This is a genomic window from Nonomuraea corallina, from assembly GCF_027620315.1.
Classification (GTDB): Bacteria; Actinomycetota; Actinomycetes; order Streptosporangiales; family Streptosporangiaceae; genus Nonomuraea; species Nonomuraea corallina.
In genome coordinates this window covers 1-42,899 of record NZ_JAPNNL010000043.1, presented here as the reverse complement: position 1 = coordinate 42,899, position 42,899 = coordinate 1, and the positions used below count along the sequence as shown (strand labels likewise).

Sequence of the window (42,899 nt, the reverse complement as noted above, 5' to 3'; positions counted from 1 at the left end):
CCCTGGCCCTGGCCGTCGCCACCGGTCTGCTGCCCGCCTCCACGGTCCTGTCGCTCCTCCACCACCGGGGGCACGGGATTTGACCGCCCATCCTCTTCCCCGTACGCGCACTCGTGCGGAGGCCCGCGGCCCGAGGGTGGTCGTGGGGGGCGTGGCCGTCGATCCCGTCGGGGAGGACGAGGTGGTGGCGTGGGTGGCCGCGGAGCTGGCGGCCGGGCGCGGGGGGCGCATCGTGACGCCGAACGTGGACATCTGCCGGGCCGTCGCCCGGCAGCCCCGGCTCGCGGAGCTGGTGGCCGGGGCCGAGGTGGTGGTCGCCGACGGGATGCCGCTGGTGTGGGCGGCGCGGCTCCAGGGGACCCCGCTGCCGGGGCGGGTGACCGGGGCCGACCTGATCTGGTCGTTGAGCGGGATGGCGGCGCGGCGCGGCTCGCCCGTCTACCTGCTGGGCGGGCCGCCCGGTGTCGCGGAGGCGGCGGCCCGCGAGCTGACCGGACGCCATCCCGGGCTGGAGGTGTGCGGGGTGGACGCGCCGCCGTACGGGTTCGACCTGACGGCGCGGGGGCGGGAACGGGTGCGGCGGAAGGTCGTGGCGGCGCGGCCGGCCCTGGTGTTCGCCGGGCTCGGGTTCCCCCGGCAGGATCTGCTCATCGCCGAGCTGCGGCGGGAGCTGCCTGAGGCGTGGTTCCTGGGGTGCGGGGCGGCCATCGGGTTCGCGGCCGGGACGGTGTCGCGGGCGCCCGGCTGGATGCGTCGCGGCGGGCTGGAGTGGCTGCACCGGCTGGTCACCGAACCCCGGCGGCTGGCCCGCCGCTACCTGGTGGACGACCTGCCCTTCGCGGTGCGGCTGCTCGCCGGGAGCGCGGTCCGCCGCCGGTCCGGAGGCGGCCGGGCACGCGTCAGGAGTCGGCGGCGGTCAGCTCCCTGACCCGGGCGATCTCCTGCTCGGTGAGGCCGCGGTGGCCGGAGCACACCGCGAGGCGGGAGTCCATGGGCCGGAACGCCGTACGGGACAGCCCCGACCAGGCGAAGCCGCCGGTGCCGGGAGGGCCGCCGGTGCACGCCCGGACGATACGCCGCTCGGCGGCCCGGCTCCAGCGCAGGCCTGCGTACCCGTACAGCTCGCGGAAGCCCGGCACCGGGTCGGCGGCCAGCTCGTCGTAGGAGACCAGCCGGACGCCGGGCAGGCGCGACAGGATCGTGCGCGTCACCCGCCACAGCGCGGCCGCCTTGGCCACCTGGTCCTGCGAGCCGACCAGGGCGCGCAGGCGCAGCACCTCGGGATGGTCGCGGACCAGCAACGGCTGTTCGAGCAGCTCGTGGAAGTAGATCGTCCAGCCGAGCCGCTGCCAGCTCGCCACGAACGCCACCGGGTCGCGCACCAGCGCGATCACCCGGCAGCCGAGCCGCTCGGCGAACCAGGCCGCCGACAGCACCGCGAACGGGTCGTCCAGCAGCGCCCGCCGCCCCGCCCACCGCCCCAGGGTGAACGCGGCGCCGTAGCGGACCATGCGCGCCAGATCGTAGGGGGCCCGGTTGACGCGCAGCTCGGCCGCCCAGCCGTAGCGCAGCGCGACCGTGTCGCGGAAGGCGGGCAGCCAGGCGGCGGAGTTGTCGTCGCAGATGTACTGGAAGCGGTGGGAGACCCGGGCGCGCAGGACGCCGGGGCAGCGGCCGGGCGGGTGCTGCGGGTTGAGCGGCTCGTTGACGTAGACCAGCTCGCCGCCGGCCGCCAGCATCTTGCCCGCCCAGCTCGTCCCGCTCCTGGGCAGCCCGGTGACCAGCACCGGAGGGCGGACCGTCACGCCGCCGCCCAGGTGCGCGGGCGCAGCGCGGCCAGGCTGTGGCGGCCGAACGGGCGCAGCCCGTAGCGGTGGTGGAGCTGCCAGAGCGGCAGCGCGTTCTTGACCAGCACGCCGCCCGACCAGCCGAGCGCGGCGCCCAGCGCGCCCTGGCCCGGGATGAGCGCCACGTCCAGCAGGAGCGTGCAGACGACGGCGGCGACGAGGTTGAGCAGGCTGGAGGTGGTGTGGCCGGCCGCGGTCAGCACCACGTCCACCATGCCGCACGCCGTCGCCGCCATCATGGTGGCCGAGAGCACCAGCGCCACCGGCACGGCGGAGACGTAGCCGGGGCCGAACACGTGCAGCAGCCACGGCGCGAGCGCCGCGTACCCGACCCAGATCGGCCAGGTCGCCAGCACCAGCCACATCGTCGTCACCTGGTAGATCTCCTTGACCCTGGCCAGGTCGCCGGCGGCCAGCGCGCGCACCAGGCGGGGCTGCGCGGCCTGGGCCAGGCCCTGGCCGGCGAGCTGGCCGACGACCTTGAACCGGGTGGCGGCGGTGTAGACGGCGGCCTGGGCCGGCCCGCCGAGCGCGGCCACGACCACGATGTCCAGCCGCTGGAACACCGCCTGGATCGCGCCGGCCGTCGACCGGGGCGCGGTGTGCCGCCACAGGTCGCGCCCGGTCCCGGTCAGGTACGGGGTGCGCGGCGCCCGGCCGCGCAGCGCGAGCGCCGCCAGCCCCGCGACGGGCAGGTACGGCAGCGCCCAGGCCAGAGGGAGGGACGCGGCGGAGAGCCCGGCCACGGCGACGGCCGCCACCAGGGCGAGCTGGGAGAGCGGCAGCAGCAGGCCGTCCAGCAGCACGGTGGGGCGCATGGCGCCGAAGCCCCGGCAGGCGGCGAGCAGCACGTCGGTCACCGCCATGGCCGGCAGCACGAGCGCGAGCACGCCCAGCGCCGGCCAGAGCAGGACGCCGGCGACGGTCGCGAGGACCGACACGGGCACCAGCGCCGCCCTGACATATCCCGAAATACCGCGATAACCGTAGGTCCTGGCTCGGGCGATGAAGAACACCAGCCCGTTCCCCGCGTCCAGTTTCGCCACCCCGGCCACCATCAGCGCCAGCGCGACCGAGGTGAAGAACGCCCCCGCCGCCTCCACCGGATACACCCGGGTCACCACCACGACCAGGAGGAACTGCGACAGCGCCCCGGCCGCCGCCCCGGCGACCCCCGCCAGCCCGCTCCGGGCGACCCGTCTCAGCGCCGCCACGACGGTTCACCGTCCAGCCAGCGGACCAGTCTCCGGTCGTGTTCCTCGAACCGGTCCATCAGCCGCAGCCGCAGCGAGTCGGGCAGTTGCTTGGGCCGTGGCCGCCAGTTGTGCCGGGAGAAGCCGGGGTAGCCGAACCGCGGCACCCTCAGGAAGCGCAGCAGCCGGTCGTAGACGGGCTCGGGTTCGTGGAAGAACCGGTGGCTGTCGATGACCATGATCCGATCCCGGCCGAACAGCGGCTCCAGCCGTTCGAGCTGGTCGGCGTAGCGTCCCCGGGCCAGGTAGGCGAGATGGCGGTGCCCGTGGTGGGCGGCGTGCGGGTCGGCCCGGAACAGCTCCTCGGCCCCGGCCACCCGCTCCTCCTCCAGCTCCAGCGCCCGCTCGAAGCACTCCTCGGTCTCGAACCCGCGGGCCAGCTCGTGGGCGTGCGCCGAGCAGGCCCGCTCCACCGGGTCGCGCACCAGCACGATCAGCTTCGCCCCGGGCAGGTCGGCGGCGATGCGCTCACCGGCCAGCGGGTGGAACAGGTAGTAGGGCGACGACTCGAACGCCTGCGGCAGCCCCCCGAACCGGCGGATCAGCAGCGCCGTGCCGACCCTCATCGGGAAGTGCGCCCGATACCACGACAGCCCGTGCCCGTAGCTCGCGGTGTCGAAGTAGTGCACGCCCTTGCGCAGCACCGGCTTGTACACCAGCGGATGCTGGGCCAGCGCCCGGTAGAGCGAGGTGGTGCCGCACCGCTGCCCGCCCATGATGAGGAACGACGGCAGGAGCCGCACGGCGGAGGTCATCCGCCCGGTGGTCCTGGACACCGACAGCGCCGCCTGCTTCGCGGTCTTCACAGCAAGGCCTCCTGATGGTCGACGAGGGGGTTGAGCCAGCGGTCCGGCGGGCCGAGCGGCTCGTGTCCGTCGGCGGCGTGCCGGTCGGCCAGCGCGATCAGGTAGTGCAGCGCCGTCCGCCTGGCCTGCGCCGCCGACAGGCCGAGGGGGGCCAGCGTCCGCACCGACCTGGCCAGGCAGCAGCGCGCCGCCGTGGCCGGGTCCATCCGCCGCAGCGCCCGCTGGAAGAGGTGATGCAGGGCGTCGAACCCGTACGGGACGCCGACCTCGTAGCGCTCCCAGTCCCACACGAGCAGCCGCCCGTCACCGGAGGGCGCGAGGTTCCACGGCGACAGGTCGCCGTGCCAGGCGTGCCCCCCGTGCCCCCCGTGCCCCCCGGGCTCGCCGGTGGCCGCGATCTCCTCGACCGCGCGCAGCAGCAGCTCCGCCGGCACCCGCCCGCCGCGGACCGGTAGCGGCGACAGCGCCAGCACGCCGAGGCCGCGCCAGCTCCCGTGGTGCAGCACCGACGGCACGACGACGGTCTTCAGCGCCCGCCCGGCCAGCCGGTCCAGCGTGGCGGCCTCGTGCGCGACCAGCGCGCGCGTCCGGTCGGTGTCGCCGATCTTCACGTACGCGAGCAGCTCGCCCCCGCCGCGCGCCTCCAGCACCGGCTTGCGGTTGGCCCGGCGCGCCGGCCGCACCCGGAGCGTGACCTCCACCGGGACGCCGAACACCTCGCCCAGATGCTCGGCGATCGACCCCCGCGTGGCCAGCGTGATCCGCCGGCCGGGATGCCACCAGCGGCGCGGCGCCAGGCGGCGCGGCAGCCGGGGGTGCGGCAGCAGCGTGTAGGCGCGCGGCGCCCCCGATCCGGGGTAGAGCAGGTCGAGCGTGCCGCCGAGGTAGCGCAGCCGGGCGCGGGCGTCGTTCATGGGGAGTTCCTCCACAGCAGCGCGAACGAGATCGCGTAGAGGCTCAGCGGCGTGACGAGGCCGTCGTAGATGAGCATGTAGAACAGCACCAGGCACATCACCAGCACCCCGGCCAGCCCGATCGGCGAGCGGTCGCCCCAGTGGCGGCGGATCGCCCCGGCGAAGAACGCCGCGTAGAGCACCGCCCCGGTGACCCCCTGTGAGATCAGCAGCAGCCAGAGTTGCCCGTCGCTGCCCAGCGGCGGATGGCCGCACCCGGGGCACCAGGCGGTCTTGCCGGTGGTGACCGAGCGGTGGCTGCCCAGGGCGCGACGGGTGTTGCCGTAACCGATGAGGGGGGAGTGACGCGTGGCCTCGACGGTGGCCGCGACGGTGAAGGCGCGGATGTCGTTGGAGTGAGGGCTGTCGAGCCGCTGGGCCACCAGGGGCGCGAGCGGGCTGAGCGCGAACGCCAGCGCCGCGGCGGCCGCCCCCGCGCAGAGCGCCGTCCTGGTCCGGCCGCCCACCCGGAGCACGAGGTAGACCCCCGCCAGCCCGAGCGCGATCCACAGGCCCCGGTTGAGCGAGTACACGATCGGCACGGCCGCCACCGCCACCGCCGCCACGGCCAGCACCCTGCGGCGGCGCGAGCCGTACACCCACCAGCCGACGACGAACCAGATGAGCAGCACCGACAGGTTGCCGCCCCAGGCGTTGGCCCACTCGAACGGGGCCTCCGGCCGGGGCAGGGCGTGGCCGAGGACCTTCTGCGTCTGCCCCGCGGTCGGATGGACGAGGTTCTGCACGAACGGGTGCGCCGCGATCCAGTCGGGCAGCACCAGCTCCAGCGGGGAGGTGAAGGAGAAACCGGGCGCCAGCACGCCGAGCAGCCCGCCCGCGACCGCCGTGAGGAACAGCACGCCGAGCATCCGCACCAGCCGCAGCTGGGGCAGCTCACGCTCGGTGAGGTTGCCCACGTAGAGCAGGAGGATCAGGGCCGACACGTACAGCGCGAGCCGCATCGCGTAGCCGATCAGCCGGCCCGCGGCCAGCTCGCCGTAGGTGCCGGGCGGCATCTCGCCCAGCATCAGCCCGCTCAGCAGGTAGCAGGCGATCAGCAGCACCCACAGCCCGAACCCGCGCGGCACCCGGACCGGCCGGCGCCGCCACAGGATCACCGCCATGGGCACGGCGAGCACGACCACCGACAGCCCGCCGAACCCCAGCGCCCACCAGAGCGGGTAGCCGAGCAGCAGCGCCGCGACGGGCCAGGCCGGGCCTCTCACGTCGACGGGTCCCGCGGGCGCCGCATCGGCCGCATGGGCGTGGTCCTGGCGGTGGTGATGCTCGTCTCGAACTCGCCGCTGGCCACGAGCTTGCCGAGCGAGGCGTGCTGCCCGCGCGGGGCCCGGACGGGCGCGGGCGCCAGGTCCGTCGTGGTGACCGCGCCGATGATCGGCACGCTGTGCCTGCTCAGCAGCCGTACGGCGGCCGCCACGTCGGGGGCCTCGGCCCCGCCCAGGCCGATCAGCAGCAGCGCCGCGTCCGCCCTGGCGAGGTCGCCCACGTCGGTGCCGTCGAGCACGGTCAGCGGCACGTTGGCGGCCAGCGGCACGGCCACCTGCCCGCCGCCGAGCCCGGCCGGGACGGACTTGACCAGCAGCCGCTTGCCGGGGCACGAGGCGAGCACGGCGGAGGACAGTTCGTGCAGCGTGCCGTGGTCGAGCGGCCGCGACACGTCGGCCAGCACGGGCAGCCGGTTCAGCCGCTCGACGTCGGCGGGGGTGCGCAGCCGGGTGTCGAGGCGGTCGCGCAGCCGGGCGAGCGCCGCGCCGGCCAGCAGCCCGGCCATGAGCCCCGATCCCAGGTGGAGCGGCAGGCTGGGGGCGCTCGGCTCCTGGGGCGGGGCGGCGGCGCTGATGATCTGGCCGGGCGTCACCGCGAGCGTCTTGAGCGTGTCGTACTTCTGCGTCAGGCCGGCGACCTGGCGGGCGAGCACGTTCTGCCGGTGCGTCGCCCGGATGTGCTCGGCGCTGCCCTTGGTCAGCGCCTGCTGCTCGTCGATCACCGCGGACAGCGCCCCGCCCGCCTGCCTGAGCTTGCCCAGCACCAGCCGCAGCTGCGCCGTGATCGTCGCGGTCGCGCTCTCGGCGCGCTGCGCCAGGTAGGCCTGCGCGTACGCGCGCGACTGCAGCGCGGCGTCACCGGGGTCGGCGGCGGTGACCGAGATGGCCAGCACGGCCGAGTTGGGCGGCACGGACACCACGGCGGGCTCCAGCTCGGCGCCGCCCACCTGCTCGGCGGCCTTGGCGGCGACGACGGCCGACTGGGCGATCTGCGCCTCGGTGTCGAGGTTGAGCTGCTCGCGCTGCCGGCTGGTCACCTGGTTGGCGGGCTCGCCGATGCCCACGGGGCTGACCAGGACGTGGGAGGTGGCGGTGTAGACGGGCGGCGTGAGGCGCATGAGCGCCAGGCCCGCGGCGCCGCCGGCGAGCAGGCAGCCCAGCAGGAGCAGCCAGCGGCGGCGGAGCAGGGCGAGGTGGTCTCCGAGCTCGGCGCCGGAGCGGCGGGCCGGGTGATCCGGCGGCTGGCTCATGAGGCGAGTCCCCCTGAAGTGTGTGCGGATAGTCGCTTACTGACGACTCTGCGTCACGCGCCATGGTGTGCGCCCACTATAAGCGCGGCGGTTATCGGCCAGGTGGGATCCGCAAGATTTTCTCGGATACGGGCCAGCTATCGTGCCTATAATTAACGATTTTTCGTATTTATCAGGGCGGTGGCTAGGGGTTTGACCTGCGAGGACTTCCGCTCTGGCTGAAGTTCGGGGAATGGCGTGGCAAGGTTCAGGTTGCAGAGGGCGGGGGTTCTGGAAACAAGGGGGTCGACGATTTTGGCTCGACGGGCATTTCCGTATAGAGCGGCTTTTTCCGGAATGGCGATGGCGCTGGCCGTCACGCTGGCCGCCTGTTCCCCAGGGGACGGGGGCGCCGCCGAGGACCCGGAGGAGCCCGCCCCCGCCGGCGCCCAGCCGCTGCCCGCCCCCTCGCCCGCGTGCGAGGTCACCGGCGGGCTCATCCCGTCATGCGGCGCCTGGTGGGGCATCGCCCCGGAGATCTTCACCGGGCTGGACGTGGAGAAGGCGGTGGCCAGCGCCGAGAAGCGGATGGGCGCGCCCGCCGACATCGTGCACGTCTACCACCGGGGCAAGGAGCTGTTCCCGACGGAGAAGGAGATCCGGCTCGCCCGCGACCCGGAGCGCCCCCGGCTGCTGCTGATCAACTGGAAGCCGTCGCTCACCAGCACCTGGGCCGAGATCGCCCGCGGCGCCGTCGACGGCCGGATCGACCGGCTGGCCGACCACCTCAGGCGGACGTTCCCCGAGCGGTTCTTCCTCACCATCCACCACGAGCCGGAGAACGACGTCGACCCCGCCGCCGGCTCGGGCATGCGGGCCAAGGACTACGCGGCGATGTTCCGCCACGTCGTGCTCAGGCTGCGGCACAAGGGCGTCAAGAACGCGGTCACCGTCATGACCTACATGGGCGCGCCCAACTGGGCGGTCCAGCCCTGGTTCGAGGAGCTCTACCCCGGTGACGACGTGGTCGACTGGGTGGCCATGGACCCGTACGCCGACCACCGGGTGCACGACTTCGGCACGCTGGTCAACAAGACGCGGGAGGAGTTCGGCGAGTGGCCCGGCTTCTACCGGTGGATGCAGTGGCGCTTCCCCGGCAAACCGGTCATGGTCGCCGAGTGGGGGGTGTTCGAACGGCCCGACGACCCGGCGTTCAAGCGGGCGTTCTTCGAGTCGGTGCGCCACCAGATCCGCCGCTACCCGCAGATCAAGGCACTGGTCTACTTCGACTCGCCGTACGCGCCCAGGGGCGACACCAGGTTCGACACCGACGAGACCGCCGACAAGGCGTTCACCGCGCTCGCGCGAGATCCGCACTTCCGCTCGACGCGCGTGCCGCGGCCCTGACGCGCCACCGCCAGCCGATCACGATCACGGCGGTGGCCAGGGCCAGCGCCACCAGCGTGAGGGTGTTGCCGACGTTCAGCAGCTTGAGCGCGGAGGCCAGCAGCACGATCGCGAGCATCGCCCTGATCAGGCCGCCCGGCGCGCGGGAGGAGATCCGCGCGCCCAGATAGACGCCCGGGATCGAGCCGATCAGCAGCGAGGTGGTCAGGTCGAGCTGGAAGTCGCCGAACAGGAGGTGGCCGATCGCGGCCGAGACGACCAGGGGCACGGCCTGGACGAGGTCGGTGCCGACGAGCTGGTTGGCCTTGAGCGCCGGGTAGAGCGCGATGAGCGCCACGATGATCAATGAGCCGGAGCCGACGGACGACACGCCCACGATCAACCCGCCGACCATACCGACCAGTACGGTCGGAATGGGGCGCACGCGGACCTCGTTCGCGTGCGCCGTGCCGCCCCTGTCGCCGATCAGCGTCTTGGCGGCCAGCCCCGCGACGGCCAGCAGCAGAGCCACGCCGAGCGCGTACTTCACCCCGTCGCCCACCGCCCACGCCCGCGCCACGAACACCCCGCAGAACGCCGTCGGCACCGACCCCAGGCAGAGCCACCCGACCAGCCGCAGGTTGACCGTCCCGTGACGGAGGTGGACGAAGCCGCCCACCGGCTTCATCACCGCCGAGGCGACCAGATCGCTGGAGACCGCGGCCAGCGGCGGCACGTTGAAGAACAGCATCATCATCGGCGTCATGAGCGCGCCGCCGCCCATGCCGGTGAGTCCCACCACGATCGCCACCAGGAACGACCCGAGGACCAGGGGAAAGTCGATCAACGCACCCACCCTCCGCCGCGCAGCGTGCCCAGCACCTGCTCGACCGCGGTCTCGACGGAGATGTGCGTGGTGTCGAGGACCAGGTCGGCGTCGTCCGGCTCCTCGTAGGGATCGGAGACGCCGGTGAACTCGGGGATCAGCCCGGCCCGCGCCTTGGCGTACAGGCCCTTGCGGTCGCGCCGCTCGCACTCCTCCAGCGGCGTGGCCACGTGCACCAGCAGGAAGTCGGCGCCGACCGACTCCACCATCTCCCGCACCTCGGCGCGGGTCGCCGCGTACGGGGCGATCGGCGCGCAGATGGCCAGGCCGCCGTGCCGGGCCGCCTCCGCGGCGACGAACCCGATGCGGCGGATGTTGAGGTCGCGGTCCTCCTTGGAGAACGACAGCCCCTTCGACAGCAGCCGCCGCACCACGTCGCCGTCGAGGTAGGTGACGGTCCTGCTGCCCAGCTCCAGCAGCGCGTCGCGGAGCCCGCGGGCGACCGTCGACTTGCCCGAGCCGGACAGGCCGGTGAAGAACACCACCAGCCCGCGCCGGTGCGGCGGCCCGGGGATGCGCACCGGCTCGGGCCCGGCCAGGTGCTCGGCCGCGCCGTAGGCGGCCGCGACGTGCTCACGCAGCTCCAGGTCGATCTCGGCCTCCTCGCGCGGCGCCAGCGGCACCGGGACGACGAGCGTGCCCGCCGGCAGCCGGTCCCTGGCCCGCAGCGCCGCCCTGACCACGCCGGGGCCGTCCTCCCCGTACGAGAGAGGCATCAGCAGGATCACCGCGTCGAGCTCCTTGGCGGTGGCCGCCACCTCGTCCAGGTCGTCGAGCGGGCCGCGCATCGTGACGGCCAGCGCGGGACGCCCGCCCAGCTCGTCGCGTACCTGGGCCGGAGTGCGGTGCAGACGGGCGAACGGGCCGTGCTCCGGCGCGCCCAGCCCCTTGACCGGGCCGGCGGCCAGCCCGCCGGGACCGTGCTCGGTCACCGTCAGCGTGGCGAGCGGGACGCCCTCGGGGTCGAGCAGCGTCACCTCACCCTCCGCGCTCTCGGCGCCTTCGGGCAGGTGGAGCGTCACCGGCGCGGGCCACGGGGTGCCGTCGGCGAGGGTGCCGCGCTCGGTGACGGCGTGCACGTCCTCATGGCCGAGGAAACCGGTCAGCGGCCGGAACGCCCCCGACAGCAACAGCTCAAGGTCGGCCAGCTCGCGCGGGTCCGGCGTCCACTCCACGGTTGATGATCCCAACTATCCCGACTGCAAGGGTAGGCAACCCTACCCGTCGACGGGCGGGGGATGCTAGATGAGCCGCGCGAAGTGATACTGGGGCTTCCTGATCACCATGGTGATCTCGTCGTGGGTGGCAGGGTAGCGCCCCCCCGTCAGCCGCGCCGCCACCGCCACCGCGGCCGCGCCCACCCGGCCCATCGCCGGCCCGCTCGTCGCCCGCTCCTCGTCGGTGACCATCAGGCCTCGCGCCAGGCAGAACGCGTGCATCCCGTCGACCGAGGCCAGCGGGCCGTAGACGGCCGGCAGCGGCCCCGGCGCGCCCTCGGTCACCAGGTGCCGCCACAGCGCCCGCCGCACCCACGACGGCGTCAACCGGTCGAGCAGCCCGTAGGCGGACTCGCGGTCGCGCATCCGCAGCAGCACCAGCCCGCCCGGCCGCAGCGCCTGCAGCAGCCGGTCGAACACCAGCTCCGCGTGCTGGATCCGCTCCAGCAGGAACAGCAGCTGGATGACGTCGTACGAGCGAGGCGGCAGCGGCGCCGACCGCAGATCGCCCAGCGACCACGTCACCAGGTCGGCGCGCTCCTCCACCACCCGGCGGATCGCGGGCAGGTCCTCGTCCACCCCGCACACCCGCGTCTCGATCCGCTCCAGCGACAGCGGCTCGCCGTGGGCGCACCCGGCGACCAGCACGTCCAGCCGCCGGCCGAGCTGCCCCGCCCACTGCTCGCGGATCCGCTGACTGAATAGATCGCCACCCCGGGCGACCGCCCGCACGTCTGACATGCGACCCACAGTAACCACACGGGCGCGGATAGTGGCGCACCTTCGGCGGAAGGGAGAAGCGGATCAGGGGGTCCAGGCCGGATCGCGGCCGGTGATGCCGAGCAGGCGCTCCAGCGGCGAGGCGTCGTCAGGGACCTCCACCGCCGGCCCGAACGCGCCGCGCTCCCTGCCCATCTCCGCCATCTCCTCGGTGAAGCGCAGCCCCCGCTCGACCGCCTCGGGGTCCGGCTCGTACGCCTGGCCGGTGGCCCTGGCCAGGTCCCAGCCGTGCGTCACCATGTCGACGAGGTACATCTGGGCCAGCGTGGTCATCGGCAGGCCCATGCCCTCGCTCACGCCCTCCCACGCCGCCGGCTGCGACCACGCCGCGAGCGTGCGCCGCGCCCGCTCCGGGAAGTCGCCCGCGTACGGCCCCTGCTCGGCCGGCGCCTCGTGGCGGGCCAGCGCCTCGAACATCGCCGCCACCCACTCCAGGTGGCTGATCAGGGCCCTGACGTCGAACTCCGCGCACGGGGTCGGCAGCCCGAGCCGCTCGTGCGGCACCGCGCGCACCAGGGCGGCGGTCTGTTCGGTGGCGCGCGTCATCAGCGGCATCATGTCGTCCATGGCAGCGATGATGCCGCAGCCCGCCCCCGGGAGGCTTGGAGAAACGCGACTGCGCGGGTGGGTCGACCCGTACGCCGGTCTGGCCGCCTTCGACTTCGCCCGGCACCCGCCGCCCTCGGCGTCCGCCTCTCACCGGGCGGCGGGCGGCAAGTAGGCTGGAGTCCATCACCCCCGCGCTCCGCATGGCCGGGGGTAGTCGTGTTGCCATCGTGGGGCTAACTGATGAGTCTTTCCGGACTGCTTGACCTTGTCGCCGCCGACCCCGAGCTGACCGCCGCCCTGGATCGGGGCGGTGACGTGTCACTGGTGGCGCCCGCCGCGCTGCGGCCGTTCGGCGTGGCCGCGCTGGCCGGGCACGACCAGCGGACGGTGCTGGCCGTCACCGCGACGGGACGGGAGGCGGAGGACCTGGCGGCGGCGCTGGGCAGCCTCGTCGACCCGGGGGCCGTGGCGGTGTTCCCCGCCTGGGAGACGCTGCCGCACGAGCGGCTGTCGCCGCGCTCCGACACGGTGGGGCAGCGGCTGGCGGTGCTGCGCCGGCTGGCGCACCCGGTGAAGGGCGACAGCGCGGCGGGGCCGCTCGGCGTGGTCGTGGCGCCCATCAGGGCGCTGCTGCAGCCGATCGTCAAGGGGCTGGGCGACCTGGAGCCGATCCGGCTGCGCGCGGGCAACGACGCCGACCTGGACGAGGTGGTGGCCCGCCTGGTGGAGAACGGCTACCACCGGGTCGACATGGTGGAGCGGCGCGGCGAGGTCGCGGTGCGCGGCGGGCTGCTCGACGTGTTCCCGCCGACGGAGGAGCACCCGCTGCGGCTGGAGTTCTGGGGCGACACGGTCGAGGAGATCCGCTGGTTCAAGGTGGCCGACCAGCGTTCGCTGGAGGCGGCCGAGGACGGGCTGTTCGCGCCGCCCTGCCGCGAGCTGCTGCTGACCGCCGAGGTGCGGGAGCGGGCCCGGGAGCTGGCGGAGCGGCATCCGGCGCTGGCCGAGGTGCTCGACCAGCTCGCGGAGGGCACTCCGGTGGAGGGCATGGAGGCGTTCGCGCCCGCCCTCGCCGGCGAGATGGACCTGCTGATCGACCATCTGCCGGTCAGGTCGGCCGTGTTCGTCTGCGACCCGGAGCGGATCAGGAGCCGGGCCGAGGAGCTCGTACGGACCTCGCAGGAGTTCCTGGAGGCGTCCTGGATCACCGCGGCGGCGGGCGGCGAGGCGCCGATCGACCTGGGCGCGGCGGCGTTCCGGACGCTGGAGGAGATCCGCGGGCACGCCGAGGTGCTCGGGCAGCCGTGGTGGACGATGGCGCCGTTCGGCTCCGGGGTGGAGCTGGCCGCGCACGACTCCGAGGCCTACCGCGGCGACACCCGCAGGGCGCTGGACGACATCAAGGGCTGGCTGGCCGACGACAAGGCGGTCGTGCTCATCAGCGAGGGGCTCGGGTCGGCCGAGCGGATGGTGGAGCTGCTCAAGGGCGTCGACGTGCCGGCCCGCCTGCGGCGGTACGTGGACGAGGCGCCGGAGCCGAAGGTCGTGCACGTCACGACCGGGCTGCTGGAGCACGGGTTCGTCACGCCGGGCCTGGCCGTGCTCACCCACCTCGACCTGGTGGGCCAGAAGGCGTCCACGAAGGACATGCGCCGCCTGCCGTCGCGCCGCCGCAACATGGTCGACCCGCTCCAGCTCAAGGTGGGCGACCACGTGGTGCACGAGCAGCACGGCGTGGGCCGCTACGTCGAGATGGTCCGCCGCACGATCCAGGGCGCCACGCGCGAGTACCTGGTGATCGAGTACGCCAAGGGCGACCGGCTGTACGTGCCGACCGACCAGCTCGACGAGGTCACCCGCTACGTCGGCGGGGAGTCGCCCACCCTCAACCGGATGGGCGGCGCCGACTGGGCCAAGGCGAAGTCGCGGGCGAAGAAGGCGGTCAAGGAGATCGCCGGCGAGCTGATCCGGCTCTACTCGGCCCGCATGGCCTCGCCGGGCCACCCGTTCGCGCCGGACTCGCCGTGGCAGCGCGAGATGGAGGACGCGTTCCCGTACGCGGAGACCGCCGACCAGCTGGAGGCGATCGACGAGGTCAAGCGCGACATGGAGCGCGGCATCCCGATGGACCGCCTGATCTGCGGCGACGTCGGCTACGGCAAGACCGAGATCGCGGTGCGGGCGGCGTTCAAGGCGGTGCAGGACGGCAAGCAGGTGGCGGTGCTGGTGCCGACGACACTGCTGGTGCAGCAGCACATGTCGACGTTCGCCGAGCGGTTCTCCAGCTTCCCCGTCACGGTCAAGCCGATCTCCCGGTTCCAGAGTGACGCCGAGGTCAAGGGCACGCTGGACGGGCTGCGCGCCGGCGCGGTCGACGTGGTGATCGGCACCCACCGGCTGCTCAGCCCTGAGGTCAGGTTCAAGGACCTCGGGCTGATCATCATCGACGAGGAGCAGCGGTTCGGCGTCGAGCACAAGGAGGCCATGAAGCACCTGCGCACGCAGGTGGACGTGCTGGCCATGTCGGCGACGCCGATCCCGCGCACGCTGGAGATGGGCCTGACCGGCATCCGCGAGATGTCGACGATCCTGACCCCGCCGGAGGAGCGCCACCCGATCCTCACGTTCGTCGGCCCGTACGAGGAGAAGCAGATCGGGGCGGCGGTCCGGCGCGAGCTGATGCGCGACGGCCAGGTGTTCTTCGTGCACAACCGGGTGGCGTCGATCAACCGGGTGGCCGCGCGGCTGCGCGAGCTGGTGCCCGAGGCGCGGATCGCGGTGGCGCACGGGCAGATGAACGAGCACCAGCTGGAGAAGATCATGGTCGGGTTCTGGGAGCGCGAGTACGACGTGCTCGTGTCCACCACGATCGTGGAGTCCGGGCTGGACGTGCCCAACGCCAACACGCTGATCGTGGACCGGGCCGACACCTACGGCCTGTCGCAGCTCCACCAGCTGCGCGGCCGGGTGGGCCGGGGCCGGGAGCGCGGCTACGCCTACTTCCTCTACCCGCCGGAGAAGCCGCTGACCGAGACCGCGCACGAGCGGCTGGCCACGATCGCCCAGCACACCGAGATGGGGGCGGGCATGTACGTGGCGATGAAGGACCTGGAGATCCGCGGCGCCGGCAACGTGCTGGGGGCCGAGCAGTCGGGCTTCATCGCGGGCGTGGGCTTCGACCTGTACGTCCGGCTGATGGCCGAGGCGGTGCAGGAGCAGAAGGCCAAGCTCGAAGGCGTGGAGGCGCGGCCCGAGCAGCCGGACGTCAAGGTCGAGCTGCCGATCAACGCGCACATCCCGCACGACTACGTCACCTCCGAGCGGCTGCGGCTGGAGGCCTACAAGCGGATCGCGGCCATCGCCGAGCCGATCCACATCGGCGAGGTGCGCGACGAGCTGACCGACCGCTACGGCAAGCCGCCGGTCGAGGTGGAGAACCTCCTGGAGGTGGCCGCGTTCCGGATCAGGGCGCGCAAGGCGGGGCTGACGGACGTCACGCTGCAGGGGCAGTACATCAAGTTCGGTCCGGCGCGGCTGCGTGAGTCGCAGCAGGTGCGGCTGGACCGGCTCTACAAGAAGTCGGTCTACAAGCAGGCCGCGGAGACGCTGCTGGTGCCGGTGCCCAAGACCAAGCCGCTGGGCGGGCAGCCGTTGCGTGACCTGGATCTGCTCAAATGGTGCGGCGATCTGGTCGAGGCGATGTTCCTTGAGCTGACGCCGGTAAGCTGACTGCGGTTTTTGTCGGAAAGGGACACGCACGTGAAGTCGATACGAGTGGCTGTGGCCGCCGCGGCAGCCGGGGTGAGCTTCCTCGGGCTGACCGCCTGCTCTTCCCCCGTCGAGGCCGGCGCGGCGGCCGTCGTCGGTGATCAGCGCATTTCCTCCCGCGAGCTGGCCGAGAACGTGCGGGAGTTCGAGGCCGCGCTCAAGAAGGCGAACATCGAGCCGGAGCAGCTGGGCGTGCCCATCACGCAGTTCGTCCTGTTCCGGATGACCAACCAGCTGCGCTACCAGCAGGTCGCCGACAAGCACGGCGTCACCGTCAGCGAGACGGAGGTCGACACCGCGCTCAAGGACCCGGGCCAGTACCAGGACCCCCAGATGAACCTGCTGTCCAAGGGGGTCTCGCCGGCCGACGCCCGCGACTACGTCAGGGCCGAGGTGGGCGCCACCAAGGTCATCGACAAGTTCGGCGGCCGGGAGAACCAGCAGGCCGCGATGAAGTGGCAGGAGGAGTACAACGCGGTCAAGACCGTGTTCAGCCCCCGCTACGGCACCTTCCAGCCGGATCGTGGCTTCGTCGACCCGGGCCGCTTCGGCAAGCCGGTCCAGGCCGAGCAGGAGCAGCAGGGCTGACATGCCGCTCGTCGTCGTCACCACCTCGCCGCGCGTCCCGCCGGGCCTGCTCAGCCACCAGGCCTGGCAGGCCCTCCGGTCCGGCCCGGTGCTGACGGGCTCGCCCGGCCATCCGCAGCTGCCGTACCTCGCCGACGCGGGGGTGGAGGTCGAGGTCGTGACCCCGGACCCGCGCGGGCTGGCGGAGCGGGCGGCGGCGGGGGAGACCGTGGTGTGGCTCGCCGGCGACGGCGACGAGGAGTTCATGCGCGGGCTCGGTCACGCCGCGCTGGCGCTGGAGGACCCGCCGCTGATCGAGGTGGTGCCCGGCTCGTACGACCTGCCGGGCGCGCGGGTGCTCGATCTCGTACGGGTGATGGACCGGCTGCGCGCCGAGTGCCCGTGGGACCGCAAGCAGACCCACGAGTCGCTCGTCCCGTACCTGCTCGAAGAGGCCTACGAGGTGCTGGAGACGATCGAGGAGGGCGACCACGCCGCGCTCCGCGAGGAGCTCGGCGACCTGCTGCTCCAGGTGGTCTTCCACGCGCGGGTGGCCGAGGGCTTCGACATGGACGACGTGGCCGCCGGCATCGTCGACAAGCTGGTGCGCCGCCACCCGCACGTGTTCGGCTCGGTCAAGGCGGAGAGCGCCGACGAGGTGAACGACAACTGGGAGGCGATCAAGGCCGCCGAGCGGGCCTCCCGGGGCGACGAGTCGCTGTTCGACGGGGTGCCGATGGGGCAGCCGGCGCTGTCGCTGGCCGCGCAGCTGCTGCGCCGCGCCGAGCGCTCCGGCGTCCCTGACAGCCTGGCCGCGGCGGTCGGCCAGGGGGTGGCCCGGGAGCTGTTCGACCTGGTGAGCCGGGCGCGCGCGGCGGGCGTGGACCCGGAGGCGGAGCTGCGGGCGGCGGCGCGGGCCTACCGCGATCGGGTGCGCGCCTGGGAGTCGCACCGGTCGTGATGCCCTCAACCGATAGGCTCTGAACGCATTACATGCCGAACGCATATTGCCTATCGATTCAGGAGCGCATCCCGTGGCTACCATCGAGGTCGTTTACGCTCGCGAGATCCTCGACTCCCGGGGCAACCCCACGGTCGAGGTGGACGTGGTGCTCGACGACGGCAGCACCGGCCGGGCGGCGGTGCCCAGCGGCGCGTCCACCGGCCAGTTCGAGGCCGTCGAGCTGCGTGACGGCGACGAGCGTTACGGCGGCAAGGGCGTGCGCAAGGCCGTGCTGGCCGTGACCGACGAGATCTTCGACGAGATCCACGGTGTCGAGGCCGAGGACCAGCGCATCGTCGACCAGATCATGATCGATCTGGACCGTACGCCGAACAAGGCCAAGCTGGGCGCTAACGCGATCCTCGGGGTCTCGCTGGCCGTGGCCAAGGCCGCCGCCGACAGCGCCGACCTGCCGCTCTTCCGCTACCTCGGCGGCCCCAACGCCCACCTGCTGCCGGTGCCGATGATGAACATCCTCAACGGCGGCGCGCACGCCGACACCAACGTCGACATCCAGGAGTTCATGATCGCGCCGATCGGCGCCGAGACGTTCGGCGAGGCGGTGCGCATGGGCACCGAGGTCTACCAGGCGCTCAAGAAGGTGCTGAAGGAGAAGGGCTACGCGACCGGCCTCGGTGACGAGGGCGGGTTCGCGCCCAACCTGCCGTCCAACCGCGACGCGCTCGACCTGATCCTGGTGGCGATCGAGCGGGCGGGCTACACCCCCGGCGACGACGTGGCGCTGGCGCTCGACGTGGCGGCCACCGAGTTCCACAAGGACGGCGTCTACACGATCGACGGCAAGGGCCTGTCGACCCAGGAGCTGATCGCCTTCTACACCGACCTGGTCGACAACTACCCGCTGGTCTCCATCGAGGACCCGCTCGACGAGGAGGACTGGGAGGGCTGGAAGGCCATCACGGCCGCGCTCGGCGACCGGGTGCAGCTCGTCGGCGACGACCTGTTCGTGACCAACCCCGAGCGGCTGGCCCGCGGCGTCGGGGAGGGCACCGGCAACGCCCTGCTGGTCAAGGTCAACCAGATCGGCACGCTCACCGAGACGTTCGACGCGGTCGACCTGGCCCACCGCAGCGGCTACCGGTGCATGATGAGCCACCGCTCCGGCGAGACCGAGGACACCACGATCGCCGACCTGGCGGTGGCGACCAACTGCGGCCAGATCAAGACCGGCGCCCCGGCCCGCTCCGACCGGGTCGCGAAGTACAACCAGCTGCTGCGCATCGAGGAGCTCCTCGACGACGCCGCCCGTTACGCGGGTCGCGCGGCGTTCCCGCGTTTCCGGCGCTAGTTTCGGGTAGCCCGCGGCGGAACGTCGCCGCCGCGGGCTTTCGTACGCGAAGTGGCGGCTCGTACGCGAAGTGGGGGTTCGGACGTGGCGAAGAGGCCGCAGCTGACGGGGCGGGCCGCGATCCTCGCGGTGGTGGTCTGCGCGATCGCGATGAGCCTGGCCTACCCCGTCCGCACCTACATCGCGCAGCGCCGCGACATCGCCGAGCTGCGCGAGGAGAGGTCCAGGGTGGAGGCCGAGCGGCAGCGGCTGCTGGCCGAGAGCCGCCAGGTCAGCGACCCCAACTGGGTCAAGCGCACGGCCAAGGAGCGGCTCCACTACTGCGGCGAGGGCGAGCGGTGCTTCGTGGTGATGGACCAGGACCCGGGCGAGGGGCAGGCGGCGGCGGCGCGGCCCGCGCAGCAGCCGCCGTGGTACCAGACGTTGTGGGAGTCGGTCCAGGCGGCCGACAGCGGCACCGGCAGGCGCGCGACGGAGCGGCCCGCCGACGAGACCCCCGACGAGCCCCCCGGCCAGGTCACCGAGGAGGACTCGGGGCAGGACCCCGGCAAGGACTCCCGGAAGGACTCCGAGCAGGACCGTGAACAGGACCGTGAGCAGGTCACCGAGCAGAGGGAAAGCGTTGGACAGTAAGGACGTCGAGGCCGTCGGGAGACAGCTCGGCCGGCCGCCCCGCGCGCTGCGCCGGGTGGCGCACCGCTGCCCGTGCGGGAACCCCGACGTGGTGGAGACCGCGCCGCGGCTGGGCGACGGCGCCCCGTTCCCCACGCTCTACTACCTGACCTGCCCGCGGGCCGCGTCGGCGATCGGCACGCTGGAGAGCTCCGGGATGATGCGCGAGATGCAGGACAGGCTGGCCGGCGACCCGGAGCTGGCGGCCGCCTACCAGGCCGCTCACGACTCCTACGTGGCCAGGCGCGACGAGGTCGCCGAGGAGGAGGGCCTGGAGCCGCTGCCGCCCGGCACGCAGAGCGCGGGCGGCATGCCGCTGCGGGTCAAGTGCCTGCACGCGCTCGTCGCGCACGAGCTCGCGGCCCCGGGAAGCAACCCGTTCGGCAGGGAGGCGCTGGAGGCCCTCCCCGACTGGTGGAGTGACGGATCATGCGTGTAGCCGCCGTCGACTGCGGCACCAACTCTGTACGACTGCTCGTGGCCGACGTCGGCGAGAGCGACCTGGCCGACGTCGAGCGGCGGATGGAGATCGTACGGCTGGGTCAGGGCGTCGACCGCACCGGGCGGCTGGCGCCGGAGGCGCTGGAGCGCACGTTCGCCGCGATGCGCGGCTATCGGGAGCTGATCGACCTCCACGGCGCGACGACCACCCGTGTGGTGGCCACCAGCGCCACCCGTGACGCGGCCAACCGGCAGGAGTTCACCGACGGGGTCCGGGAGATCTTCGGGGTCGAACCCGAGGTGGTCTCGGGGTCGGAGGAGGCCGAGCTGTCGTTCACCGGCGCCACCAGGGGGCTGGTGCGGCTGTCTCCGGAGACCGAGGTCCCCCAGGGGCCGCTGCCGCCCTACCTGGTGGTCGACATCGGCGGGGGTTCGACGGAGTTCGTGGTGGGGTCGGAGCACGCGGAGGCGGCGCTCTCGGTCGACAGCGGCTGCGTCCGGCTGACCGAGCGTCATGTGGCCGACGGCGACCCGCCGTCGGCGGGGGCGCTGGGGGCGATGGTGGCCGACATCGAGGCCGCGCTCGACCGCGTCGAGGACAAGGTGCCGGTACGCGAGGCGCACACGCTGGTGGGGCTGGCCGGTTCGGTCACGACGGTGGCGGCGGTCGCGCTAGGCCTGCCCGCCTACCTGCCGGAACGGATCCACCACGCGCGCGTCCCCGGTGAGCAGGTGCACGAGGTGACCCGGCGGCTGCTGGCGATGACCCATGAGGAGCGGGCGGCGCTGCCGGTGATGCACCCGGGCCGGGTGGACGTCATCGGGGCGGGCGCCCTCATTTTGGACCGGATCGTCCAACGGTTCGGATTCGCACAGGTTGTCGTGAGCGAACACGACATTTTGGACGGAATCGCCTGGTCTATAGCCGAATAAGTCGCGGAATCAACACATTTCTTCGGCCATAACGTATTGAATGCGCATTCACCCTTGTGCTTAAGTGATCCTTGCAGTAACGGGGGCTTTGCCATATGGCCGGGCAGAGATGAGTGTCGGCGTGGCAACCGTTCCCGTGTGCGTTCTTTCTCTCACGGAATGGAGTCACTCTCCTATGAAGTCCTCTGCCTTAGCGCGGAAGGTGGCCGCCCTCGCGTCCACCGCCGTGCTGGCCGGTCTGGTCGCCGGCCTGTCGGCCGGCCCCGCGCAGGCGGCCACCGCCGCCAAGCCGCGGGTCAAGCCGAAGGTGTCGGTCTCGACGCCGAAGGCGTCCGACCGCGACTACCAGGGCTCGTGCCCGGCGAACATCACGTTCTCGGCCACGGTCAAGGTCAAGCTCAAGGGCAAGACCACGCTCGCCTACCGCTGGCTCCACGGCGACGGCTCCCGGAGCAAGGTCAGCACCGTCAAGGTGTCGGGCAACGGCACCAAGGCGATCAAGCTCTCCGAGAAGGCCACCTTCAACAGTGACGTCAAGGGCTGGCAGCGGCTTGAGGTGCTCAGCCCGCGCAAGGTCGTCTCCAAGAAGGGCTACTTCTCGGTCGACTGCGTGGCACTCAAGGGCGTCCGCACCGACAAGGACCTGCGGGTCCGGGCCCGGGCCTGGGCCAGCCCGTCCGAGTACGTGGGCTACTGCACCCCCGGCTCGAAGATCGACTTCGTGGGCAGGATCTCCGTGAACCGGCCGGCGTGGGTCCGTTACCGCTGGGTGGTCAACGGCAGGACGGCCGACTACGGCAAGATCAAGGTGTACGACTCGCGCAAGGTCGGCGTGGGCTTCTCGCCCCGCCACAGCCATCGCGGCTCGGCGGTCCTGGAGGTGCTCGGCCCGGACCGTACGGTCTCCAACCGCGCGTACTACTCGGTCCACTGCAAGTCGTACACCCCCGCGCCCTCTCCCCGGGTCAAGGTCGACGCCTCGAACCTGGTGACGGCGACCAACCACGACGGCTGCAAGCTGAGCGCGCACGCCACGGTGAGCGCCAGCGGCGCCGACCGGGTCCGATTCGTGTGGTCGGTGAACGGCGAGGTCGTCGACTCCGGTTCCACCACCTTCCACCGCGGCGGCTCCAAGACGGTGAACCTCTCCGAGAGGGCGCTCTCGGGTGCGGCGAAGAACGGCGGCAAGGTCCGCCTGGCGGTCTTCGGCTCCAAGGACGGCGACTCCGTCTCGCAGTCCTACGCCGCCTGCGAGGCCCCGAAGCCGACGATCTCCGTCTCGTCCGTCGCGGTGACGGGCCAGCGCAACGAGATGTGCGCGGACAAGCGGGGTCCGGGCGTCGACTTCAAGGCGACGCTCAAGAGCACCGGTCCGGCCACCGTCCAGTACTACTGGGTGGTCGACGGCAAGCGTGACAGCGGCACGCTGGAGCGCAAGGTCGACGGCAACCTCGACGTGACCTGGGCGGTCGGCGGCGCCCACGGCGCCTCGGTGACCGAGGGCTCGATCGAGCTCGTCGTCGTCGGCCCCGACGCCGCCTCTTCGGGCAAGACACAGTTCAACGCGACCTGCCCGGCTCCGGCGCCCGCGCAGAGCGAGAAGGCCGAGCAGCCCGCCTGACCGGCCGAGTGTGAGCCGGGCGGCGTGGCCGACCGGCTGAGGTGAGGCCGGGCGGTGTCCGGCCGGCTGATCCTGAACCGGGGGGGGGGCGGGGGGGGGCCCCCCCCCCCCGACCACCGCCGCAACATGCTCAACTGCGACTTCAACGCCATCGGCGTCGGCGTGGTGTCGGGCCCTGGCGGGCCTTGGTGGACGCAGGATTTCGGACGTTCGTGACCACCTTCACGGTAATGTCTCCGCATGGGTTTTCCCGAGGAACCGCAAACCGGCACAGACGGCACCCCGCGTCGTTCTCGTAGAGACCGCCAGCCACCGGCCGACTCCGGCTTCTTCACGCCCGCCCAGCAGGGCGCCGACGGACAGCCGCCGACCGGCGGATTCCCTCCGGCCGGTGACGCCTTCGCACCCCGCCAGCAGGGCCCGTCCGGCCCCTTCGGCGCGGGCGATCGGGGAGCCGCCGGCCCGCGAGGCCCTTCCGACCCGCTCGCCGGTCCGCCCACCGGCCCGCTGGGCGCCCCGATCCCCCTCGCCACCGGCCCGCAGGGGCCCCCGAGGAACCCGTCCGACCCCTTCGCCACCGGCCCCTCCGACGCGTTCATGCCGAGCAACCGGAAGCCGCCGCCCGGCGCCCCGCAGCCCACGGAGGCGTTCACCACCGCGAACGCGCAGCAACCGCCTGCCGGTCCCCCCGCGGACGCCCCGCTGCCCGGCGGCGACGAGCCCAAGGACGCCGGTCGCGGCAGGCGCGGCAGGTCCAAGGCAGCCAAGGCCACCAAGACGGACAAGGCCGACCAGGCGGACAGCCCCGACAAGCCGGAGCAGACGGAGAAGGTCACCCCCCGGACCTGGAGCCCGTACGACGAGGGCCCCCGCTCCCGCGGCCCGCTGTGGGCCTCGCTCGCCGGCCTCGGCGTGCTCGCGCTGCTCGGCGGCGGCCTGGCGGTGATGTTCAACGCGGACGACCCCGCCGCCGTGTCCAGCACGGCCCAGCGCACCTCCGCCCCGCTCCCCTCGGCCCCGCCCGGCGAGTTCGGTTACGCGGGCAGCCGCAGCACCGACCCCGACCCGCTCACGCTGAAGGAGCTCTTCGGGTCCAAGAAGATCACCGCTTCGGGTCGCTCGTACGAGATGACGGTCACCAGCAAGGACAAGAAGTGCGGCGACGGCGTGCTCGGCGAGAAGATCACGAAGGCCCTCACGTCGGCCAAGTGCACCCAGATGATGCGGGCCAGCTTCCGTGACAAGAAGGGTGAGATCATCGGCACGGTCGGCGTGGCCAACCTCAGCACGACCAAGAACGCCGCCAGGGTGGCCAAGTCCGGCGACAAGTCCAACTACGTCAAGCCCCTCGCGGGCAAGGACGAGGTGACCAAGTTCCTCGGCTCCGGCAGCGGCGGCGCCAAGGTGTGGACCCACGGCCACTACGCGGTCCTGGTCTGGTTCCAGAACAAGGACGGCTCCGAGCCTGACAAGAACGCCTCCAAGCGTCTCTTCCAGGCGGCCGACGACGTCACCAAGGCGACGGTCTTCAAGGCTCTCGACGTGAGGACGCTGACGGGCGCCCGCGCGGCCTGAACCTTCACTTCGTACGCGAAATCCCACAAAAGTGACGATTCATAAGGCCCGGAACACTCATACCGAGAGAACGATCTAGGGACTCTCGCTACGCTCGCCTTATGCGTGGCCAGGGACCCGGGTCAGGGCACGAGCGCAGGGAGGCGGGCGGCGCACCTCCGACGCCCCCGCCGAGCTTCGGTCGTCAGCAACCCAGCGAGCAGGGGGGTCCACCGGCATACCCGGACGACCCCTCGGCGCGAGCCTGGCTCACGGTCGAGGGCGAACCACCGCGCGAGGACGCCTGGCAGCCCGCGGGCGCCGCCCCCGCCGAGACCTGGCTCTCCGTCGACGACTCCGACGCCGCCCCCTCAGGCGTACGGGACACCACCCCGGCCGCACCGCCCGTACGAGACGTACCGGCCACCGGCGCCCCCCACGCACGAGACAGCGAGGGCATGCGAGACACCGGCCCCCTTCCGCCACAGGACAGCGGCTCTTCAGACGTACGCGACGGCGCCGCGGGCCCGCCCGCCCGGCACGGCGGCGAGCCGGCTCCTCCGCCCTTCCCCGGCGCCCAGCCCTGGGAGGTGCAGGCCGCGGAGGGTGCGACGTACGACTGGTTCGCGGACGACGAGGAGTCGTCCACGAGCGTCTCCGTCGTCCCGCCCGTCATCTCCCAGCCGCCGAAGAGCTCCTGGGGCAAGCCCGCCGACCTCGGCGGCACGCGCTGGGGGCCTCCCCAGGCGTTCACCGCCGCGGCCGCCGGCATGCAGGTATGGCCGACGCCCGTCACCGACTCCCCCGCCATGCCGCCATGGCCGGCCGCCACCGGCGAGCTCGGACCCGACGACGACACCCCCGCGCCCCATCCGTACGAGCGCGCCCCCCAGACCGGCGATCACCACGCTCACCCGTACGAACGCGGCCCCCGGCAGGAGACGCCGCCCGGGCGTGGCGGCCAGAGAGACGAGCGCGAGACGGGGCCGTACGAACACGGCCCCCAGCCCGACCAGCACGAGACCCGCCCCTACGGACGCATCCCCCACAGCGGGGACCCCCACCACGGACACGCACCCCTCAGCGGCGATCCCCACCACGGGCAGGCGCCCCAGCACGAGACCCGCCCTTACGGACGCATCCCCCAGAGCGGCGATCACCGGGTCGCCGGGGAGGATGACGCCCCGTCCGTGCGCCCGCCCTGGGGACCGACTCCGACTCCGCCCGGCGAGCCCTCGGCCGTGGGAGGCTGGACAGTCGGGCCGATCAGCTGGGGCGAATCCGCCGACCGGCATCCCGACCCCGCGTCGGCCTCCGACAGCTGGGGAGCCGAACCGGTGCCGTCAGGGCCGTCGCGTTACTTCGACCCGGACGCGATGGCGGCGCGGCCCGTGCCTCTCAGTGCGCCCACCCCCGCCGACCACGACCCGGCTCCGCCTTCCGAGAACGAAGCCCGCCCGCCGTACGGGCTGGACGCGGAGGAGCTCTACCCGGTGGAGGACCCCAGGCCGCCCTACGGCGTGGAGCCGGCCCGTCCTTCCTACGACCAGGACCTGGACGCCGATCGGGAGCAGGGCGCCGAAGGGCCGACCCGACCGGGCCGCGTGCCACCGTTCGCGCGGAAGGCGGGGATGCCGGTGGCGTCGCCTGGCCGGAAGGGGCCGCCGGCGCCGCTGTTCGACCCGAAGCTCTCCCCCGCCGCCCAGCAGGGCACAGTCCCCCCGCCTGCCCCCGGGATGGCGGGCGATCCCGCCCAGGGCGACCCCACACCCCAGCAGTCCACAAGCGGCGCGCATGCCCTCGCCGCACCCACCGCCGAACACGGCGCTCCCACGGACCAGTCCCCAGTCAGCGCTCCGCCCACCCCCGAGACCGGCCCTTACGCCGACCGGCACGCACCGGACGGCTCTCCGACCCACGGCGGGCGCACTGCCGACCGCTCCCCCGGCAGCGCTCCGCCCACCGCCGAGGTCGGCCCTGGCGTCGGCCGGTCCGCGCCGGACGGCGCTCATGGTGGCGGGACTCCCCTCCAGGGCGGCCCCTCGGGCGGCGTTCGTCCCCCCGACACGTCCCCTGCCACGGATGGCTCCGAGACCGCGCATGAACCTCGGAGGAGGCATACGGGTCGCCGGACCGAACCGAACGACATTCCCGTCTGGCCGCCCCCCGCCCCGGAGGAGCGCGACCAGCTCGACCTGCCGTTCGCGTCCGAGGTCTGGGGGCGCCGGCCCGCCTCTTCAGGGTCCGGCGCGAACGCGCCGGCGCCCAGGGAAGACGCCGAGCCCGGGCAGCGGGAGGCCGTCTCTCTCCAGGCCGAGCGCCCGGCCGGTGACAGCCCCCAGCCCACGGCTGGAGGCGACGCGCAGTCCACGGCTGGAGGCGGCGCGCAGCCAACGGTCGAACACGGCGCTCGGTCCACGGCCGGAGGCGGCGCTCGGTCCACGGCTGAAGGTGGCGCTCAGCCGTCGACCCCCGCCTCCCGGACGCCTGTCGAAGGTGGCCCCGCCCGACCCGGAGCTGACCCGCGTCCTCCTGCCGGAGGCGGCCAGGAGACTCCAGCCGATCCTGGACCGCAGACCTTGGGCAGCGTGATCCAAGGGGTTCCGGTTCCGCCTCCAGGCGGCTTCGGCGCCCCTCCGCCCCAAGCCGGAGGTGTGACCCCAGGCGGAGGTACGCCGCAAGCCGGACATACGCCGCAAGCCGGAGGTGTGGCCCAGGGCGGGGGTACGCCCCGCGGTGGACCGGGGACCCCGCTGGGTTCCGTGGCGCCCTCTCCGACCGCTGGCGACACGCCGCTCACCCCGGGCCACGTTCGACCGGCCGAGGGCGCGCCCCCCTCTGGGCGGCAGACCAACGCCGCCCCGCCCCACTCCGGTCGACAGACCTCCACCGGCCCGGCCCCGGGCGCGCCGAACGGCAATCCCGGGGCACCGCGCTCCGCCGGCCCCGTTCAGGGCGCCGCCGGCGCGACGAGCCCGGCTCAGGGCGGCCTCGTCCCACCGCAGGGATCGCCACCCGGCAAGCTCGTCCCCCGCCGCTCGCCCGCCGAGGGCGGACCCACCGGCCTGCCGCCCGCACGACCCGGGCGACCACCGGCGCCAGGTGAACTCGCCGGACGGCCACCCCGGCAGGGCGAGCTGACGCCCCTGAGCCAGCGCGCCCTGCGCAAGAGCGGTCCAGGGCAGGGCGGCCCGGGTCAGAGCAGCCCAGGGCAGGGCAGCCCAGGGCAGGGCGGCCCAGGCCAGGGCGGTCCCTTCGGGCAGTCGCTCGGGTCCATCCAGGTCCAGGAGCCACCGAAGAGCAAGCGGGCGCTGTTCGCCACGCTCGGCGTGCTGGTGCTCGCCGGGGTCGCCACGGGCGGGTTCTTCGCCGTCCAGTCCGTGAACTCGTCGGCGCCCACGGGCGTGGCCGCGCCCACTTCCGCCCCCACCTCCGCCCCCACGGCGGCCCCCACGGCCGCGCCCTCCGTCACCACCCCCGCGCAGCCGTCCGGCACCTCCATGCTCAACTCGGAGATCACCGATCCGAAGGCGCTGTCGCTCAAGGAGGCGTTCCCGGACAAGAAGGTGGACGCGGCCGGCACCACGTTCACCCGGGTCAAGTCGGAGCTGGACGACGACTGCGCGGACGCCGCGTCGGGCCCGTTCGCGGAGGCGCTGAAGGCGCAGAAGTGCAGCCGCGTGTTGCGCGCCACGTACGTCGACCGCAAGCGCCGCTACGCGGTGACCACCGGCATCGCGGTCCTGCCGAGCAGGGACGCCGCCCTGGAGGTCGACCAGGCCAAGAACCTCGACCGCAACCTGTGGTTCCGCGGCCTGGCGGGCCCCGACGGGTCCGGCGGCGACCGGGTGAACATCGCCGGCGGCTACGCGGCCGGGCTGGTGTGGGGCCGCTACATCGTCTTCAGCTACGCCACCCACGCCGACGGCCACACGCCGACCGGTAAGGAGAAGACCCTGGTCAAGGTGAGCAGCGAGTTCCGTGACGAGACCGCGAAGGTCCTGGAACGCCGCGTCGCCGACAACTGACCTCCGCGGCGGATTCAGAGGGTCAGGGTGCGCACCCGCCGCGTGGTGGTGGCGCGGGCCGCGAGCTCCTCGTCCGGCGGGTAGCGGACCTCTTCCAGGCACAGGCCGTGCGCGGGCGCCACGTGCACCCCGGTGTCGCGTACGCCCGCGGCGAGCACCTGCCCGGGCCACTCGACCGGCCGCCGGCCGTCACCCGCCGCCAGGAGGGAGCCGACGAGGGCCCGTACCATCGAGTGGCAGAACGCGTCGGCCACCACGGTCGCGACCAGGACCCCGTCGCGGTCGCGCGCCCAGTCGAGCCGCTGCAGTTCCCGGATGGTGGTGGCGCCCTCGCGTTTCTTGCAGAACGCGGCGAAGTCGTGCTCGCCGAGCAGCCGGGAGGCGGCGGTGTTCAGCGCGTCCAGGTCGAGCGGGCGGTTGTGCCACAGCACCTCGTGCCGCCGCAGCGGATCGCCACCTCCCGGGGCGTCGCTCACCCGGTACGCGTACCGCCGGGACAAGGCGGAAAAACGCGCGTCGAAGCCCTCAGGGGCCACAGAGACCCGAAAAACACGGACATCGGGGGAAAGGACGCCTCCCAGCCTCCTTACGAGCGCGGCGAGCCGCTCGTCCGTCCCCAGCGCCTCCGGCCGGTTGCCGTCGAGCTGCGCCAGGGCGTCGTCCGGCACGTCCAGGTGCGCCACCTGTCCGCGCGCGTGCACCCCCGCGTCGGTGCGCCCCGCGACGGTCAGCGCCGGGTCCTCCAGCCGCAGGATCCGGCCGAGCGCCAGCTCGATCTCCCCTTGCACGGTACGCAAGGCGGGCTGACGGGCCCAGCCGGAGAACCCGCTCCCGTCGTACCCGAGATCCAGCCGCAGCCGTACCATGATCACCTCCAGACGAAGAAACACACGGTCACGAGGACGACAAAGGGCCCGAACCCCCGATCAAGAGGTCCGGGCCCGTCGGCCTCGTGTCTCAGGCCTCGTCCTTCTTCGCCTCCGGCGCCTCGGCGGCGTCGTCGCTCTTGGCCTCGGCCGGAGCCTCGGCGCTCTCCTCGGTCTCGGCCTTCGCCTCGGTGTCGGCGTCGGTCTTCGCCTCGGTCTGCTCCTGCTGCTCCTGCTGCTCCTCCTGCGCCGGAGCGGCGGGGGCGGCGGCCGGAGCGGAGGTGCGGGTCACCGTGTTCAGCGGCTCGGTCACCAGCTCGATGACGGCCATCGGGGCGTTGTCGCCCTTCCGCGCGCCGATCTTGGTGATCCGGGTGTAGCCGCCGGGACGCTCGGCGAACGTCGTCGCGATCTCGGTGAAGAGGTGGTGGACGACGCCCTTGTCCTTGACGACGGTGAGCACCTGGCGACGGTTGTGGATGTCGCCCTTCTTCGCCTTGGTGATCAGGCGCTCCGCCAGCGGGCGGAGGCGCTTGGCCTTGGTGACCGTCGTGCGGATCTTGCCGTGGCGGAACAGATCGGTGGCCAGGTTGGCCAGGATCAGCCGCTCGTGGGCCGGGCTGCCGCCAAGACGTGCGCCCTTGGTGGGCTTGGGCATTGCTCTCTCCTTGTGAGTTAACCGCCCCGGCCGTGCCAGGTACCGGGGTCGGGCGGGAGGCCGTCGGCGGCCCCCGCGATACGAAGGCCGCGCGGGTGCGGCCTTGCCCGACGGGCCCCCGCGATCAGGGGCCCGCGCGGGTCAGTACTGCTCGGTCTCGACGTACGCGCTGTCGTCGTCGTCGTAGCCGCCGCCGGCCACCGCGCTCGGGTCGAACCCGGGCGGGGAGTCCTTGAGCGCCAGCGACATCTCGTGCAGCTTCTGCTTGACCTCTTCGATCGACTTCGCGCCGAAGTTGCGGATGTCGAGCAGGTCCTGCTCGCTCCGCGCCACCAGCTCGCCCACGGTGTGGATGCCCTCGCGCTTGAGGCAGTTGTACGAGCGGACGGTGAGGTTGAGCTCCTCGATCGGCAGCGCCAGGTCGGCGGCCAGGGCCGCGTCCGTCGGCGACGGGCCGATGTCGATGCCCTCGGCCTCGACGTTGAGCTCACGGGCCAGGCCGAAGAGCTCGACGAGGGTCTTGCCGGCGGAGGCCACCGCGTCGCGGGGCTTCATGGCCGGCTTGGTCTCGACGTCGAGGATGAGCCGGTCGAAGTCGGTGCGCTGCTCGACTCGGGTCGCCTCGACCTTGTAGGTGACCTTGAGGACCGGCGAGTAGATGGAGTCGATCGGGATGCGGCCGATCTCCTGGCCGGGCTGCTTGTTCTGGGCGGCGGAGACATAGCCGCGGCCACGCTCGACCGTCAGCTCCATCTCCAGCTTCGCCTTGCTGTTGAGCGTGGCGATGCGCAGCTCGGGGTTGTGCACCTCGACACCGGCCGGCGGCGCGATGTCGGCGGCGGTGACCTCACCCGGGCCCTGCTTGCGCAGGTACATCACGACCGGCTCGTCGTGCTCGGAGGACACGACGAGTTCCTTGAGGTTGAGGATGATGTCGGTGACGTCTTCCTTGACCCCGGGAACGGTCGAGAACTCGTGCAGCACGCCCTCGATCCGGATGCTCGTCACGGCCGCGCCCGGGATGGACGACAGCAGCGTGCGGCGGAGCGAGTTGCCGATGGTGTAGCCGAAGCCCGGCTCCAGCGGCTCGATGATGAACCGGGAACGCGTCTCGTCGATGGACTCTTCGAGAAGAGTCGGGCGCTGAGCGATCAGCATGTGCGGGTCTCCCCTTTTTCGTGTGGCGCCCGCTATATGACGCCACTCCGATGAAACAGCCTAGTTCTCGTACGGGAACCGTACGAGAACCAGGAAGGCGAGTGACTACTTCGAGTAGTACTCGACGATCAGCTGCTCCTGCACCTGGGTGTCGATCTGCTGCCGGACGGGCAGCTGGTGCACCAGGATGCGGAGCTTGTCCGGCACGACGCCCAGCCAGGCCGGGACGGTGCGCTCGCCGGCGGTGGCGCGGGCCACCTCGTACGGCATCAGGTTGCGCTTGGTCTCGCGCACCTCGATGATGTCGTGCTCGCGCACGCGGTAGGACGGGATGTCCACCTTCTTGCCGTTGACCATGATGTGGCCGTGACGGACCTGCTGGCGGGCGGCGTCACGCGACTGCGCGAAACCGGCGCGGTAGACGACGTTGTCGAGGCGGCTCTCCAGGATCTGGAGGAGAACCTCACCCGACTTGCCGCTCTTGCCCGCGGCTTCCTCGTAGTAGTTGCGGAACTGCTTCTCGAGGACGCCGTAGATGCGGCGGGTCTTCTGCTTCTCGCGAAGCTGAAGCTGGTACTCGGACTCCTTGGGGCGTCCGCGGCCGTGCTCACCCGGCGGGTAAGGACGGATCTCGATGGGGCACTTGGCGGAATCGCACTTGCTGCCCTTGAGGAAGAGCTTGGTCTTCTCCCGGCGGCAGAGCTTGCAGTCCGCGCCCGTGTAACGAGCCATTTCTCTCTATCTCCTGGAATCAGACGCGGCGGCGCTTCGGCGGCCGGCAGCCGTTGTGCGGAACGGGGGTGACGTCCTGGATCGAGCCCACCTCCAGGCCGGTGGCCTGGAGCGAGCGGATCGCGGTCTCCCGGCCGGAGCCGGGGCCCTTGACGAAGACGTCGACCTTGCGCATGCCGTGCTCCATGGCGCGGCGGGCGGCGTTCTCGGCGGCCATCTGAGCGGCGAACGGGGTGGACTTACGCGAGCCCTTGAAGCCCACGTGGCCCGCGCTGGCCCAGGAGATCACGTTCCCGTTGGGGTCGGTGATCGAGACGATCGTGTTGTTGAACGTGCTCTTGATGTGGGCGTGCCCGTGAGCGACGTTCTTCTTCTCCTTGCGGCGCACCTTCTTAGGGGCGCCCTGACGGCTCTTAGGAGGCATTGCTTGCCTTCAACTCCTGAGGTCTTCGGTCCGCGGCTGTGCTGAATGGTCGCGCTTACTCGGCCCTCGCTGGTCACGCGAGCTACCGCTCCCGGGCCTGACCGTTCGCGCTCCGGTGGACTACTACTTCTTGCCGGGCTTCTTCTTGCCGGCCACGGTCTTCTTCTTGCCCTTGCGGGTGCGCGCGTTGGTCTGCGTGCGCTGGCCGTGGACGGGCAGGCCCTTGCGGTGCCGGATGCCCTGGTAGCAACCGATCTCGATCTTGCGTCGGATGTCGGCCTGGACCTCGCGGCGCAGGTCACCCTCGATCTTGAAGTTCGCCTCGATGTAGTCACGCATCGGGACGAGCTCTTGGTCGGAGAGCTGGTGCACGCGGAGGTCGGGGCTCACACCGGTCGCCTGGAGGATCTCCTGGGCGCGGGTGCGGCCGATGCCGTAGATGTAGGTGAGAGCGATCTCCAGCCGCTTGTCGCGGGGGAGGTCGACGCCAACCAGGCGAGCCATGGTGGGCATTCTCCTTCGTTGTGGCGGAGGTCTTGCGCGCCACCTCCCCTCCCCATGCCCGGGGTGAGGGCCCCGGCCTCCGACCGGGGGTCTCCCGAGTGGTCCAGGTCTCTGATGAGACTTGCCTGCCCGGGTGTGACACGCGCTTACGAAGCAGACTTCTCATGCGTCGAGCCCGCACCCTGATCGGGGCGGACTCGGAGAAGCCTTGCGGCGACTAGCCCTGGCGCTGCTTGTGGCGCAGGTTGTCGCAGATCACCATGACGCGACCGTGCCGGCGAATCACCTTGCACTTGTCGCAGATCTTCTTGACGCTCGGCTTTACCTTCATAGTCCTTTGTGTCCTCAGACGTCTTACTTGTATCGGTAGACGATCCGCCCACGACTGAGGTCATAGGGGCTCAGTTCCACGACTACCCGGTCGTCCGGCAGAATCCGGATGTAGTGCATCCGCATCCGTCCGCTGATGTGGGCCAGGACCTTATGGCCGTTGTCGAGCTGCACCCGGAACATGGCGTTCGGGAGCGACTCAACCACAGTGCCCTCGATCTCGATGGCGCCGTCTTTCTTGGCCAAAATCCCTCGCGTTTCACTGATCGATCGTCTGAGGCTCCGGTTCACTAAGCAGCCGCGACCTCACGCTTCGGAGAGAGCGGCGACCGGCAAGGGGCGCCGACGCGTGATAGTCATAGTGAGCCGACTAAGGAGTGTACGACACCGTGGCGGAAAACGCGAAACGCGTGCCAGGTGTCCTGACACAACCACGCCCCAGTCTACCCGAACCGTTCCCCATCTCGGACCATCTCCACCGCGTCCCGCTCCCGGGCATGGAGAAAGGCCCGCCGGGGGTCGGCGGGCCTTCCTCGACGCGAGGGACGTGGCTGCTAGTAGATGCGGTGCACCGAGCCGCAGTACTTGGTGGCGCCGCCCCAGCAGGTGTAGGTGTACAGCTTCTTGATGTTCGACTTGCTCCAGCTGTGGCCGGCCGAGCCGTTCCACCGGTAGAAGTGCTTGCCGGTCCGGCCGTTCTTGTACTCGTACCGGAACCAGACGTACCCGTGCTTGGAGGTGAACTCCTTGCCGTACCACTTCGTGTGGACCTTGCCCTTGAAGGCCCAGGTCTTCCCGTAGGTGTAGGCCTTCTTGTTGCTGGAGTAGTACTTCCCCCAGGTGCCGGCGGTGGCCGACGCCTGGGTGGCGGCCGGGGCGGTGTCGACCTGGGCGGCCTGGGCGGCGGGGGCGAGCGCGAGACCGGTGACGGTCATCGAACCGGCGAGGGCGGCGGCTGCAATGAGCTTGCGCATTTCGGTGTCCTCCGTGAGTCGTGTTCTCGACACCGCTCACGTTAGGAAGCCCGCGCGATATCCATCTGTGGACGAATGCGCACAGTGCACTAGTGCACAGATACCGGGCCCTTCACTCCTCTTTCCCGCTTCTCCCGAAAATGGTGCTGACCAGCAGAATGGCCCCCCAGGGACCCATCACCCAGAGCGGCCACGGATAGGCGAAGTCATCGGAGGCGAGGCTGACGATGAACCAGATGACCCAGTTGATCGCGCTGGCCGCGGCCCACGCGCTCCAGGCCGCCATCATCCCGGGGTGCATGCCGCGCGTGGCGACCGGCTGCGGGGAGATCTTGGCGGGGCGGTTGCGCAGGTCGACGTCCGGCAGGTCCGCGGTGAGCCTGGCCAGCTCGCCGTAGGTCTTGCTCTTGTAGAGCTGTTCGAGCCGCTCGTTGAACTCGTCCATGGTGATGCGGCCTTCGGCGGTGTGTTCACGCAGCACGGCGGCCACCCGATCACGATCGACGTCGGAAGCACGCATCTCGGGACTCTGCGCCATACCCACCCACTCCCGGACTCGCGGCTAAGACTGCGCTAGGCGCTCTTTGCCCCCATCCAAGGCAGTTAGCACCCAAGGACCATTATGAGTCACCGCGACGCTGTGTTCGAAGTGTGCGGAGGGTTTCCCGTCCACCGTCACCACGGTCCAGTCGTCGGCCAGCACCCGCGTCCGCTCCGACCCCAGATTGACCATGGGCTCGATGGCCAGGCACATGCCCGCCTCCAGGACGGGGCCGCGTCCGGGCTTGCCGTGGTTGGCGATCCACGGGTCCATGTGCATCTCGGTGCCGATGCCGTGACCGCCGTACTCGGGCGGGATGCCGAACCTGCCCTGGGACTTGACGTAGCGCTCGATCGCGTGGCCGATGTCGGAGAGGTGGCGGCCGGGCTTCAGCGCCCTGATGCCGGCCCACATCGCCTCCTCGGTGATCCGGATCAGCTCCAGCAGCTTCGGATCCGCCTCGCCCACCGCGACCGTGACGGCGGAGTCGCCGTGCCAGCCGTCCAGGATGGCGCCGCAGTCGATCGCGATGATGTCGCCCTCGCGCAGCTTGCGCGCGGCCGTCGGGATCCCGTGGACCACCTCGTTGTTCACCGAGGCGCAGATCGAGGCGGGAAAGCCCTGGTAGCCCTTGAAGGACGGGATCGCGCCCTCGTCCCTGATCGCCTTCTCCGCGATCACGTCCAGGTCGAGCGGCGTCATGCCGGGCTCGACGGACCGCTTCAGCAGGTCGAGCGTGCGTCCCACCACCAGGCCGGCGGCACGCATCTTCTCCAGCTGCTCAGGCGACTTGATCTGGATTCCATGCTTGTTTCTTTTGAACACGTACGGCACCCCCAAGGGCTTCAACGGGCAACATCGGAGCCCAATTCCCCCACAATAACCGCGAGGTGGCACGGATTTCCGTGCCACCTCCGCGAACAGCCTCGGGAACTCAACCCAGGAACGGACGGATCGCGTCCATGGCCCGCTGGGTGACCTCCTCCACCGGCCCTGTGGCGTCCACGCCGACCAGGGTCCCCTCGTCGGCGTAGTAGGAGATCAGGGGTGCCGTCTGCTCCTGGTAGACCTCCAGGCGGTGCCTGACGGTCTCCTCCTTGTCGTCGTCACGCTGGAACAGCGTGCCGTCGCAGGCGTCACACCGGTCGTCCTGCTTGTCGTCGAACTCCACGTGCCAGATGCGCCCGCACTGGCTGCACGTACGCCGTCCCGCCAGGCGCCTGACCACCTCGTCGTCGTCGACCACGAGCTCCAGCACGAGATCGAGCCCCTGGCCCCAGTCGGCGAGCATCTTCTTGAGAATCTCGGCCTGGGGCACGTTGCGCGGGAAGCCGTCGAGCAGGAACCCGTCCTGCGCGTCGTCCTCCGAGAGGCGGTCACGGACCATGGCGATGGTCACCTGGTCAGGAACCAGGTCACCGCGGTCCATGTAGGTCTTGGCGAGCTTGCCTAGCTCCGTGCCCCCGGAGACGTTGGCACGGAAGATGTCACCTGTCGAGATCTTCGGGATGGACAGGTTCGATGCTATGTACTGGGCCTGGGTCCCTTTACCCGCTCCAGGGGGCCCGACGAGAACGAGACGCACTACCGCAGGAAGCCTTCGTAGTTACGCTGCTGCAGCTGGCTCTCGATTTGCTTGACCGTGTCCAGGCCGACACCAACCATGATCAGAATGCTCGTCCCTCCGAACGGGAAGTTCTGGCTCGCACCGGCCACCGCGAGCGCGACGATCGGGACCATGGAGATCAGACCCAGATAGAGCGCACCGGGCGTGGTCAGGCGGGTGAGCACGAAGTTGAGGTACTCAGCCGTCGGCCGGCCCGGACGGATGCCCGGAATGAACCCACCGTACTTCTTCATGTTGTCGGACACTTCAGTGGGGTTGAAGGTGATGGACACGTAGAAGTAGGTGAAGAAGACGATCAGGAGGAAGAACGTCGCCATGTAGATCGGCGTGTCACCGGTCGCCAGGTTCTGCGAGATCCACTGGATGACCACGTTGGGGTCTTCGGCGTTCGCGAACAGCGAGGTGATCAGCTGCGGCAGGTAGAGCAGCGACGAGGCGAAGATGACCGGGATGATGCCGGCCTGGTTGACCTTCAGCGGGATGTACGTCGACGTGCCGCCGTACATCCGGCGCCCGACCATCCGCTTGGCGTACTGCACCGGGATCCGGCGCTGCGCCTGCTCGACGAAGACCACGGCGGCCACGAGGAAGACGCCGACCACGAGCACGGCCGCGAAGGTGAACTTGTTCGCCTGGAAGATGTTGGCCATCTCGGACGGGAAGATCGACACGACCGAGGTGAAGATCAGGATCGACATGCCGTTGCCGACGCCACGATCCGTGATGAGCTCGCCCAGCCACATGATCACAGAGGTGCCCGCGGTCATGATGACGACCATGGTCACGATCTGGAAGATGTTGTCGGGGTCGAGCAGCACGTTCTGCTGACAGTTCGGGAACAACTGCCCGGACCGGGCCAGAGCGATGAACGCGGTCGACTGGAGGACGCCGAGTGCGATGGTCAGGTAACGCGTGTACTGCGTGATCTTGGTCTGACCGGACTGGCCCTCCTTCTTGAGCGCTTCGAGTCGCGGGATGACGACGACCAGCAGCTGAAGGATGATGCTCGCGGTGATGTAGGGCATGATGCCCAGCGCGAACACTGAAAGTTTCAGAAGGGCGCCGCCGCTGAACAGCTGCACCATTCCGTAGACGTTTCCGTTGGCGCCTTCGCGGGCCTGGTCGAAGCAGGCCGCCAGATTCTGAACGTGAACGCCCGGAGTCGGAAGAACCGAGCCGAGACGGAACAGCGCGATGATGCCCAGGGTGAAGAGCAACTTCTTGCGCAGGTCCGGCGTCCGGAACGCCCGGGTAAACGCGGTCAGCACGGTCCCTCCTGCGCGCCTATGAGGCGATGTGAGTATGCGATGGTGCGGGGATCTGCCATCTGAGTCTCAGGTCAAATCGAGCAGGACAGAATCCTGCCGTCTCGCGAACTCTAACGCACTACGTGCGTGGGGGCCCATTGTCAGAGCCCCCACGCGCCGTAATTGCTCTTACAGCTCGGTCACGGAACCGCCGGCGGCGGCGATCTTCTCCTTCGCGGCGTTCGAGAAGGCATGCGCCTGCACGTTCACCGCGACCGAGATCTCCCCGGTGCCCAGGACCTTGACCGGCTGGTTCTTGCGGACAGCGCCCTTGGCGACCAGCGCCTCGACGGTGACGTCGCCACCGTCGGGGAACAGTTCGCCGAGCCTGTCGAGGTTGACGACCTGGTAGGTCGTCTTGAACAGGGCGTTGGAGAAGCCCTTGAGCTTCGGCAGACGCCTCTGCAGCGGCACCTGACCACCCTCGAAGCCGAGGGGGACGGTCGTGCGGGCGTGGCTGCCCTTGGTGCCGCGACCGGCGGTCTTGCCCTTCGACGCCTCGCCGCGACCCTTGCGGATCTTCGGCTTGTTGGCGCCGGGGGCCGGACGCAGGTCGTGAATCTTCAGCGGAGCCTTGTCAGTCATGACTAGTCGACCTCTTCCACCACGACGAGGTGCGTCACCACGGACACCATCCCGCGAATCTCGGGACGGTCCTCCTTGACGACGACGTCGCCGATTCGCTTCAGGCCAAGCGAGCGCAGCGAGTCACGCTGGTTCTGCTTGCCACCGATCTTCGAGCGAACCTGAGTGATCTTCAGGCGTGCCACGACTAGCTCACCGCCTTAGCGGCCGCGGCCTCGGCGATGCCCTCGCGCTGGGCCTTGAGCATCCGGGCCGGAGCCACGTCCTCGATCGGCAGGCCACGGCGGGCGGCGATCTCCTCGGGCCGGGAAAGGCCCTTCAGAGCCGCCACGGTGGCGTGCACGATGTTGATCGGGTTGTCGGAGCCGAGCGACTTCGACAGCACGTCGTGGATGCCGGCCGCCTCCAGGACCGCGCGCACCGGGCCGCCGGCGATGACGCCGGTACCGGCGGACGCCGGACGCAGGAAAACGACACCGGCCGCCTCCTCGCCCTGCACGGTGTGCGGGATCGTGCCCTGGATGCGGGGCACCTTGAAGAAGTGCTTCTTCGCCTCTTCGACGCCCTTGGCGATGGCGGCCGGGACTTCCTTGGCCTTGCCATAGCCGACGCCGACCAGGCCGTTGCCGTCACCGACGACGACGAGGGCGGTGAAGCTGAAGCGACGACCACCCTTCACGACCTTGGCCACTCGGTTGATCTTCACTACGCGCTCGATGTACGAGACGCCCTTGTCGGCGGCGCCACCGCGGCGATCGTCACGACGGTCCCGCCGCTCGCCACCGGTGCCGCCACCGCGACGCGGAGCTGCAGCCATCAGTGGTTCCTCATCTCAGCATTTGCGGTCATTAGAACTCGAGCCCGCCTTCGCGAGCGCTGTCCGCCAGAGCGGCGATGCGCCCGGCATAGCGGTTGCCACCGCGGTCGAACACGACAGCGGTGATCCCGGCTTCCTTGGCCCGCTGAGCGAGGAGCTCGCCGACCTTCTTCGCCTTCTCGGTCTTGTCCGCCTCCAGCGAACGCAGCGAGGGGTCCATGGTGGACGCGCTCACCAGCGTGTGGCCGACCGTGTCGTCCACGATCTGGACGAACATGTGGCGGGTCGAGCGGTTGACGACCAGGCGCGGACGCTGGGCCGTACCGACGACCTGCTTGCGGACGCGGCGGTGACGGCGGGCCCGCGAGACGGTGCGGGCAGCCGTGTGCTTGCCGAACGCAGTCTTCGGAGCCATGCCTACTTACCAGCCTTTCCGACCTTGCGGCGGATCTGTTCGCCCTGGTAGCGCACGCCCTTGCCCTTGTACGGGTCGGGCTTGCGCAGCTTGCGGATGTTGGCGGCGACCTCGCCGACCTTCTGCTTGTCGATGCCGTCCACGTGGAACAGGGTCGGCTTCTCGACGCGGAAGGTGACGCCCTCGGGGGCGTTCACGACGACCGGGTGGCTGAAGCCCAGCGAGAACTCCAGCTGCGTCGGGCCCTTGGCCTGGACGCGGTAACCGACACCGACGATCTCCAGGGACTTGGAGTAGCCCTGCGTGACGCCCTGCACCATGTTGGCGATCAGCGTCCGCGACAGCCCGTGCAGCGCGCGGACCTTGTTCTCGTCGCTGGGACGGGTCACCTCGATGGCGCCGTCGTCGTCGCGACCCACCTTGATGGGCTCGGCGATCTTGTGAGTGAGCGTGCCCTTCGGGCCCTTGACCTGGACATCCTGGCCGTCGATCGTGATGTCTACGCCACTGGGCACAGGGATGGGCAGCCGTCCGATACGTGACATGCTGTGTTCCTCCCCTCTACCAGACGTAGGCGAGGACTTCCCCGCCCACACCACGCTTGCCGGCCTGCTTGTCGGTCATGAGACCGTGTGACGTCGAGATGATCGCGACGCCCAGTCCGCCCAGGACTCGAGGCAGGTTGTCCTTCTTCGCATAGACCCGCAGACCGGGCTTGGAAACCCGGCGCAGGCCCGCCAGCGAACGCTCACGGCTCGGCCCGAACTTGAGCTCCACCACGAGGTTCTTGCCGACCTTGGCGTCTTCGACGGTCCAGGCCTGGATGTAGCCCTCCTGCTGGAGGATCTCGGCGATGTGCGCCTTGATCTTCGAGTACGGCATCGACACGCTGTCGTGGTACGCCGAGTTCGCATTACGCAGACGCGTGAGCATGTCTGCGATCGGGTCGGTCATCGTCATGGCCAGTGGCCTTCCTCGCCGCGGTTTCCAGTCGGCCGAGTGTCAGTGGAGTGCACTGCTCTGCCGGTGGACCTTCGGCGCGGTCATGGGAGCTCTCGGCGAGAGCTCCCGGGTTTTTGACATTTACAGATATGTACGGCGGGCGATCACCCGGTGGGGGACGACGAACGCCATCCCCCAAGGGTAACTACCAGCTGGACTTGGTGATGCCAGGCAGCTCGCCCCGGTGCGCCATCTCACGGAAGCAGACGCGGCACAGGCCGAACTTCCTGTAGACGGCGCGCGGGCGCCCGCAGCGCGAGCAGCGGGTGTAGGCGCGCACATCGAACTTCTGCTTGCGCCCCGCCTTGGCGATCAGCGACTTCTTCGCCATTGGATCAGGCCTCCTTGAAGGGGAAGCCGAGAAGCTTGAGCAGCGCCCGGCCCTGGTCGTCGTTCTTCGCGGTGGTCACGATCGTGATGTCCATGCCCCGCGGCCGGTCCACCTTGTCCTGGTCGACCTCGTGGAACATGACCTGCTCGGTCAGGCCGAACGTGTAGTTGCCGTTGCCGTCGAACTGCTTCGGCGACAGGCCGCGGAAGTCCCGGATCCGGGGCAGGGCCAGCGCCAGCAGCCGGTCGAGGAACTCCCACATGCGGTCACCGCGGAGCGTGACGTGCGCGCCGATCGGCATGCCCTCGCGCAGCTTGAACTGGGCGATGGACTTGCGGGCCCGGACGACGGCCGGCTTCTGGCCGGTGATCACGGTCAGGTCGCGGACGGCGCCTTCGATCAGCTTCGAGTCGCGGGCCGCCTCGCCGACACCCATGTTGACCTTGATCTTCACCAGGCCGGGGATCTGCATGACGTTCTCGATGCCGAACTCCTCGCGAAGCTTGGCCGCGATCTCCTCGCGGTACTTCGTCTTGAGGCGCGGCGTCGGACGCTCGGTCTCAGTGGTCGTAGCAGTCATCAGCTGTCCTCACCCGTCTCGTCGGCCTTGTCAGCCTTCTTGTCGGCGGGCTTGTCGGCGGCCTTGTCCTTGGCGCTGTCGTCCTTGAGCTTCTTCACGTTGCTCACGTGAATGGGAGCCTCCATGGTCTGCACGCCGCCCGTCTTGGCGCCACGCGGACCCTGGTTGGTCTCCTTGGTGTGCTTCTTGATCATGTTGACGCCCTCGACCACCACGCGGTCCTCGCGCGGCAGCGTGGCGATGACCCGGCCCTTGGCGCCCTTGTCCTTGCCGGCGATGACGGTGACGAGGTCACCCTTCTTCACATGCAGCTTCGGCATTACAGCACCTCCGGGGCGAGCGAGATGATGCGCATGAACTTCTTGTCGCGCAGCTCACGGCCGACCGGGCCGAAGATACGGGTGCCCCGAGGGTCACCGCTGTCCTTGATGATGACGGCGGCGTTCTCGTCGAAGCGGATGTAGGAGCCGTCGGGCCGGCGGCGCTCCTTGGCGGTGCGGACGATGACGGCCTTGACGACATCGCCCTTCTTGACGCCCGTGCTGCCGGGCAGGGCGTCCTTGACAGTGGCGACGATGATGTCGCCGATACCGGCGTAGCGTCGGCCCGAGCCGCCGAGCACACGGATGCAGAGAATCTCCTTGGCACCCGTGTTGTCGGCGACTTTGAGCCGCGACTCCTGCTGGATCACGTTGACTCCTGTTAGTCGCGCCGGTTCTCACGGCGGAAGCACGCTTCCTCGTGAGCCTGGCGGAACCCGATATGGTCTTGGTCCCCCGGCCACACACCCGCAGGAGGCTCTGTCCCGGACTCCCCGGCCCGAAGGCTCGGGAAGCCCGGAGGACTCGCCTCCTGGGGCCGCACCGCAGGCGACGCGAGGCCTGACGGCCCCGCGTCCTTGGACGCCGTCATGGGGGTGCGACCCCCACGAGGCGCGGTATATCCGAGAAAACCTACTTGGCCTTCTCGAGGATCTCCACGACCCTCCACCGCTTGGTGGCGGAGAGGGGGCGGGTCTCCATCAGAAGCACACGGTCGCCCACGCCGCAGGCGTTGGACTCGTCGTGCGCCTTGTACTTGGTCGTACGGCGGATGACCTTGCCGTACAGCCGGTGCTTGACCCGGTCCTCGACGGCGACGACGACGGTCTTGTCCATCTTGTCGCTCACGACCAGGCCCTCGCGAACCTTGCGGAAGTTCCGCTGGTCGTTCGCCGTCTCGGTGGTCTCGGTCTCAGCCATCGCTCGTCTCCTTCTCGACCGTGACGATGCCGAGCTCGCGCTCGCGCATCACGGTGTAGATACGGGCGATCTCGCGGCGGACGGCGCGCAGCCGCCCGTGGCTCTCCAACTGACCGGTCGCCGCCTGGAAGCGGAGGTTGAACAGCTCCTCCTTCGCCTCCTTCAGCTTCTGGACCAGGGTGTCCTGGTCCTCCACCCGCAGCTCTCCGGCGGTCAGGCCCTTAGCCATCACGCCTCACCCACTTCACGCTTAACAATCTTGCACTTCATGGGCAGCTTGTGGATCGCGCGCTGAAGTGCCTCACGCGCGATCGGCTCCGCCACGCCGGAAAGCTCGAACATCACGCGTCCGGGCTTGACGTTGGCGATCCACCACTCCGGCGAACCCTTGCCGGAACCCATGCGGGTCTCGGCCGGCTTCTTGGTGAGCGGACGGTCGGGGTAGATGTTGATCCACACCTTCCCACCACGGCGGATGTGACGGGTCATGGCGATACGGGCCGACTCGATCTGGCGGTTGGTCACGTAGGAGTGCTCAATCGCCTGAATGCCGTACTCGCCGAACACGACCCTGGTGCCGCCCTTGGCGGCTCCGCTGCGGTCGGGCCGGTGCTGCTTGCGGTGCTTGACCCTGCGCGGGATCAGCATGGTCAGCTCCCTTCAGCACCCGGCTGCGCGGCCGGGCCGGTCTCGGGGGCGGCCTGCGCGGCCGCCTCAGT

Annotated in this window: 50 protein-coding genes; 14 read left to right on the top strand and 36 right to left on the bottom strand. The window is 70.9% G+C overall.

All coding sequences use genetic code 11. From position 1 onward, the window contains the following. Positions 1-151 precede the first annotated feature (151 nt). Entirely contained in the window at positions 152-928 is a 777-nt protein-coding gene (locus OUY22_RS13765; protein WP_270155296.1) for a WecB/TagA/CpsF family glycosyltransferase, read from the top strand. On the opposite strand, the gene OUY22_RS13760 is transcribed toward OUY22_RS13765, so the two are convergent. The 6 genes from OUY22_RS13760 to OUY22_RS13735 are packed head-to-tail and all read right to left on the bottom strand — an operon-like array spanning position 900 to position 7,395. Then, positions 900-1,805 carry a sulfotransferase gene (locus OUY22_RS13760; RefSeq protein WP_270155295.1) on the bottom strand — a complete coding sequence of 302 codons (906 nt, stop codon included), beginning with the start codon at positions 1,803-1,805 and terminating at the stop codon, positions 900-902. The genes OUY22_RS13765 and OUY22_RS13760 overlap by 29 nt on opposite strands. After that, positions 1,802-3,061: a lipopolysaccharide biosynthesis protein gene (locus tag OUY22_RS13755; RefSeq protein ID WP_270155294.1), complete on the bottom strand. Its 1,260-nt coding sequence runs from the start codon at positions 3,059-3,061 to the stop codon at positions 1,802-1,804. Before OUY22_RS13755 ends, OUY22_RS13760 begins: the two co-directional genes overlap by 4 nt. Next, positions 3,049-3,855 (bottom strand): sulfotransferase domain-containing protein, encoded by an 807-nt coding sequence (locus OUY22_RS13750; RefSeq protein ID WP_408638157.1) that lies wholly within the window; start codon positions 3,853-3,855, stop codon positions 3,049-3,051. Before OUY22_RS13750 ends, OUY22_RS13755 begins: the two co-directional genes overlap by 13 nt. A 47-nt stretch (positions 3,856-3,902) precedes the next feature. Then, positions 3,903-4,820 carry a hypothetical protein gene (locus tag OUY22_RS13745; RefSeq protein WP_270155292.1) on the bottom strand — a complete coding sequence of 306 codons (918 nt, stop codon included), beginning with the start codon at positions 4,818-4,820 and terminating at the stop codon, positions 3,903-3,905. Then, the gene (locus tag OUY22_RS13740; RefSeq protein ID WP_270155291.1) at positions 4,817-6,085 is read right to left on the bottom strand and encodes a hypothetical protein; all 1,269 of its coding nucleotides are present in this window, start codon (positions 6,083-6,085) and stop codon (positions 4,817-4,819) included. The genes OUY22_RS13745 and OUY22_RS13740 overlap by 4 nt, the downstream gene beginning before the upstream one ends. Next, a complete protein-coding gene (locus OUY22_RS13735; protein WP_270155290.1) occupies positions 6,082-7,395 on the bottom strand; it encodes a Wzz/FepE/Etk N-terminal domain-containing protein in 1,314 nt (437 codons plus the stop codon). The genes OUY22_RS13740 and OUY22_RS13735 overlap by 4 nt, the downstream gene beginning before the upstream one ends. 342 nt (positions 7,396-7,737) lie before the next feature. On the opposite strand from OUY22_RS13735, the gene OUY22_RS13730 reads away from it, so the two are divergent. Next, positions 7,738-8,781 (top strand): glycoside hydrolase family 26 protein, encoded by a 1,044-nt coding sequence (locus OUY22_RS13730; protein ID WP_270155289.1) that lies wholly within the window; start codon positions 7,738-7,740, stop codon positions 8,779-8,781. Here OUY22_RS13730 and OUY22_RS13725 read toward each other — a convergent pair. From OUY22_RS13725 to OUY22_RS13710, 4 genes are all read right to left on the bottom strand, one after another. Continuing rightward, positions 8,726-9,616 (bottom strand): sulfite exporter TauE/SafE family protein, encoded by an 891-nt coding sequence (locus tag OUY22_RS13725; protein WP_408638156.1) that lies wholly within the window; start codon positions 9,614-9,616, stop codon positions 8,726-8,728. The two genes, OUY22_RS13730 and OUY22_RS13725, sit on opposite strands and share 56 nt — an antisense overlap. Further along, complete coding sequence (cysC, locus tag OUY22_RS13720; RefSeq protein ID WP_270155287.1) at positions 9,604-10,821, bottom strand: adenylyl-sulfate kinase; 1,218 nt, start codon at positions 10,819-10,821, stop codon at positions 9,604-9,606. The genes OUY22_RS13725 and cysC overlap by 13 nt, the downstream gene beginning before the upstream one ends. A 66-nt stretch (positions 10,822-10,887) precedes the next feature. Then, a complete protein-coding gene (locus OUY22_RS13715; protein ID WP_270155286.1) occupies positions 10,888-11,604 on the bottom strand; it encodes a class I SAM-dependent methyltransferase in 717 nt (238 codons plus the stop codon). 63 nt (positions 11,605-11,667) lie between these two features. Further along, positions 11,668-12,210 (bottom strand): TIGR03086 family metal-binding protein, encoded by a 543-nt coding sequence (locus OUY22_RS13710; protein ID WP_270155285.1) that lies wholly within the window; start codon positions 12,208-12,210, stop codon positions 11,668-11,670. Here OUY22_RS13710 and OUY22_RS13705 point away from each other — a divergent pair. The 12 genes from OUY22_RS13705 to OUY22_RS13655 all read left to right on the top strand — a co-directional run bounded on the left by OUY22_RS13705 (position 12,209) and on the right by OUY22_RS13655 (position 28,088). Further along, positions 12,209-12,364 carry a hypothetical protein gene (locus tag OUY22_RS13705; protein ID WP_270155284.1) on the top strand — a complete coding sequence of 52 codons (156 nt, stop codon included), beginning with the start codon at positions 12,209-12,211 and terminating at the stop codon, positions 12,362-12,364. The genes OUY22_RS13710 and OUY22_RS13705 overlap by 2 nt on opposite strands. 68 nt (positions 12,365-12,432) lie before the next feature. After that, positions 12,433-15,921 carry a transcription-repair coupling factor gene (mfd, locus tag OUY22_RS13700; RefSeq protein ID WP_270155283.1) on the top strand — a complete coding sequence of 1,163 codons (3,489 nt, stop codon included), beginning with the start codon at positions 12,433-12,435 and terminating at the stop codon, positions 15,919-15,921. A gap of 30 nt (positions 15,922-15,951) precedes the next feature. Further along, positions 15,952-16,548, top strand: a complete 597-nt coding sequence (locus OUY22_RS13695; protein ID WP_270155282.1) for a SurA N-terminal domain-containing protein — start codon at positions 15,952-15,954, stop codon at positions 16,546-16,548. Position 16,549: 1 nt separating this feature from the next. Then, on the top strand, positions 16,550-17,488 hold the full coding sequence (locus OUY22_RS13690) for a MazG family protein (protein ID WP_270155281.1): 939 nt from the start codon (positions 16,550-16,552) through the stop codon (positions 17,486-17,488). Between the two features lie 73 nt (positions 17,489-17,561). Further along, positions 17,562-18,839, top strand: a complete 1,278-nt coding sequence (gene eno / locus OUY22_RS13685) for a phosphopyruvate hydratase (RefSeq protein WP_270155280.1) — start codon at positions 17,562-17,564, stop codon at positions 18,837-18,839. Positions 18,840-18,923: 84 nt separating this feature from the next. Continuing rightward, on the top strand, positions 18,924-19,472 hold the full coding sequence (locus OUY22_RS13680; protein ID WP_270155279.1) for a septum formation initiator family protein: 549 nt from the start codon (positions 18,924-18,926) through the stop codon (positions 19,470-19,472). Then, complete coding sequence (locus OUY22_RS13675; RefSeq protein ID WP_333486674.1) at positions 19,462-19,950, top strand: DUF501 domain-containing protein; 489 nt, start codon at positions 19,462-19,464, stop codon at positions 19,948-19,950. The genes OUY22_RS13680 and OUY22_RS13675 overlap by 11 nt, the downstream gene beginning before the upstream one ends. Beyond that, positions 19,938-20,885, top strand: a complete 948-nt coding sequence (locus OUY22_RS13670; RefSeq protein WP_270155300.1) for a Ppx/GppA phosphatase family protein — start codon at positions 19,938-19,940, stop codon at positions 20,883-20,885. The genes OUY22_RS13675 and OUY22_RS13670 overlap by 13 nt, the downstream gene beginning before the upstream one ends. 175 nt (positions 20,886-21,060) lie before the next feature. Continuing rightward, the gene (locus OUY22_RS13665) at positions 21,061-22,506 is read left to right on the top strand and encodes a hypothetical protein (protein WP_270155277.1); all 1,446 of its coding nucleotides are present in this window, start codon (positions 21,061-21,063) and stop codon (positions 22,504-22,506) included. Between the two features lie 54 nt (positions 22,507-22,560). Continuing rightward, entirely contained in the window at positions 22,561-22,722 is a 162-nt protein-coding gene (locus OUY22_RS36775) for a CAP domain-containing protein (protein ID WP_333486673.1), read from the top strand. Between the two features lie 24 nt (positions 22,723-22,746). Continuing rightward, positions 22,747-24,081 carry a hypothetical protein gene (locus OUY22_RS13660; protein ID WP_270155276.1) on the top strand — a complete coding sequence of 445 codons (1,335 nt, stop codon included), beginning with the start codon at positions 22,747-22,749 and terminating at the stop codon, positions 24,079-24,081. A 2,741-nt stretch (positions 24,082-26,822) separates the two neighbouring features. Next, the gene (locus OUY22_RS13655) at positions 26,823-28,088 is read left to right on the top strand and encodes a hypothetical protein (RefSeq protein WP_270155275.1); all 1,266 of its coding nucleotides are present in this window, start codon (positions 26,823-26,825) and stop codon (positions 28,086-28,088) included. 14 nt (positions 28,089-28,102) lie between these two features. Here the strand turns inward: OUY22_RS13655 and truA are convergent, their stop codons facing one another. The 26 genes from truA to rplP all read right to left on the bottom strand — a co-directional run bounded on the left by truA (position 28,103) and on the right by rplP (position 42,828). Next, positions 28,103-28,954: a tRNA pseudouridine(38-40) synthase TruA gene (gene truA, locus OUY22_RS13650; RefSeq protein ID WP_270155298.1), complete on the bottom strand. Its 852-nt coding sequence runs from the start codon at positions 28,952-28,954 to the stop codon at positions 28,103-28,105. 91 nt (positions 28,955-29,045) lie between these two features. Continuing rightward, positions 29,046-29,612 carry a 50S ribosomal protein L17 gene (gene rplQ, locus OUY22_RS13645; RefSeq protein ID WP_270155274.1) on the bottom strand — a complete coding sequence of 189 codons (567 nt, stop codon included), beginning with the start codon at positions 29,610-29,612 and terminating at the stop codon, positions 29,046-29,048. A 141-nt stretch (positions 29,613-29,753) separates the two neighbouring features. Continuing rightward, a complete protein-coding gene (locus OUY22_RS13640; RefSeq protein ID WP_090930437.1) occupies positions 29,754-30,770 on the bottom strand; it encodes a DNA-directed RNA polymerase subunit alpha in 1,017 nt (338 codons plus the stop codon). Positions 30,771-30,875: 105 nt separating this feature from the next. Further along, positions 30,876-31,502, bottom strand: a complete 627-nt coding sequence (gene rpsD, locus OUY22_RS13635; protein ID WP_270155273.1) for a 30S ribosomal protein S4 — start codon at positions 31,500-31,502, stop codon at positions 30,876-30,878. A 19-nt stretch (positions 31,503-31,521) separates the two neighbouring features. Then, the gene (gene rpsK / locus OUY22_RS13630; RefSeq protein ID WP_020542285.1) at positions 31,522-31,926 is read right to left on the bottom strand and encodes a 30S ribosomal protein S11; all 405 of its coding nucleotides are present in this window, start codon (positions 31,924-31,926) and stop codon (positions 31,522-31,524) included. Positions 31,927-32,049: 123 nt separating this feature from the next. Beyond that, complete coding sequence (gene rpsM, locus OUY22_RS13625) at positions 32,050-32,430, bottom strand: 30S ribosomal protein S13 (RefSeq protein WP_148036797.1); 381 nt, start codon at positions 32,428-32,430, stop codon at positions 32,050-32,052. A gap of 217 nt (positions 32,431-32,647) precedes the next feature. Then, positions 32,648-32,761: a 50S ribosomal protein L36 gene (rpmJ, locus tag OUY22_RS13620; protein ID WP_003956441.1), complete on the bottom strand. Its 114-nt coding sequence runs from the start codon at positions 32,759-32,761 to the stop codon at positions 32,648-32,650. A 23-nt stretch (positions 32,762-32,784) separates the two neighbouring features. Continuing rightward, positions 32,785-33,006: a translation initiation factor IF-1 gene (gene infA / locus OUY22_RS13615; protein WP_012887858.1), complete on the bottom strand. Its 222-nt coding sequence runs from the start codon at positions 33,004-33,006 to the stop codon at positions 32,785-32,787. 308 nt (positions 33,007-33,314) lie between these two features. Continuing rightward, positions 33,315-33,734, bottom strand: coding sequence for a hypothetical protein (locus tag OUY22_RS13610; RefSeq protein WP_270155269.1), 420 nt, complete (start codon positions 33,732-33,734; stop codon positions 33,315-33,317). A gap of 112 nt (positions 33,735-33,846) precedes the next feature. Next, positions 33,847-34,254, bottom strand: a complete 408-nt coding sequence (locus OUY22_RS13605; RefSeq protein WP_270155267.1) for a DUF1707 SHOCT-like domain-containing protein — start codon at positions 34,252-34,254, stop codon at positions 33,847-33,849. Between the two features lie 42 nt (positions 34,255-34,296). After that, complete coding sequence (gene map / locus OUY22_RS13600; RefSeq protein ID WP_270155266.1) at positions 34,297-35,100, bottom strand: type I methionyl aminopeptidase; 804 nt, start codon at positions 35,098-35,100, stop codon at positions 34,297-34,299. Between the two features lie 109 nt (positions 35,101-35,209). Beyond that, positions 35,210-35,860, bottom strand: coding sequence for an adenylate kinase (locus OUY22_RS13595; protein ID WP_270155265.1), 651 nt, complete (start codon positions 35,858-35,860; stop codon positions 35,210-35,212). Continuing rightward, on the bottom strand, positions 35,860-37,170 hold the full coding sequence (secY, locus tag OUY22_RS13590; RefSeq protein WP_270155264.1) for a preprotein translocase subunit SecY: 1,311 nt from the start codon (positions 37,168-37,170) through the stop codon (positions 35,860-35,862). Before secY ends, OUY22_RS13595 begins: the two co-directional genes overlap by 1 nt. Positions 37,171-37,338: 168 nt before the next feature. Beyond that, positions 37,339-37,794, bottom strand: a complete 456-nt coding sequence (gene rplO, locus OUY22_RS13585; RefSeq protein ID WP_270155263.1) for a 50S ribosomal protein L15 — start codon at positions 37,792-37,794, stop codon at positions 37,339-37,341. A gap of 2 nt (positions 37,795-37,796) precedes the next feature. Further along, on the bottom strand, positions 37,797-37,979 hold the full coding sequence (rpmD, locus tag OUY22_RS13580; RefSeq protein ID WP_049572666.1) for a 50S ribosomal protein L30: 183 nt from the start codon (positions 37,977-37,979) through the stop codon (positions 37,797-37,799). Between the two features lie 2 nt (positions 37,980-37,981). Further along, positions 37,982-38,611 carry a 30S ribosomal protein S5 gene (rpsE, locus tag OUY22_RS13575; protein ID WP_270155262.1) on the bottom strand — a complete coding sequence of 210 codons (630 nt, stop codon included), beginning with the start codon at positions 38,609-38,611 and terminating at the stop codon, positions 37,982-37,984. A gap of 31 nt (positions 38,612-38,642) precedes the next feature. Beyond that, positions 38,643-39,026, bottom strand: a complete 384-nt coding sequence (gene rplR / locus OUY22_RS13570) for a 50S ribosomal protein L18 (RefSeq protein WP_270155261.1) — start codon at positions 39,024-39,026, stop codon at positions 38,643-38,645. 2 nt (positions 39,027-39,028) lie between these two features. Next, a complete protein-coding gene (gene rplF / locus OUY22_RS13565; RefSeq protein ID WP_270155260.1) occupies positions 39,029-39,571 on the bottom strand; it encodes a 50S ribosomal protein L6 in 543 nt (180 codons plus the stop codon). A 16-nt stretch (positions 39,572-39,587) separates the two neighbouring features. After that, on the bottom strand, positions 39,588-39,986 hold the full coding sequence (gene rpsH, locus OUY22_RS13560; protein ID WP_270155259.1) for a 30S ribosomal protein S8: 399 nt from the start codon (positions 39,984-39,986) through the stop codon (positions 39,588-39,590). Positions 39,987-40,173: 187 nt separating this feature from the next. Next, positions 40,174-40,359, bottom strand: a complete 186-nt coding sequence (locus OUY22_RS13555) for a type Z 30S ribosomal protein S14 (RefSeq protein ID WP_195901251.1) — start codon at positions 40,357-40,359, stop codon at positions 40,174-40,176. Between the two features lie 4 nt (positions 40,360-40,363). Next, positions 40,364-40,939, bottom strand: a complete 576-nt coding sequence (gene rplE / locus OUY22_RS13550; protein WP_270155258.1) for a 50S ribosomal protein L5 — start codon at positions 40,937-40,939, stop codon at positions 40,364-40,366. After that, on the bottom strand, positions 40,939-41,250 hold the full coding sequence (gene rplX, locus OUY22_RS13545) for a 50S ribosomal protein L24 (RefSeq protein WP_270155297.1): 312 nt from the start codon (positions 41,248-41,250) through the stop codon (positions 40,939-40,941). Before rplX ends, rplE begins: the two co-directional genes overlap by 1 nt. A gap of 8 nt (positions 41,251-41,258) precedes the next feature. Further along, on the bottom strand, positions 41,259-41,630 hold the full coding sequence (gene rplN / locus OUY22_RS13540; protein ID WP_270155256.1) for a 50S ribosomal protein L14: 372 nt from the start codon (positions 41,628-41,630) through the stop codon (positions 41,259-41,261). Positions 41,631-41,892: 262 nt separating this feature from the next. Beyond that, positions 41,893-42,180: a 30S ribosomal protein S17 gene (gene rpsQ / locus OUY22_RS13535; protein WP_270155255.1), complete on the bottom strand. Its 288-nt coding sequence runs from the start codon at positions 42,178-42,180 to the stop codon at positions 41,893-41,895. After that, positions 42,173-42,409, bottom strand: coding sequence for a 50S ribosomal protein L29 (gene rpmC, locus OUY22_RS13530; protein WP_080047279.1), 237 nt, complete (start codon positions 42,407-42,409; stop codon positions 42,173-42,175). The genes rpsQ and rpmC overlap by 8 nt, the downstream gene beginning before the upstream one ends. After that, complete coding sequence (gene rplP / locus OUY22_RS13525) at positions 42,409-42,828, bottom strand: 50S ribosomal protein L16 (protein WP_270155254.1); 420 nt, start codon at positions 42,826-42,828, stop codon at positions 42,409-42,411. Before rplP ends, rpmC begins: the two co-directional genes overlap by 1 nt. Positions 42,829-42,899: the final 71 nt, after the last annotated feature.

Bases quoted from the DNA above. Each gene is read 5' to 3' on its own strand.
- OUY22_RS13750 (WP_408638157.1), bottom strand. From the start codon at position 3,855: ATGACCTCCGCCGTGCGGCTCCTGCCGTCGTTCCTCATCATGGGCGGG.
- OUY22_RS13745 (WP_270155292.1), bottom strand. From the start codon at position 4,820: ATGAACGACGCCCGCGCCCGGCTGCGCTACCTCGGCGGCACGCTCGAC.
- OUY22_RS13735 (WP_270155290.1), bottom strand. From the start codon at position 7,395: ATGAGCCAGCCGCCGGATCACCCGGCCCGCCGCTCCGGCGCCGAGCTC.
- OUY22_RS13730 (WP_270155289.1), top strand. From the start codon at position 7,738: ATGGCGCTGGCCGTCACGCTGGCCGCCTGTTCCCCAGGGGACGGGGGC.
- OUY22_RS13715 (WP_270155286.1), bottom strand. From the start codon at position 11,604: ATGTCAGACGTGCGGGCGGTCGCCCGGGGTGGCGATCTATTCAGTCAG.
- OUY22_RS13705 (WP_270155284.1), top strand. From the start codon at position 12,209: ATGGCAGCGATGATGCCGCAGCCCGCCCCCGGGAGGCTTGGAGAAACG.
- OUY22_RS13710 (WP_270155285.1), bottom strand. From the start codon at position 12,210: ATGGACGACATGATGCCGCTGATGACGCGCGCCACCGAACAGACCGCC.
- mfd (WP_270155283.1), top strand. From the start codon at position 12,433: ATGAGTCTTTCCGGACTGCTTGACCTTGTCGCCGCCGACCCCGAGCTG.
- OUY22_RS13690 (WP_270155281.1), top strand. From the start codon at position 16,550: ATGCCGCTCGTCGTCGTCACCACCTCGCCGCGCGTCCCGCCGGGCCTG.
- OUY22_RS13665 (WP_270155277.1), top strand. From the start codon at position 21,061: ATGAAGTCCTCTGCCTTAGCGCGGAAGGTGGCCGCCCTCGCGTCCACC.
- OUY22_RS13660 (WP_270155276.1), top strand. From the start codon at position 22,747: ATGGGTTTTCCCGAGGAACCGCAAACCGGCACAGACGGCACCCCGCGT.
- truA (WP_270155298.1), bottom strand. From the start codon at position 28,954: ATGGTACGGCTGCGGCTGGATCTCGGGTACGACGGGAGCGGGTTCTCC.
- rplQ (WP_270155274.1), bottom strand. From the start codon at position 29,612: ATGCCCAAGCCCACCAAGGGCGCACGTCTTGGCGGCAGCCCGGCCCAC.
- OUY22_RS13640 (WP_090930437.1), bottom strand. From the start codon at position 30,770: ATGCTGATCGCTCAGCGCCCGACTCTTCTCGAAGAGTCCATCGACGAG.
- rpsD (WP_270155273.1), bottom strand. From the start codon at position 31,502: ATGGCTCGTTACACGGGCGCGGACTGCAAGCTCTGCCGCCGGGAGAAG.
- rpsK (WP_020542285.1), bottom strand. From the start codon at position 31,926: ATGCCTCCTAAGAGCCGTCAGGGCGCCCCTAAGAAGGTGCGCCGCAAG.
- rpsM (WP_148036797.1), bottom strand. From the start codon at position 32,430: ATGGCTCGCCTGGTTGGCGTCGACCTCCCCCGCGACAAGCGGCTGGAG.
- rpmJ (WP_003956441.1), bottom strand. From the start codon at position 32,761: ATGAAGGTAAAGCCGAGCGTCAAGAAGATCTGCGACAAGTGCAAGGTG.
- OUY22_RS13610 (WP_270155269.1), bottom strand. From the start codon at position 33,734: ATGCGCAAGCTCATTGCAGCCGCCGCCCTCGCCGGTTCGATGACCGTC.
- OUY22_RS13605 (WP_270155267.1), bottom strand. From the start codon at position 34,254: ATGCGTGCTTCCGACGTCGATCGTGATCGGGTGGCCGCCGTGCTGCGT.
- rplO (WP_270155263.1), bottom strand. From the start codon at position 37,794: ATGACTGACAAGGCTCCGCTGAAGATTCACGACCTGCGTCCGGCCCCC.
- rpsE (WP_270155262.1), bottom strand. From the start codon at position 38,611: ATGGCTGCAGCTCCGCGTCGCGGTGGCGGCACCGGTGGCGAGCGGCGG.
- rplR (WP_270155261.1), bottom strand. From the start codon at position 39,026: ATGGCTCCGAAGACTGCGTTCGGCAAGCACACGGCTGCCCGCACCGTC.
- rplF (WP_270155260.1), bottom strand. From the start codon at position 39,571: ATGTCACGTATCGGACGGCTGCCCATCCCTGTGCCCAGTGGCGTAGAC.
- rpsH (WP_270155259.1), bottom strand. From the start codon at position 39,986: ATGACGATGACCGACCCGATCGCAGACATGCTCACGCGTCTGCGTAAT.
- OUY22_RS13555 (WP_195901251.1), bottom strand. From the start codon at position 40,359: ATGGCGAAGAAGTCGCTGATCGCCAAGGCGGGGCGCAAGCAGAAGTTC.
- rplE (WP_270155258.1), bottom strand. From the start codon at position 40,939: ATGACTGCTACGACCACTGAGACCGAGCGTCCGACGCCGCGCCTCAAG.
- rpsQ (WP_270155255.1), bottom strand. From the start codon at position 42,180: ATGGCTGAGACCGAGACCACCGAGACGGCGAACGACCAGCGGAACTTC.
- rpmC (WP_080047279.1), bottom strand. From the start codon at position 42,409: ATGGCTAAGGGCCTGACCGCCGGAGAGCTGCGGGTGGAGGACCAGGAC.
- rplP (WP_270155254.1), bottom strand. From the start codon at position 42,828: ATGCTGATCCCGCGCAGGGTCAAGCACCGCAAGCAGCACCGGCCCGAC.